Raw genomic sequence first — 57,671 nt, 5'->3', positions numbered from 1 at the left:
TAAAGCCTCTGTTGTGCGCTCTGGTACCGAAACTTTTTTAACTTTAACCAGTGCTGAGCCGGGTGCTGCTAATCAGGTGGGTGTAAGTTTTACTCCAGCTGCGGATGCCAATGGCATTGATATCACCAATGCCATAACAAACAAACAAGATTTAACCTTAGCGCAAGATGCGATTGTTAAGCTAGGGGCTAATTCAGCACTGACAATCACTTCAAGCAGTAATAAACTCGATACGGTTATTGATGGGGTGACGATTGATTTAACGCAGGCGCAGTCGCCGGGCGATCAGCCAATTCACATATCAATTAACCAAGATCAAGAAAGCTCTAAAGAAAACATCCAAAGTTTTGTAGATAAATTTAATTCGCTCACCAATGGCATTACCAGTAACCAGTACTTAAAAAGAGATAATATGGCTGCCGGCCTTGCTCGCTCTTTACGTAACGATTTTCAGGGTACGTTTGAAGGTAAAACCTTGTTCTCTGTGGGTATTGAGTTTGATCGTAGCGGTAACTTAAAAATAGATAATAAAAAACTTGAAGAAGCCATGGCGACTAATCCTGAGCAGTTAACCAGCATGCTCACAGGTGAAAACGGGTTGTTATCTAAGCTGGAAACCCGCGTAGAGCCTTTCACTAAAAGCTATGGTTTGATGACGGATAAAAAGCAATCATTGCAGGCGAGCTTAAATATAGTCACTAGGCAACAAAAAGATCATGAAGTGTCGATGGAGCAAGTGTACCAACGTTACTTGTCGCAGTTTACACAAATGCAACAGACTATTGCGCAATTAGAATCTACAATGGGTCAATTTGGAGGCTAAACATAGATGTTAGATTTAAATGATGGCTTTTCAGCCTATAAAAGCACATCGGTAGATGCAAAAGCGGCCAGTGCTGATATTCATAAACTGGTGTTAATGTTATTTGATGGTTTTTCGGATGAGCTTGAAAGAGTAACCGGCCATATAAAACAAAAAAGACATGATAAAAAAGCTGAAAGTATTGAAAAGCTAATGCGCATTTTAGGCGGGCTTGAGGCCTCATTAGACCTTGAAAAAGGCGGTGAAGTAGCGCAAAACATGCAAAACCTTTATCAGCATTGTGGGCAAGCGTTATTGCAAGCGAGTATAAAAAACGACTTGAGCTATATTGATTCCACCCGTGTGGTGATGAACAACCTGCAAGAAGGGTGGCAAGGGTTAGGCACACAATAAACGTATTAGAACCAGCTACCCTTAGCTGGTTTTTTCATTTTTAACACGGCTATTTTTTTACTTCCTCTACTGCTTAAATAATCTTTCTATTTATTATTAATAGCACATCACTTCCTTCCGAGGTGGAAGTTCCGCTTCCGCCTTTTTGGGTTTTTATTTTATTTATTAATATAAAACAACAGCTTAAAATTGGCTTGCTTTTTGCTAAAATAAATATGAACTTATAATGAATTCAGTATTGCTAATGGAACACTCTCAAAAATACGCAGCGCAAAAAATGGAACAATTACTTAGCACCATGGAAGATGCTATCCATGAGAGTAATTGGTATCAAGTTAAAGCAGCCGATAAGCAGTTACTTGCGCTTTATGCACAGTTACAAAGTATGCCTTGGTTTAGCTCAATGAAAACTGAACAAGACAATCTAAAAGCACGCTACGCGGACTTAATTGAGCTGGTTAGTCAAAAGCAAGCAGCTATCAAAGTGCAAATGCAGCGCCATCAAGAGGATAAAGAAGGCTTACTGGCATATGAAAAAGTACAACAAGGACTGTCATTATGAGTATTCAAGCGAATTCTATGACTACAAAGGCTGATTTTGGCAGTGCCACTGATAAGCCAACAATACTAAAAAGCACAGTATCAGCAGATACAGCGGAACAAGAGGCTGCGATTGAGCCGTTTACGCTTTTCTCAAAGCAGCAATCAAAGCAACAAGAACCAAGCGTTGATGAAACACAAGCGAGTTCAGCTCAGTTAGAGCAAAGTGAAGATACCAGTGTAGAGACGGATGAAGTAATCAATCCGTATTTTTTTAGCACCGCAAATTATAATCTTGATACCAATAAAATAAGCGCGCCTGTCAAAACCTTACTAAATCCAAATAGTAACCTTGGTGTAGATAGCGAAGTAATGGCTGAGGAAACACCAACAGCACAGCTTGTGACTAATGAACAGCTGCAGACCACGCATTTAGAGACTCAGAGCGAAGACAGCTTTGTAACTCAAGAGTCTGCTAAAACTACGCCTGTGCAAAACATTGCAATGAACATAGCCACCACGGCTGCGCCTACTGCGGCCATAAATGTAACGCCAGCAAATGCAGTAGTTAATAAAGAATTAAATACACTCGAAGTAGACAAAGCACCACAAACACTATACTCGCAAGCGCTTTTGAATCGATTAAATCAACCTTCGGTAGTGTTGAACACTTATGCACAAGCGCAATCAAGTAGCCTAACCAGTGAGCAAGTAGCCATACAACCGAGTGTGTCGCTGAGCAAACTTGAGCTTGCGGCATTGTCACAAAGTGCGCAATCGAAAATGGTCTTTACAGAAAGTCGCGAGAGTACGGGTCAAAAATCAACATTAGTGAATGCATTTTCAGCGTCCGCACCCGCGCCAGAGAGCTTTGAGTGGCATAAAGAAAACTTAAAAGAGGCTCCCAGTGAATGGGGGCAGCGCTTATTACATGTACTTGGCGACAAGGTAAAACTGCAAATAGGCCAACAACTACAACGCGCGCAAATTAGATTAGATCCTCCTAATTTAGGCAGTATTGAAATATCGATAAATATTGAAGGTGATAAAACCTCAGTCAGTTTAACTACGAGTAATGCGCAGGTGAGAGATGCTATAGCACAAACTTTAGATCAGTTGCGTCAGTCATTATCACAAAACTCATCCACCACAGTGGATGTTAATTTAAGTGATAAACAGCAGCAGTCGCAACAGCAGCTTGAAAATAACGAGATTGCAAATAATCAAACCGAGTCGCCCTCCCATAGTGATACAGCCAGCACTCACTCAGCAAAATCGCCATTAGATTGGTTAGATTTATTAGTATAACTACCTTGGATTAAGAGAGATAAAAGTGAAAAAAATAATAATAGCCCTAACCGTATTAGCACTTATTGCGGCTGCATTTTTTGCGGGACAGTTTTTTAACGACAGTGACTCATCTCAAGAGAGTAAACAAGCTGACATTAGTAAAGTTGAATATCACGAAATGGAGCGCTTTATTATAAGCGTATCAGATGACTCAATTGCCCGTTATTTGGTGCTCGACTTGGTACTTGTTACTTCGCCATCAGTTTACAACACAGGAACAGAGGCCATGGAGCCGCTAGTGAGAAATGTACTGGTAAAACAGTTTGCCAATATGAGCCATAGCCAAGCAAAAGCTGTTTTTAAGGATATCGATGCGGTTCAAAAAGACTTACTCGAGCAGTTTAATTTGGTTTTAGCGAATGCGGTTTCGGTTCGTCTAGATAATGTACTCATTACGAATGTCTTTATTCAATAGGCTATCGCTATGATGCTGCAAGAGGAGTGGGGCGAGCTAGTCACCGAGCCGCCAGTGATATTCACACCGCAAAAAGAGACGCAACTATTATCGCAGTACTCTTTTTTAGTTAATAGAGCGGCTGCGCATATGCGCACTCAAGTAGGCGTTATTGTTGATAACGATGATATTTATCAAATAGGCATTATTGCCTTGCTGTCGTCTATTCGTCGCTATGGCCGCGACTTAGATGAAAAGTTTGCTGCATTTGCGTTTAAGCGTATTCGTGGAGCCATGCTAGATGAATTTCGACGTGTTGATTGGCGACCGCGTCAACTAAGGCAGCAGTCTCATCAGCTTCGTGATATGAGCCGCTCACTTCAAAAGCAGCTTGGTCGTGATGCAACAGACACCGAAATGTGTGAAGCATTAGGCATAAGCCATAAAGAGCTTATTCAACTGCACTACAGTGAGCAAGCCGAGGCATTTGATAGCCTTGAAGCGCTATTAGAAGCTAACCCTAATTTAGCGCTTACCAGTGCCCATACACACGACAAGGAAGAGACAGCAGCTACGCTAAAAGCGGCCATGAGCAAGCTCAATACCCGAGAAAAGCTGCTCTTACAATTGTATTACATGCACGAAATGAATATGAAAGAAATAGCATTAACACTCGATTTAACAGAGGCACGTGTTTGCCAACTTCATAAACAAGCACTTGAAGCGCTCACACAAGCGCTTCAAAAAATCTAATACCTAAGGAATAAAGAATGCAAAGAGTTATAGGGTTAATAGTGGTACTTGCAACAGTATTAGGTGGTTTTGCGTTTGCCGGCGGTAACATTGCCACTATGTGGCAGCCATACGAATTTTTAATCATTTTTGGCGCTGGCTTAGGAGCGCTAATTGTGGGTAATTCAAAATATGTACTGACAGAAATGCTATCGCAATTAAAGTATCAATTTATTAGTGGTAAAGGAACCGATACCTCTGAGCTTTACCACGACCTGCTACTGGTTATTTACTCTTTATTAGATTTAGCCAGAGTGAAAGGCATAAAGGGCCTAGATGAGCATGTTGAAAACCCCGAAACCAGCTCTATTTTTCTTGCCTACCCAAAAGTGTATGAGTTCCCTCAGTTAGTCACTTTTATTTGCGATAACTTACGTTTGTTTAGTATGGGAAAAATCAACTCGCATGATTTTGATGCCATGTTAGAGCAAGAAATTTACACCATTGAAGAACAGCGCCTTAAACCATCTCACTCACTGGCTAATATTGCTGAAGCTATGCCTGGTTTTGGTATTTTAGCAGCGGTAGGCGGCATTATTATCACCATGCAACACTTAGATGGGCCTTTAAGTGAAATTGGCTACCATGTAGCAGCCGCGCTAGTAGGAACCTTTATTGGTATTTTTGCCTGTTATTGTTTAATTGCACCGCTTGCTTCTGCGATGGAGCAGTATGTAAAAAAACAAGTGGCAATGTTTGAGTGTGTGCGTGCCATGTTAGTGGCTCATGCCAAGGGCCACGTGCCAATTGTAGCGACCGACTCAGGTAGAAAATTAATTAATGAAGAAATTAAACCGACCTTTACCACCATGGAAGAGTGGATCACTAACAAGGCGGCTTAATGATGGAAAACAAAAATCAAGAAATCGTCATCAAACGCTCTCGTAGAAGAGCAACCGAAAAACCGCATGGTGGCGCATGGAAAGTCGCCTTTGCTGATTTTACCTTAGCGATGATGGCGTTCTTTATGGTGATGTGGATTATGGCGATCACCAATGAATCTGAGCGTGAAGAAATTGCACACTACATGCGAACTCACTCAATTTTTGATGGTGGCTCTGCTATTTTTGACCCTCAAAACAGCCCATTTCCCGTTGATTTAGGTGGGTCTCCTTCAGTAATTAAGCACTTAGAGTCAGGAATTACGCCGCCGGACTCTCCAAGGCCTGGAATCAGTGAAGTGTTACAAGTGCCCGATGGTACCGTTGAGCCTAAAGCAGGACAAGGCGAGAAGTTAAATTCAGCCATTGATAGCCAATTTGAAGCCTCATCTGAGCTGAGCTTATTACTTGAAAGCATTGATGAACTTAGTAAAGAAGAGTTATTAAAAAATAACTTATTAGTTGAAGAAGTGCCTTTAGGGCTAAGAGTGATTATTAGAGATGACAAACATCATCAAATGTTTGAACGCTCAAAGTCGCAAATGACTCCGTTTTTTGAAGATCTGTTTTTATACCTTGGCGGCTTAGTAAAAGACATTAATAACAAAATTATTATTTCTGGGCACAGCGACGCCAGCCTGTTTATTGATGGTAGCTCTCGTAACTGGGATATTTCTGGCGATAGGGCGCAACAGGCCAGAAAAGTGATGACCATGGGCGGAATGCCATCAAGCCAAGTGTTGCAAGTAAATGCATTCTCATCTAATCGACCACTGAACAAAGAAAACCAAAAAGCCAGTGAAAACAGACGGGTTGAACTACTTATTTTAACTAAAGATGCAGAGGGAAAATTTAATCAGTTGTTTGATGATAGCAATATTAATAACCCAGTAAAAAAATCTGCCAGTGCGGCAACTGCTAATAAACCTGTGCTACGCCTTGAAGAGAATTATGAGTAACCAATCAGAAACTAAACGAAGTTACAAAAGATGGAATTTAAACCTCAAAGATAATTACGAGCCAGAGTCAGTTCAGCTTGGCGGGGTGGGCGTACAGTTACTTCGCCGCTGCTTTATTGATATTCCACTTTGTCATGGCGTTGCAAAAGACATTAGCGTGGGGGGTGTGGGTTTATTAGTGCCTGCTGAAAAGGCTATTCCTGACAAATTTATTGTGGTTTTTGATAAAGCCAATCGATTGACTGGCAAGGTAACGTACCGCCGCGAAGTAAGTGACAAGTTAGTGTTTTTAGGGGTTGAGTGGATAAGTAAAAATGAGCGCCTACGCAGCGATATAGTTAACCATTTACAGTTACAAGCCCAATTAAAAAAAGCAAAAAAAACCAATGCATAGGCAACATAGAAATGAATCAGGAAATACAGTGATATGAGTAAAACGTTAAGCGCTAAAGCAAAGTTAATTAAAGCGAAAGATTCTGAGCATATTACTCCATTTGCACTAACGCTAGAGCAAAGAGCCTACGAACACGCGCAGCAAAAAGCAGCGCAAATAAACGTCAATATTCGTAAAGCATTGGAGTTAGAACTTGCCCAATTATTTAACGACAGCCGCTTTGATGTAGAAATTTCGCCTTGTTCGCATTCAACCATTAATAGTTGGTTTAAAGAATCGCCTAGAATATTTCTTGCCTGTCCTTTATTTGCACCCACTCAAGGCGAAGCTTTCTTAGCGCTTGATTTTCAAAGTGCTCATAAAACAGCTGATTTATGTTTAGGCGGGCAATTCAATAATTCAGATAATTCAAGCCACGATTACTCGCCTACCACGAATGAATTGAGTGCAACAGAGAGCCGTATTTGTGGCCGTTTATTACAACGCCAAGTGCAAGGTATTCAGGGCTTATTATTTAGAGAACGCTCTGCGCTATTAGGTGAAATACAAAAATCACATGCTTTACCAGAAGCATTACAATATTTGGCTTTTAAAGTGCGGTTTATATTAGAAACCCAAGTAATAAGTTGGTTTTTATGGCTACCAATTAGCTTTTTTTGCGCAGCCGATAGCGAGCAAGACCCAGCAAGTAGCGACACACTCAATACCGATATGTGGACACAGTTTGCAGTGCAAGGCCAGATTGAAATGGCGAAGAAAAAAGTCACATTAAAACAACTGAAAGCCTGTGTTGCTGGTGGTGTATTACCGATTGAGCTTAATGAAGCGGCGCTATTTAACCTAGGGCATAAACAAATATTTAAAGGCCAAGTCGTTGAGCAAGAGGCTGGCTTAGCATTTCAAATCACACAATTATCAAACAATACAACGAGTAATTAAATTATGAACGAAAACCTTGATAGCGCCTTAGCGGGCTTAGAGCTGGATGCTTTTGATGGATTTGATGATAAATCTGCTAATAAAACGAACGAAGGCAATATGTCATTTTTTCAAGACGTTCCTTTGTTAGTGACTCTTGAAGTGGCAAGTACTGAAATTACCTTAGGCGAGCTTAGCCAAGCCAAAGAAGGCGACGTGCTTAAACTAGACAAAGTAGCTGGTGAAGCGCTTGATGTAAAAGTGAATGGGGTATTTTTTGCTAAAGCAGAAGTGGTAATGGTTGAAGGGCAGTATGGTTTGAAATTTGCTCAAACAGATACCGCAAAGGATCAGTAAAAAAATGAATAAACGCGTAATTTTTAAAGTTAGCCTACTGTTGATCATGTTGTTTATACCAAGCTGGCTAAATGCAGAAGAACTTACGCTGTTTTCGCTAAAAGATACGGCTGATGGACAAGACTATAGCGTCAAATTACAAATACTTTTGTTAATGACGGTATTGAGCTTATTGCCTGCGTTATTGATGGTTTTAACGTCGTTTACGAGGATCATCATTGTATTGGCTATTTTGCGCCAAGCAATGGGGTTACAACAAAGCCCGCCGAATAAAATTTTAATTGGTATCTCACTGATGCTCACTATGTTGATTATGCGACCGGTTTGGCAAGATATTTATCAAAACGCGTATACGCCTTTTCAGCAGCAAACCATAGGATTAGAAGACGCTTTACTCACCGCTGAAAAGCCTTTACGTGCTTTTATGCTCAGACAAACCCGTGAAAGTGAGTTGCGCCAAGTGCTGCTAATTGCCAATGAGCCAACGACACTCACCGCCGAAGAAATTCCGTTTGAAGTGTTAATGCCTGCGTTTGTATTAAGTGAGCTTACTACCGCTTTTCAAATTGGCTTTATGTTGTTTATTCCTTTTTTAATTATTGACTTAGTGGTCAGTAGTGTATTGATGTCTATGGGTATGATGATGCTATCGCCGCTGATCATTAGTTTACCGTTTAAGCTCATGGTATTTGTACTTGCCGATGGCTGGTCAATGATAGCGGGTACACTGGCGGCTACATTTGGAATGTCACCATGACCCCAGAAATGTCGGTAGAGCTTATTTCAAGCGCAGTTTATACCATTATCAAGCTCATTTTAGTGCTTATTGTACCCGGGTTATTGTTGGGTATTGTGGTCGCTATTATTCAAGGTGCTACTTCTATCCAAGAGCAAACTCTGACGTTTTTACCGCGTATGTTATTAACCTTGTTAATGGTGGTATTTGCAGGCCATTGGATGCTACAAATTTTGATTGATTGGTTTGATAAGCTCAAATTTATGTTACCTGGGGTATTTGGTTGAGCTCATTACTCTCTTTAACGTCTACTGATTTAGTCAGCTGGATGGGCACGCTTTGGTGGCCATTTGTGCGTTTTTCTGCACTTTTATGGTCTATGCCGGTATTTGATAATCCGGCGGTAACGCCGCGCTCACGTATTTTAGTGTCTATGATGTTGGCTTTTTTAGTTGCTCCGCAGTTACCGCTAGCCCCTGCTATTGACTTATTTTCTTTGGATGCGGTCATTTTAACGTTCGAACAAATCATTTTTGGGGTGATGATGGGGCTATCACTGCGCATCTTGTTTGAAGTGATGGCGATGATAGGGCTGATTTTATCCATGCAAATGGGTTTGTCGATGGCGCTTGTTATGGACCCAGGCAGTGGTAATCAAGTTGCCCTGTTAGGGCAATTATTTTGGATTATGTGTGCCTTATTATTTTTTGCTGTTGATGGCCACCTGATAACTCTACAAGTTATGGTGGAGAGTTTTCATAGTTTTCCGATTGGGCGCAGTATTTATGAGTTTGATATTCAATCGATCATTATGCTATTTGCGTGGATGTTCTCCTCTGCTTTACTGCTTTCGCTACCAGGAATAGTCGCCATGTTATTGGTTAACTTAACCTTTGGTGTGGCAAGTAGAGCAGCGCCGTCATTGAATATTTTTGTATTGGGTTTTCCTATGTCGCTGTTGATGGGCTTTTTCTGTGTATTTATGACCTTAGAGTACACCGGAAGTGCGTTTTCAAGGCTAACGTATTATGTGCTAACAACCTTTGCACAGGCGATGAGGTAGCGATATGTCTGAAAATAGCTCGCAAGAAAAAACAGAACAGCCCACAGAAAAACGGCTAAAAAAAGCCAAAGAAGACGGCCAAGTTGCGCGCTCAAAAGAGCTTAACACCGCTATTTTATTAATGGTTAGTATTGCTGGGCTATTGTGGTTTGCCAATTTATTTTACAGCTTATTTGTTAACTTAATGAACAGTACTATGGTGCTGGATCACACAATTATAAATAACAAAAAAATGATGCCCATCGCATTGGGTGACGCCATTATGAATATGCTGTCGACCCTTACGCCGTTTTTATTATTAAGCTTTTGCGCAATGTGGATCACTGGGTGTTTACCGGGTGGGTTTGTGTTTTCAAAAAAACTGGTCGCACTAAAAATGAGCAAGCTCAACCCATTAACCGGGTTAGGCAAAATGTTTGGTAAACAGTCGTTAGTTGAGCTGCTTAAATCGATATTAAAAATAACCTTACTGGCGATTTGCTTATATACCTTTTTAACTAAGCTGTGGATGCAGCTGATGGTATTACAAAACTTAGATATTAAAGTGGCGATAGGCCAAGGTATTGAACTGTTATTTTTATCATTAATGATCACGGTAACTTTACTGCTTTTTATTGCGGTTATTGATGTGCCTTTTCAGCAAAAACAGATTGCCGATAAAATAAAAATGACCCACCAAGAAGTAAAAGAAGAGCGTAAATCCTCTGACGGTAGCCCTGAGATAAAAAATAAAATTAGGCAAATACAGTATCAGCAATCAAACCGAAAAATTGAAGAGCGCGTTCCCACTGCCGATGTCATTGTCACCAACCCAACTCATTATGCTGTGGCTATAAAGTACAGTGAAGAGGCAGCTAAAGCCCCTTATGTTGTCGCCAAAGGCGTAGATGAAATGGCGCTGAGAATACGCGAAGTGGCCCGTATGAATAACAAAGAAATTATAGAAATCCCTGCATTGGCACGGGCTATTTATTTCTCGACCCGGGTCGACCAAGAAGTGCCTAACGGCTTATACAGTGCAGTTGCCTATGTACTGACCTACGTATTGCAACTAAAAGCATATAAGCAAGGACGTGGGCAAGCACCCGCAGCCTTACCTGAATTAACAATCCCTAAAAATTTACAGAAACCTTAGATGTTGGAGTTATAATTTGAACTGGCGCAGTTTTACTCAACCTTACACCGCTATTCCTATTTTGCTGTTAGCTGTTTTGTCGATGGTTATTTTGCCATTACCAGGATGGTTATTAGATGCATTATTTACCTTCAACATTGTATTGTCAGTGATTGTATTGTTGGTAGCTGTGTCTACTAAAAAACCGCTCGATTTTTCTGTATTTCCGACTATTTTGTTAGTCGCCACCTTGATGCGTTTAACCCTAAATATTGCCTCAACACGGGTAGTACTACTACACGGTCATGAAGGCTCAGATGTCGCTGGTCGCGTTATTCAAGCGTTTGGTGAAGTGGTTATAGGTGGTAACTACGTCGTTGGTATTGTGGTGTTTGTCATTTTAATGGTGATTAACTTTGTGGTTATTACCAAAGGGGGCGAGCGTATTTCTGAGGTGGCAGCTCGCTTTACCTTAGATGCTATGCCCGGTAAGCAAATGGCAATTGATGCCGATTTAAATGCCGGATTAATTGGACCTGAGCAAGCAAAAGAGCGACGTAGCACCATAGCCCAAGAGGCAGATTTTTATGGCTCTATGGATGGTGCCTCAAAGTTTGTGCGCGGTGATGCCATTGCCGGTTTAATTATTTTAGTGATTAACCTACTCGGTGGTGTATCAATAGGTGCTTTTCAACATGGTTTAAGTTTAGCCGAAGCGTTTCAACGTTTTGCCCTATTAACCATAGGTGATGGCTTAGTTGCACAAATCCCCTCGTTGCTGTTAGCCGTTGCTGCTGCAATTATTGTTACGCGAATGAACGATGAAGGTGATGTGAGTGAAGCGGTCGGTAAGCAGTTACTTGCCTCTCCGCGTGTTATTTTTACCGCCGCTTTAATCATGGTCACGCTTGGTATTGTGCCTGGGATGCCAACTGTCGCCTTTTTAGCATTTGCTGCGCCATTGTTTTATGTTGCTTGGCGATTGCAGCGCTCTCTCCCTGATAACTCCTTAATTGAAGCAGAGCAGATGACCGACACCATTTTAAGTGAGCAACAAGCTAACTTAGAGTGGGGAGATATTTCTCATGTTGATAAGCTGTCGGTTGAGCTTGGCTTTCGTTTGGTTTATTTAGCTGATAAAGACAAAGGGGAAGAGCTGGTAAAAACCTTAAGAGGTGTGCGTAAAAATCTCTCTGAACAACTTGGGTTTTTATTACCGGAGATCAGAATAAAAGATAACCTGAAACTAAATCCACAAGAATACAAAGTAAACTTAGCGGGTGTCCCCGTTGCCAGTGCCAATGTGAATGCCAAAGAGTTACTGGCGTTAAATACCGGGGATGTATATGGCTCGCTAGATGGTGAAATAACCACCGACCCTGCTTATGGGCTTGAAGCTGTATGGATAAAAGATGATAGCAAAACCCAAGCGTTGAATATGGGCTACTCGGTGGTAGATTTAGGCACCATTATTGCCACACACACTGGTAAGGTGATCAAAGAGCATTTAGATGAGCTATTTAGTTATGAGGATGTACAAAAACTCAATGAGCGTTTAAAAGAGATTTCACCTAGCTTAGCGGAAACCTTCGAAAAAGCCTTACCCACTAACTTGCAGCTTAAAGTCATTCGTTTATTGCTTAAAGAGCACATTAGCATTAAAGATATTGTCACCATTGCAGGTACTTTAATAGACAGTGTTGAGGTAACTAAAGATCCTATTCTACTGGTTTCAGATGTGCGCTGTGCTTTGCAAAAAGTATTAGTAAAACAGGTAATGGGTAATCGTGATGAACTCAGTGCTTATAGCTTAGATGAAAAACTAGAAAGTACCTTACAAAGCTCACTCGACCAAGCGATGCAAGCAGGCAAAGTTGTACTGGATAGTTTTGCGGTTGACCCTAATTTACTAGGCCAATTTCAACGCACTATGCCACTGATTGTCGAAGATATGAAATCAAGAGGGGTAACACCTACATTAATTGTGGTGCCACAGTTACGACCCTTGCTGGCACGTTACGCTAAAACCTTTACTAAAGGCAGCTTAGTAGTTCTTTCTTATAATGAAATTCCAGATACCATTCGTGTTGATATACTCGGATCGTTGGGGTAATTAGTTAGATTTTATCTATAAAATGAACTTAGCATGAATTTTGTAAGTAATATTTGCAATTAATTCTATTTAACTATAGTCTATTGTTTTTATTATACATAGTTACTAGTTTTTATGTTGGTAAAAAACAATGCATAAGTAAATTAAATGGCAAACTATGCGAAAGCATAGGACGCAAAGCTTCCAGTCTAAGGCAATCGCTACGATCGTGGGGTTACATTAACTTAGTGATATTAATTAATACCTTGTTTGTATTTGTTGTATTTCGCTATTCATTTAAAAAACTTAATTGTTCTCTAAACTTATACGGAATACTCATGAACGGATTTCCTAACATTATTAAATTTGCACTTCCTTGTGCATTATTTTTGACGCAATCAGGGCAGGCTGCAGAACAAAATCTGGTCCAAAGTTATGAAAACTCGACTTGGACTGTTAAGGGCGATTCTTTCGCTTGTTCGCTACAACAGCGCTTTGAAAATTATGCGTTGCTTGAAGTTAAAACCGTGCCAGCACAGCAGCAACAACTTGTGTTTACTTGGCTTTTAAAAGATAAGCCAATAACCCGCTTGCACGTTTCATCACGCAAAGCCGATTGGCAATCAGCAAATACAGTACTCACCCCACTTAACTTCACATCAACAGATATCGAAGACAATAAAGTGCAATTTTCAGCGGATGTAAGCGCTTTACTTCGTTTAATTAAGCAAGGTGGTTGGTTAGACACTTTAGTCAGCTTTAAAGATGAGCAGTTGCGCCTAACGTTTACCAATACCCATAGCGATGAAATAGTTGCAGATTATCAACAGTGTTTAAATAACCTTTCTCCGCTTTCTTGGGAGCAAGCACGTGATCATCAGTTACAGTTTGCCAGCGGGCAGCGCACGGTAACAGCTGAAAAAGACTTAAAATTTCTAAAGGATTTAGTGCGTTATATTTCTTTAGACAATCGCGTTAGTAAAGTACTTGTGGATGGCCACACCGATAATACAGGCTCGCCGCTATCTAATCGGCTGCTTTCAAAAGAAAGAGCGGATGACGTAGCTTCAAGACTCATTGAATTTGGTTTACCCAAAGACATGTTAGAAGTGAGAGCGCATGGTCAACGCTACCCCATTATTAAAAATTCAAAGCAGGGCGCATCGTCTAATCGCCGTGTTTTAGTTCGTCTTTTCAGACACTCAAGTTAATTGCATCGTAAGGGAATTATATGAGTCAAAGATACCTCTTATGGATCAGTGAACAACAGCCAACGCCTGAAATTCAGCAAGTTGTATTTGCCGAAAATTTTAAGTTTTTGCATACAAACTCTATCAGCGATGCGGTTAGTCACTGTCTTATTAGTAAACCTGAGCTCGTGTTTGTTGATGCTGATACTCAACAACTCGAGCTTGTTGAATTAGTAAAATTACTGCGCAAAACATGCCCAACCTCACAAATTGTTACTTTAGTGGATTCATCGCAAAGTGAAATTGCTTCAAAAACAATTAATACCGGTGGCGCTGTTGATTATCTCTTAAAACCTTTCTTTGCTGAACAGCTTAAAAAAACAATCAGAAACACTGATTCAATGAAGCATGGGTTTGAAGATTTAATCGCTGTTTCTACTAAATCACAGCAAGTATTACGTTTAGCCAACCGCGCTGCACATACCTCAGCAGGCGTGTTAATCACCGGCGAGTCTGGAACAGGTAAAGAGAAGCTCGCGCACTTTATTCATAAAGCTTCAGATCGCAAAGATAAGCCATTTATTGCAGTTAACTGTGCTGCTATCCCAGAAAATATGCTCGAAGCTATGTTATTTGGATTTAATAAAGGTGCGTTTACCGGCGCTGTAAATACCCAGCCAGGCAAATTTGAATTAGCCAATGGCGGTACTATTTTACTCGATGAAATTACTGAGCTACCGCTCGATTTACAAGCTAAGTTACTGCGCGTATTGCAAGAGCGCGAAGTTGAAAGACTGGGTAGTCATCAAAAAATCAATTTAGATATACGCATTATTGCCGCCTCCAACCGCGTACTGCGAGAACAAGTTGAGCAAGGCGCTTTTCGTGAAGACTTATTTTATCGTTTAGATGTATTACCACTTAGTTGGCCTGCACTTCGGGATCGTGTTGATGACATCATCCCATTGGCTTATCACTTTATCAAAAAATATGGCAACTCTGAGTTTCACATTAGTAAACAAGCAGAAGATGTGATGATTTGTTACAACTGGCCAGGGAATGTGCGTGAAATTGAAAACGTAATCCAACGCGCCTTAGTGATGGCCAGAGGGGCAGAGATTCAGGTTGAAGACTTAAATTTACCGCAATGCTCACCGGCGGCGGCAGCTTATTGTGCCACCCAGTTAAAAGAAAATAAAAAGCAGGCAGAATTTGATTACATATACAGTTTGTTGAGTCGATTTAAAGGGCATCGCACCCAAACAGCACAGGCGCTTGGGGTAACTACCCGAGCATTAAGATACAAAATTGCCGCAATGCGTGAATGCGGTATTGATATTGATGCAATTGCATAATTTGAAGGAAAAATAAAATGTCGCCAATTGAAAGTCAACAAATGATGCTGGGCAAAATGATGGACATGCAAAAAATTGCAGGTCCAGAAAGTATAGAGCCGGCTGCTATCAGTAATCAAAATGTAAATATTAGTGAAGATTTTAAGCATGTTATTCGCTCTATCAACGCCCAACAAAATATTGCCGGTGAGATGGTTAAAGCCGTTGATACCGGTGAAAGTGAAGACGTAGTAGGGGCGATGATTGCCAGTCAAAAAGCAGGGCTTAGTTTTTCTATGCTAATGGAAATGCGCAATAAAGTGCTCAATGGCATTGATGATGTCATGCGCATGTCACTGTAGAGGCTGATATGAAAGGAGAATTAGCAAAAGTACCTGAGCAAAATGAGAGTAACCTAAAAGAAAGAGTGGTTAATCTCTCAAATAAATTAAATTTTGGTAGCTCAGGTGACAGAAGTGTCGCGACCATTGCTCTACTAGCGACATTAGTAGCGGCAACCATAGTCCTTATTTTATGGACATCGGCTAAAAACTACGTGCCGCTCTACGGTAACCAAGAAAGCTACGATAAAGCCAATATTTTAGAGATTTTAGATAAAGAGCAAATCACGTTTCGCATTGATACCGATAGCGGTAATATTTTGGTTCCTCAAGAAAAGCTGGCGGATGCACGTATTACGCTTGCAGCCAGAGGAATAAAAGCCTCTATGCCTGAGGGAATTGAAAATATTAGCGATAAAGTGTCTATGGGCACCAGTCAATTTATCGAATCTATGCAATACCAACATGCCTTAGAAGGTGAGCTGGCGCGCACCATTATTAACATGCAAGGTATTCGTAACGCGCGCGTACATTTAGCGGTACCTAAACGCAGCTTGTTTGTTGGTCGTACTGAGCAAAAAACCGCAGCGTCTGTGATGGTTGATTTAGCGCCAGGCCATGAGCTTAAACCGGAACAAGTTGAAGCCATTATTGCACTGATTATTGGCAGTGTGCCAGGGCTTGATTCTCGTTCTGTGTCGGTGGTGGATCAGCGCGGTAAATTACTCAGCGGCGACTTATTTGATACCACCCCAGTAGGCAAAGAAACCGATAAAAAACTCGCCTTTATCGAAAAAGTTGAGCGCAACATAGAGCAACGTGCCTCTATTATGTTGTTGCCCATTTTAGGCGAAGGCAATTTTAGAATTCAGGTTTCAAGTGATGTTGACTTTAGCGTGGTAGAAGAAACCCGTGAAATGGTTGACCCACAAAATGTATTAACACAAGAGTTTATTAAATCTGATAGCACCATGGATCAGCTGGCGGCGGGCATTCCGGGTTCTTTAGCTAATGAGCCACCAGTGCCTAATGAACAAGCTGAAGATGAAAACAACGAGCGTACTTCACAACGAAGTGAGAGCAAGCGACAGTTTGAAAATGGCCGCTCAGTCACTCACACCCAATTTGAAGTAGGCCGAATTAAAAACATGAGCTTATCGGTACTTATTAATGAGCAAGTAGCAGGCACTGCTGATGGCTGGAGCGAAGAAAAGCTCGCTTCATTAGGTGAAATGGTAAAAAAAGCCACGGGGTTTAACGACGCACGCGGCGATCAATTCAACATAACCAGCTTTGCCTTTGTAGAACAAAAAATACTCGCCCCAGGTGAAGGCCTTGAGTGGTGGCAAATGCCAGAGCTTAAAGAGTATGCCCGTTATATTGTTGGTACTTTAATTAGTTTATTGCTGATTTTATTTGGTGTGCGTCCTTTAGTTAATCACTTAATTAAAGGCAAAAGTAACGACGCAAACAACGCCATGGCAACCACAGATAATGAGGTTAAGTCAGTCTCTGCAACAGAAAGACAAAGTAGTCCGCTTGATGACGCCATTAATGCGAAATCGCAAATAGAAAACTTAACTGCCAAAGAGGGCGCAAGCGAACATCAAAATATGTCGTTACCGCAAATAGGCAATGACTTTGAAGAACAGATAGCGCACATGCAGTTACTTGCTAATAAAGAAACCGAGCGTGTCACATCGGTAATAAAATATTGGGTAGAACAAGGAGTTGAAATTGAATCAAGAAAAGCTTGATAAAGGCTCACAATTACCGGCGTTAGATCGCGCCGCTATTTTATTGCTAAGTATGGGCGAGGAAAACGCCGCCAGTGTTATTCGTAAATTAGGCCGCCGTGAAGTACAGGCTATTTCTGAGCGCATGGCTAAAATTTCAAACGTTACTCAACATGATGTTGCAGGCACCTTGAGTGAATTTTTTGATTGCTACCGCAATGAAAGTGGTGTCAACGGCGCTTCGCGTGTGTATTTAGAGCGAGCACTCGATAAAGCCGTCGGTAGAAAGCTTGCCAAAACTATGCTTGATGATATTTATGGTGGTGCCATGAATGACGATTTACGTCGTTTAGAGTGGATCCCGCCTGAACTTATCGTGCGCTTTTTAGAGCAAGAACACGTGCAAATGCAAGCGCTGTTTTTGGCTTTTTTACCGCCAGAGCAAGCCTCTGCCATTATTGTGCTGTTTCCAGAATCTAAACACGATGACTTACTTTATCGTATTGCGAGTCTTCGTGAAGTGAGTGAACACGTTATTGATGATGTGCGCTTAACGCTTGAATCGTGTATTGAATTTGTTGGTCGCCAAGTGGGCGCACAGGTTAATGGTGTCGATAAAGCAGTTGAAATTATGAATCGTTATAACGGTAATAAGAGCCAAATTATCGAACTAATGAAAAAACATAACACTAACGTAGCTGATGAAATACAAGAGAAAATGTACGACTTTGACAGCTTAATTAAGCAAACAGACGAGACATTAACCTTGTTGCTTAACGACATTCCTGATGAGTTATGGACGATGTCATTAAAGGGTGTGAACAGTGAGTTTTTAGCGCGTGTTTTAGGTGCACTACCTAAACGTTTAGCGCAAGTGTACCAACAGCAAATTGACGGCTTAAGTGCACAACCACTGAGCAAAGTGATTGCCGCCAGAAAAGAAATTATGTCGATAGTTAGAGACATGAGCAAACAAGGTGATATTGAATATCGCTTATTTGAAGAAGAGACTGCAGGCTAGCTATGAGTCAAGTATTCAGGTTTCCCACTTTAAATAAAAATGAGCAACATCAAACGCTGCAAGAGCGTTTAGATGCTGCTCAGCGTGTTGGTTTACAGCAGGGCTATGAAGAAGGGCTCGCGCAAGGGGCTGCCAATAAGCAAAGCGAATTAGAGCAGCAAATGGAGCAACAAATAGAGTTGCGTGTTGCTGAGCGTCTTGAAGCGCAAAAAACACAGCTTATTGAACGTTTTAACACTTTATTCGACAAAGCTAATAATGAATTACTTAACTTTAATGATGAGTTTAAACAAGACCTTGCCTTAATGATAAGCACCTTGGCAAAGTATGTTATCGACTGCGAGCTAAAAGTACGGCCCGAAATACGTGCGCAGCTGATTGAAAAAGCCATTACCTTGCTTAGCAATCGCGATGTAGTAACAAAAGTTATGATCTCAGGGGCTGATCGCCACTGCTTTAATGATGCGCGTTTAGCTGAATTTTCGGTGCCGGTTTACTTTGATGAGGCTCTGAACAGTGGAGACGTTGAACTGGTGGCAGAGCAACAAACACATCGGTTTTCTTTTTCAGAGCGCCTACAAAGCTTACTGGATGAAGTGATACCTGAAATACTCAAAGCGCAGCCACATGACTAACCCCCTACACACTAGCTTAAAATCTGCGCTGACAGCGCTAACCCCGCCTGAATTAGTTAAAAGCTATGGTCGTTTAACGCGAGTAAATGGTTTAACACTTACCGCGACGGGTGGGCAATTCGCTATGGGCGAAAAGTACCAAGTTGAGAGTGTTGACGGTCACTGGTATGACGCTGAAGTTGTGGGTTTTAATCAAGATGAAGCCTATTTAATGCCCTTGAAAAAAATACAAAATTTATATTCTGGTGGGCGAGTCAGACCAGTTATAAAAAACAGCCATGTGGCTATTTCAGAAAAGTTATTGGGGCGAGTAATTGATGCGCAAATGCAACCCATTGATAACCTAGGGCCACTTGAACAAGACAGCACAATGGGTGCTTGTAAATTGAGTAAAGATTATTCTTTAACGCCACTGGAGCGCAAAGGCGTTACCGAGCCGTTAGATGTGGGTATTCGCGCTATTAATAGCCTATTTAGTGTAGGTAAAGGCCAGCGGTTAGGGTTATTTGCAGGTTCGGGTGTGGGTAAAAGTAAATTACTTGGCATGATGACCCGTTTTACCTCGGCCGATGTAGTTATTGTAAGCCTAGTCGGTGAGCGTGGTTGGGAAGTAAAAGATTTTATTGAGCAAAGCTTAGGTAAAGAAGGGCTAAAAAAGGCCATTGTAATAGCATCCCCAGCAGACGATTCTCCCTTATTGCGTATCAAAGCCGCCGAGCTTAGTCATAAACTGGCGGCCTATTTTAGAGATAAAAACTCAAATGTATTGCTATTAATGGACTCATTAACCCGCTATGCGCAAGCACAGCGTGAAATTGGCCTATCGGTAGGCGAGCTGCCCGCATCTAAAGGGTATCCGCCATCGGTATTTAGTAAATTAACCCAGTTGGTTGAAAGCTCCGGTAATAGTGAAAAAAGTAAAGGCAGCATGACCGCCATTTATACGGTATTGGCTGAAGGCGACGATCAACAAGACCCAATAGCCGATAATGCCAGAGCAATCCTTGATGGTCACATAGTTTTAGATCGCACCTTAGCAGAAAAGGGCCACTATCCGGCGATTAATATTGGGTCATCGATTAGTCGAGTAATGCCAAATATAGTGAGCGATGAGCAACTCAGTTTTTGTTATAAATTGAAAAAACTTTATAGCCGCTACATGCAAGTGCATGAGCTTATCCCTTTAGGGGCTTATCAGGCAGGTAAAGATCCGGAACTCGACAGTGCGGTAAATTTGTATCCACAAATCGAATCATTTCTATGCCAAGGGTTGAACGAACAAGTGGATTTTTCACAGTCAATAACTCAATTAAATGCGGTGATGGGTAAACTGAATGCTTAATAAATTTTTAGGATTACAACAACAAAAATTAGATAAAATGCTGGCCGAGCAAACTCAGTTACAACAAAGAAGTAACCTAGAGCAGCAACGTTTATCGCAGCTTCAGCAGCACATAAACAGTATGGATAAAAACCAGCAAATGAGCTCGGCGCTAAGCTTACAAAATTTATCAGGGATGAAACGCATTTTGTCTGGTTTGTCAGCGCAGCAACAAACGCGGATTAATGATTCACAGCAAGATGAATTACGTCAACAGCAAGCTTGTTTTAAGCAAATGAGCTTTACCAAAGGCATAGAAGGGATAGTAAGCAACAGGCACCGTGCTTTTCAAAGCCAAGCGCAGCAACAAGAAGCTAAAGTTTTAGATGAAATGATAAGCCAAGCACATAGTCGTACCCTACATAAATAACTGCTAATTTTTGCTACAATGGCGGCAAAGTAATTTAGGGTAAATAGCGTGCTGCCGGTTCAAGAAATATATAACTCACTTATTGATGCATTAAAAGCCAACTCAATCACCTTACTGCAAGCGCCGCCTGGTGCAGGTAAATCAACGTGGTTGCCATTACAGCTTATGCGCGATGGGCATTATAAACACATAGTGATGTTGGAGCCTCGGCGCTTAGCTGCACGTAATATTGCCAATTACCTAGCCCAATGCCAAAACGAATCCCTTGGACAAAGTGTTGGTTTACGGGTGCGAGGTGAGAGTAAAGTAAGTGCGAACACGCGCCTTGAAATAGTCACCGAAGGCATGCTGACACGCATGTTACAAAATGACCCTGAGCTCAGTGATGTTGATTTACTGATTTTTGATGAGTTTCATGAGCGCTCTATTGCAGCAGATACCGCGCTGGCTTTTGCTTTAGAATCGCAAGCGGCGCTACGTGAAGATTTAACCATTATGCTGATGTCGGCCACCCTCGATAGCGAACGCTACACTGCGTTTTTTAATTGTCCAGTAATTCAGTCAAGCGGGCGAAGTTACCCGATTGACGAAATATATTGCCCAATAAAAGATGAAAGCCGCTGGCTTGATGCTATCCCTTCAATAATAAAACAAGCACTCAATGAGCAAACCGGCAGTGCGCTGGTATTTTTACCCGGCCAACGAGAAATACTGCGCGTGCAACAAGCATTGAGCGACTTACCTAGCAACTTCCTAGTTGCCACATTATTTGGTGAGCAAGATAAAGCCAATCAACAAGCTGCAATAGCACCTGCGCCTCAAGGGATGCGAAAAGTAGTACTGACCACCAATGTTGCCGAAACCAGCTTAACCATTGAAGGCATTCGAATTGTGATTGATAGCGGCAAGCGCCGTGCAGCCAGCTTTAATTTAAAAACCGGTGTAACTGAGCTGACGACTCAAAGTATATCTCGTTCATCGGCAGTACAACGCGCAGGGCGTGCAGGACGAATAGAACCAGGGGTTGTGTATCGTTTAGGTTCAAAACAAACTTTTGAGCGACGAAACAGCCACGATAACCCTGATATTCTTACCTCAGATATTAGCCAACTGATGCTTGAGGCGAAGCAGTGGGGCGCAAGCATTAGTGAACTCACCTTACTTGACCCGCCGAGTGAGCAACAATGCAACCAAGCTACCAATTTATTATCTATGCTTGAAGCGATAGATAGCCACGGTAAGCTCACCGCTTTGGGTAGTAAAATGTTGGGCTTTGGTGCCGATATTCGCCTAGCGCACATGTTATTAAAAGCGCAAATGCTAGAACCACAGTTAAGTGGGATTTATCGCTTAGCTATTTATTTAGTCGCCTTACTAGAAAGCCGAGTTAGTACTGCCAATGAGCTCAACCTAGCACTGCATAGTCAACAGCAGCGTCCGCATCCTGTGTTTAAGCAACAATTAAATTATTGGTTAAAACGCTTAAAATTTACCGACAGCAAAACAGATTTAAACACCGATCATTTAAGCTTATTAGTGTCGCTTGCCTACCCAGATCGCATCGCTAAAAAACGCGGTAATGGCTACTTACTTGCTAATGGCGCAGGGACCGAGCTAAACCCTGACTACTGGCATAATGACGAATATATAGCTATTGCCAGTATGGGCGGACACAAAGGCGGGCGAGTTTTTGCGGCCACGGCGCTAAATCCAGTAGCGCTTAAAGAGTATTTACCGCATTTATTCACTGAGTTGACCCGCTGCGAGTTTGATGAAAAAGCTGCTAGGTTTATTCATCAAGATGAAGTAAAACTTGGAGAAATTACCCTTAGCAGCCAACCAAGTAAACATAAGCTTGATAAAACAGAGCGTGCCAAGGCATGGCTTAGTGTGTTTGCCAAGCAGGGCTTTTCACTGTTTTACGAGCAAAAAGAAAGTGAGCAGTTACTTATTAGAATGTGCCTAGCCAGCAAATTGATGCCAGAACAGTTTCCTGTTATTAATCAGCAGCAGCTCATTGAAACAGCAGGTGATTGGTTAGGAGTATACCTTGAAGATATTAAAACCCTTGAGCAACTTAAAAAGTTTAATTATTTTGAGGCACTACAAAACTGTTTTAATTGGCAACAGCAAAGCGAGCTAAAATCTTTACTCCCACTGCGACTAACAGTACCAAGTGGCTCTAACATAAAAATTGAATACCAACTTGATGGACCTGCCAAGCTTAGTGTGCGCATGCAAGAGGTATATGGTTTAACCAGTACACCTATGTTAGCTAACGGTAAATTATCATTGCTAATGGAGTTGTTATCGCCAGGCAAGCGTTCACTACAGTTAACCCAAGACTTAGCACATTTTTGGAATAGTAGTTACCGCGAGGTACAAAAAGAGATGAAAGGGCGCTACCCCAAGCTTGTGCGAAGTGTTAAGGTTGACAATAGTGTGGGAATATAATTTAGCGTTGACAAATATCTTTTTAAAAGAAGGTGAATAAAATTAGTTGACATTTACTGTGCGAATAATGATGCTGTTGACAGCAGTTCAAGCTTTAGGTGCAATAAAATTATGCAATTATTCAAATCACAGCGAATCAGCTTCATAAGAAGAACTGCAAATGTAAGTGCTGATTTATATTTTGACAGAGCGCCTTTAAATGCGCTTAATCATACTGTCTCACATAAGTTTGATGGTAAAGAAAAAAAATACAGCTACTCATATACACCTATAGAGTCACGAGTTGCTCATGATGATTCTATATATAATTTTCCATTCCTCTTACACAAAGATGGACAGCCTTGGAAAGAGGCAAACATGTATCTTTGGAATGTTGCTTCTGATTATAAAAAGCTGGGTTCAGAAACTGACGATATCCAATCCACCGCTACTCACCTACTTGATTATCTTATTTTTTGTGAAGATCAAGGGATAGACTATTTAGATTTTTCAGCACGTAGAGCTGTAAATCGCCCATCCTATAAATATTTTAACTGGCTTGTTGAAAGTGGAGGAGTAGGTGCTGGGTCAATCAATATAAAGACAGGGAAAGTTTATTACTTTTTTGAATGGCTATTTAAACAACCCGGATATGAAAATGATATCGATAGGGTAGATCTTGCTGAAGATTACACTCATTTTTTTAATACGAATACTGGCTCTGGCTCTGTTACAAGAAAAAGGAGGTCTCAAACAGTTTCAGTAACACAAGAGTCTGCTCCTATTTCCTATGGCAAAGTAAGAGATGAAGGTGAAGATTTACGACCTCTAACAATGTGTGAACGGCAAGAACTAGTCTCAATATTGAAGCAAGGTGAGTTTACTGTAGATGAACGGCTGATAGCACAATTGTCACTGTATACGGGAATCCGTAAGCAAACAGTATTGACAATTCGAATGAGGCATCTCGAATTGTTTAAACAAGAAGCTCTGATTGAAAAAGACGGAACGTATCGGATTACAGCAGGTCCGGGTACTGGTATCGATACAAAATTTAATCGGAAGTATAAGTTCTACATTCCTTCTAATTTAGCAGATGAATTAAAAGTTTATGCACATAGTAAAGTCGCTAAAAAACGCAGACAAAAATTTCAAGAAAACTATGCAAAAGAACATCCTGATTTAGAGCCAATTTCGGAAGATGATATGTATGTTTTTATTTCCGAAAGGGGGAATTGTCATTATATGGCCAAGAATGACCCTAGATATAAAGTAACTAGGAAGGATGCAAGACCGAAAGGAAAAAGAACAGATGTGCTATGCAGTAAAATAGAGAAGTATGCATCTTCCAAATTCCCAAAAGACTTCGTGTTTCATTGGTTAAGAGCTACATTTGCACTTCGTTATTACGATAATTTGATCAGGGTTGAAGAGGCAAAGGTTGAAGCCGGAATTCAAGAACGTCCTAGACGTTTTGACTTGATACTGCGTGATGTTATGAGAAGGCTTTGCCATAAAGATATAACTGTCACGCAGTCTTACCTAAATCTTTTTGAGAATTTTGATGAACGTCAAGAAGCTCAAAATGCTTTTGAAGAATATATTTTCAGAGACTTTGATAATGAATTCTATAACACTGAAAAGGAGGTGTAGCAGTGTTAATAGATGAAACGGATATGGTTATTAGAGATACGATAGTGTTAACTCCATCTCAGTTGAGGGATGAAATTAAAGCACCTGAAAACATTAGAATAAAGTTTGATGACTCTGTACGGTGTGCCCCTTTTGACATTGGTAGTCTAGCTTTTTCTGAAAGAATATTTACCTCTAACTCATGGAAGGATGCCGCAGAGCCTTCCCCTGTCTACTTTGCTTCTTTAAGGCAAGAAAGACGCAATATGTTGATTAATATTTTTGATTACATATCAAGCAGTAAATATAGGGACTCGTCTAGGTTTACAAAGTTAAAAGATTTTAAAAGTATCATTGATATGTGTGACCAATTTGGTTGCTCAGACTTTATGCAAAGTCCTGTTCAGTGCCGTTCAGCATATAAAAGAATAAGTGATGAATTGCGACATAAAATAAAAATGGATTTTATTACACAAAATCAAGGAGCAATTTTACAACGCACCTTTAAATTACTCATTGGGTTGTGCTTTAGTAGAGAGCAATCAGCAATGATAGTGGAGAGAGTCAATACTATTAAATATCAGCGAAATCGCACAAAACCTCCTAAAGAACAACATTTTATTCATTACATTCAAACGACAATAGCTTTAGCTAGACAGCTTAAATCATTTGTAGTTGAGGAAAAAAATTTCCCAATAAACCTTAAAATGTCAGATTATGAAGCATACGTATTTCAGTCTCATTCGGGTAATGTGAAAACGCCTTATACGACTAATCACAATAGTACATATAATTTTGAAGAAGGCCGTTTATCTACGTTCGAAGAATGGAAAGACAAAGTTAAAAAAAGTGAAAAATCACAATACAATAGAGCTGTTGTCAATTTTGAAGAAGTAAATAGAAACAAGCGCCATGAGAGGCGAATCGACTTTGCAACTTTGAGTATGCAAGCCTATATGAAGATATTTATTCTGCTAACGGGAGCGCAACCTTCAGAAGTAAGGCAACTAGAATACTCATCAGAATTTGAACTTGAAAAAGATAATTTCAAGAATGACTTCAGGGCTATTAAGTTCCGAGCTAAAGGGAGAAACGTATCATATAACTTAGGCGATAGCTATGGATATGCTTTGTTTAAAGAATATCTTGAATTGCGCAAATGGGTATTGAATGGCGACGAGTGTAAAATGTTATTTTTCAGTGTAACACAGAAGAAAAATAGTGAAAAAATGCGTGCGCTAGCGTTTAACCCAATTGGCAGTGGTGGAAACTTTTATAATTATTTTTACAGAATTAAAGGTATTTATGTACCTGAAGACTTTGGTGATATTACTTCATGTCCTGCACGCAAATATAAAAACCTTATTCTTAGTGAACTAAAAGTTAGCTTAAGTACAAGAGCAGCAGCACTCAATCATACGATTGAAACAAATTCATTAGATTACACCGAAACTACGCCTGATAGACAGGCTGAAGAGTTCAGTGCACATTGGAGTGCTGTAAAAAAAGCACGAGAGCATGTTGATTTAACAGGTAAACATAGTAAAAAAATAACGTCTGGTCATTGTGTTGATGAAGGTAAACCTGAATCAGAAATAGAGAATCCGCCAATTGAACCCGACTGCAAAAACCAATATGGTTGTCTATTTTGTGTGAAGTACAGTTGCCATGCAGATGAAGAAGATGCGCATAAACTCTTTAGCCTTTTATTTGTAATCGAAACAGTTAGAGATGATTCAACAAACTTTTCTCACGCTGAAAAAACATTCCAGATGCTTTCCATTCGCGCTAAAGAAATATTGAAAACTATGGCCGACAAGTCTGAAGCTCACCAAGCTATGGTAGATAAAATTGAGAAAAAAGTGATGGTAAATGGCACATTAACAGCTTTTTGGGAACGCAGACTAGACCAGTATGAGCGTATGGGGATCATCGCCAGTGACTGATATAAATAAGAATCTTATAACACTTGAAAACACATGCTTCAACGAAGATGAGCTGATTGGTGCAAAACCTCCAGATTCATTGTCATTTAAAAAATCAAAGAAGCTTAATATCCCAGATGATTTCGTACTATGTAGAGATGAAAATAATAATGTTACCGCTATGTTTGGTGAAAAAAAATGGGATTTTAACCCTTACCGTTTAAGTGCAAATAAGATTACTATCTTTAATTTTGATGGAATTTTTCAAGATAACTCTTCGCCACAGAAAAGCGTAATTATCACTGAAATGAAAACCATCCTTTTTCATATAATGTATTCAAAACCTGCTGGGCATACAGGAATGCTTGCAGTGAGTACATTGTATAATTATTACGTAGTTTTGTCTAAAGCTGCTAAATTTTGCTTTAAATTAAGTAGCACACCTTCACTCAGTAAAATGACGCTAAAAGACTTGTTTTCCGATGAGCGGTTATTCACAGCCTTCATTATAGAACACCAGAAACCAGCGTTTAACAGTAAAGCAAAAGCATTAGTAAATGCCCTTCTTTATCTGGGCGAGTCAACACTCAATTTTAATGTGACTACGATAGTTGACGTTGATATAGAGCGACTGGAGAATGATCAAACTGTTATTATCCCACAACGTATTTATCTGCTGATTGGAGATAATTTAGAAAGCGATATTAATCACATCTACAAACATTCTAAAAAGCTATCGATTTTTCTAAAAAAATTAAAAGACCCATTTTATGGCTTGAGTCACGAAGGGCAAAAATCAAAAGGTGTTGGTGGTAAGGCATTTTGGCGGCCTAACATGGCACAAGCTATAAAAGAAAATAATCTATCTAAACTGTTTGTCGGTGATCTTAAGGTTTCAAGCAGGTTAGATCTCCAAATGTCGATAATTAAAATCCAATATTTGTGTAAATTAACGCTTCACTATTTTACTGGAATGCGTAATCAAGAAGTACAACGCATGAAACCTAACTCAATTACCCAGTCCGAAACATCAAAAGAGGTAATAGACAAGAGTGGTAAAGTATTTGATAAAGTTAAAATGGTGGAAGTAGTTTCATCGACCACTAAGTTTACAGGGAGAAAGGTTAAAGTTTCTTGGTTTGCGCCAGAAGAAGTAAAAATGGCGATTACAGTATTAGAACGCATACATAAAGGTCTGAGTGAATTACATGATCTGAAATTAAAAGATGACTGGTTGTTTTTATCTTCTTCGTTATTGAAATTAAATAAAGTTTATGATGGTACTCCAGTTACTTTTAAATCGAAACATAAACCATCTTGGCTAAAAGACATTGTGATAACTGAATTAGATTTCAAAGAGTTAAATAACAGCGATGATGAAAGAGATTTTTTGTTAGATGACGCATATCAAATTGGCAAGACATGGCCTCTCCATAGCCATCAATTTAGACGATCTTTGGCTTATTATGCCAGCAATGCTGGATTTATATCAGAAGCCTCTCTCAAGTCGCAGTTGAAACATGTTACAAGAGCAATGTCACGCTATTACAGCAATAATTTTGAAAAAGCCGAATCTATATTTGGCTATTTTGATGATAAGACTGGTAAGTACCAGTTACCTTCTGAACATATCATTAATGAGTTTCGTACAGGTATTCCTTTTAATATGGCTGACCATGTACTCAACGATATACTTGGTAGTGAAGAACCGCTGTATGGAAAAACAGGTTCATACATTGAGAGACAAAATGAACAGCTCCGAAAGGGGGAAGTGCTTATTGACAGCGTAAGAACTGAAACAGCTAAGAAAGTGGAAAAAGGCGAATTTTCGTATAGAGAAACCCTGCTAGGTGGTTGTACCAAAGTCGGTGATTGTGACAGTTTTATGCTAGGCGAGTTCACAAGTTGTTTGCCGTGTGAAGGAGCTATCATCAAAGAAAGTAAAGTTGATAGGGAGATCAAACATACCCAAGAAGAACTAGCGCTATATGAAGAAGAATCTGGAGAATACCAGATAGCTAAAGCAAATCTTGATGAACTTTTGAAATACAAAGAACACAGGATGAATAGAAAGCCTTCAGATTTTAAAGAGGTAGTTTAATGGTAGTAGATAGACTTAAATCTTGCGAAGAAGCTCTTGAACGCCTAATTAACGGTGAACCAGAAATAATTAAAGTTGATAGTTATAGTGAAATCACTTTTGGCTTGATAGAGCGTGAAGCAGGCAATGTTAGTAAAGGTTACATCAAACCAGAAAGAAACAAATTCAAGTCAATAGTAGATAGGCTTGAAGAACATAAATCTTCAGTTAAACGTAAACCTACTAAAAATGTTATTGAGCAACTAAATGAAAAGCTACAGAAACAGAAGGAAAAAGACAAAGCTCAAATAAAAGAACTTACTAACAAGCTTCATATCATGATGGCTGACAACTTAAAATTAGTAGAGCGCTGTAGAGAGCTTGAACAAGAAAATCTGGAATTAAGCAGCGGAAAGTTAGCCCATATTCAAAACGTATCAAATCACTAAAAGTATTATAACCGATAATAATTATGAAACTAACGATATACGAAATCAAAATACTTATTTTTTTATCGAATAGGAAAAAGCTTTAAGCGAGTTAAAGATGCTAGAGCCTCATATTCTAATTGAATACCCGAATATCACCATCTCAACTAGCAAACTAAAGGAAAAAGATGATTTTTGTTACCCATTAACGTTATTATTTATTGTTACTTGGTAACGATAAATTATCGACTATAATATATGTTGTTTATAAGAAGGAATATACTTGAGTAACAGTAAACGAGGTCGCCCAGCGAGGAAGATGAATGAAGATAGAATCATTAAAATGGTCAGAGACTTTTTTTACAGTCCTGATTACTTCAAGAAATTGTTTTCAGACTTAAATCATGCGGAAGAGCAATTTTTCAATAATTTTTTTAAAGATTTTCACGACAAACTAAGCGAGCAAAATGAAGAAAAAACACCGTTTTATAATGCTCCTTCGAAATTTTCCACTGCAATTGAATTGCTTTATAAATCTGATAAAAGTGAGTTAGAAATCCAAGAAGAAATTAAAGAGCTGAACGCTTCTGTACCATCACTTAGCGATGACGATATTGCTGAATTTCAATCAGCGATTGATAAACTACCTGATTCATTATGGACGACATATAACAATCGCTTGAGACAAAAAGAATTTAAGATGAGCGCAAAAACAAAGCAGATCTCATTAAGTTCTGGCACACATCTTCAACTTACTTTGCTAAAAGATGCATACAATGCGAAAAGCTTTAACGAGCTAATATTCATGCTGAGTCGAACTCAAGATAAAGTTGAGAAAATCTGTGAAATTCTACTTGTTGATAATATTGATAAAGCGATAGAAAAATTAAAGCAAATGACAAGAGAAGAAAAATGTTAGATATTAAAGACATAAATGCTCTTCTTGTTAAAAGAATCACATTTATGCAGAACTGAGATTAATTGCCAAACTTTTGATAGCAGTATGGAATTTACAACCTCAAAACCTAACGGCAAATAATTTAATTTTCGTTACCCACTAACATTAAAGTGGATTGAGGGGAATTGCCATTAGGATTTTTAATATAGGCGGTAGCCTATATAGGAAGATATAACTTATTTAGGGAGCAATATGAGACGTCATTTGTTATTTGTTTTTTTGATTTTTACATTTTCTAGCAACGCTAGTGAGGTTGATGAATTAAAAAATTTAGTCATAAGCCTTAATCAGCATGTAGTTAATTTGGAAAAGAGAGTTAAAGAACTAGAAAGCCTTGTGAAATCAAAACCAGAGAATATTTCCATTGAAAAAGCCACTTGGAGAAAATTGCAAAGAGGAATGAGCTTTTCACAAGTAAGAGGGATTTTGGGGGAGCCAAAAACTATCAAAGCAGGTCAAATGACACATTGGTATTATTCATCTTCGTTATCATCTTCGAAAGTAACTTTTTGGGATGACCGGGTGGATTCATGGAAAGAGCCAAACTAATGATATTGCCTTTAAATAAACAGTTGTATTCTGAGTTAGTAGTAAGAAAAGCACTCTACTGGTTAAAGTCAGAATACCAGTGGACAATGGAAGAAAATGAGAACGAATGGCTGATTACACTTAGTTGTAGCCAAGATGATTTTGTTCGTTGCAAGTTTGAATTAAATAAGTTGCTAAATGATTATTCGTTGAGAGAAAAAATTGACTCACAGACTGATGATTTAAAATTAGCAATCATCAGGAAAGCATTAAAGGATTTAAGTAAGGAATGACTAATTATAAAAGTCTACCTATTAAGTTTAGGGAGCTAGAAGATGGAAGGACCATTATTTCAAATTTGGCGAACACCTATTATGTTCTTGAAAATATACAATCGTTGATAGATGTTTTTGAACTCGGTCAATGCACAGACACAAATTTACTCAATGAATTGGAGCAAAAATTATTTATCACTTCTGATTTAGATTTTGAGAGTAAGGTACATTTAACCACTTCAGCTTTCAGCAAAAGAATTAATAAAGACTTAGCTTCTCCTCGTCTTATTATGATTGTACCGACGTTGCGTTGTGATCATCATTGCTCATATTGCCAAGTGAGTAGAGTTAATGCAGATCTAAGTGGCTTTGATTTGCAGCCTTCACAAATCCCATCGCTCATTCAGTACATAACAAAAATAGAAAAACCTCCTTACAAGATTGAGTTTCAGGGAGGAGAACCGTTACTAGCGTTTGATTTTATTCAAACCTTTTATGAACAATTCAAAAATGAAGTAGGAAAAGAAAGCTTCAATATTGTTATCGCAACAAGCTTATCGCTAATTGATGAGTCGATAATCAATTGGTGTAGAGGTAAAAATGTTGGCTTCTCAACGAGTATAGATGCAGGCAAAAAAGCGCACAATAAACATAGAAAACTGATAACGAAAAACTCTTTTGAATTAGTTCAGAAGAATATAAATTGGATACACCATGAGCTAGGCAAAGACAAGATCGGAACTGTTACAACCGTAACAAGAGATGGTCTGGAGGGCTACGACGAATTAGTCGATACTCACTTAGCTCTAGGGCTGATAGGAATGTTTGTGAGACCTGTTAGTTCATATGGTTTTGCAGAAGAAAAACAAGCTAAAGATATTTCGATCTCTGATTTTATGGTTTTTTATAAAAAGCTTATTAGGCGGATTCTAAATGAGAACCTTTCGGGTACACCATTAATCGAACATTTCTTGCTGATTCATTATAAGCGGCTATTAAATTCACCGTCTGCTGCGTATGTTGACCTCATGGCTCCCGCTGGTTACCTAAAAAACAGTATTTTAATTGATTACACCGGAAATGTGTTTGGTTCAGATGAAGCCAGAATGGTCTATCGAAAATATGGAGCAGACGAATTAATTATAGGGAATATTAATAATACTGAATTAAATCTAGAACACTCAACTCAACTCCTTGCCCATTCGTTCAATTTTGATGTTCCGGGTTGCTCAGATTGTGTTTACCAAGGCAGTTGTGGTTCCGATCCTATTTATCACTTGCAAGATTTTGGAGAGCCAATTGGAGTGAAAAGCTATTCCAGATTTTGTGAACTTCACAAAAGTATCTTTGACTTTATATTTGAACTCATCCGAAATCAAAAATATAAAAAAGTATTAGATGGGTGGTTAAATGGCTGAAGTAGCGAGACCAGATTCATTCTACGTTGAGGAACTTGATGGTGTATTTGGCCCCATTCAAATACTGAAATATAGAGATGCCATCAAAGAAACAACTCCGTTGCCTAAATTATTGATATGTGAATCGAGCATTCCAGATTCAGCAATGAAAACCATCTGGAACCCGCTATTAGATAAATGGACTAATCATGGAGATATAGGGCTTCTGAATGGACGAGGGCAAGTACGGGTGGTCCTTTGTAGTAGTGCGAATGCAAATACGCTCTTAGTTACTGAGCGTTGCGACAACCTTTGCTTATTTTGCTCGCAACCACCAAGAGATGTCGATGATACCGTACTTTTTGCATATGCTGCACAGTCTATTGTCTCATTTGGCACTTCGGATGTTATTGGTATTTCTGGAGGTGAGCCATTACTTGATAAAAAAGCTATACTCAACTTTTTTAAAATTCTTAATGAATTTAATGACAAAACACCATTACATATTTTGTCGAACGGTAGAGCATTTAAGGATATTAACTTCACAGAAAACTTTAAAGAATCTGCATTAAAAAGAAAAGTAGAAATTGGAATACCCTTGTACTCTACATCTAGTCGCACTCACGACACTTTGGTAAACAGTAAGGGAGCATGGAATGATACGATAAAGGGGCTGATTAACGCAGGGAATAAAGGCATACCAATAGAACTAAGGGTTATACCTACACTAGCTAATTTCAGTGAACTGTCTTCAATAGTAGAAATGGCATTAACTTGTTTCAATTCAATAACTCGTGTTTCAATCATGAATTTAGAGCAAACGGGTTGGGCTAAAAAAAACTGGAAAAATTTGTACTTAAAGCCAGAATTGTATTGTAACGAATTGCAAGAAGCTTGTTTGCTTGGTGACAGATTTGGTGTTGAAATTTCTTTATTTAACTACCCGTTGTGTCATATCCCAGAAGAACTCTATAAATTTGCAAAGAAATCAATAAGTGACTGGAAAAATTCGTTTCCGGCTGACTGTGAGTACTGTACTATTAAGTCAGATTGCGGAGGCTTTTTTTCTTCGATTAGAAATATGGAAGTAATGCCTAAAGGGAGAATACTGTGAGAAAAATAAAAAACTTAGTTGGTCTATTTAGTGGTTTTGCTGCTATTACTGCAAATGCTAGTAACGATATTGTTTCGTCAGACGATGATAAGAAAAAATTTCAATTTATTGATGATGTTGAAACCGCACCTTTAAATACTGGTGAAATGCCACTTTATTTGGCAGGGCACAGAAGTCATTCATCTCACGCCAGTCATTCTTCTCATCGCTCATCATCTGGTGGTACATACAAGCCAAGATCTACACCTACTCCAGCGCCTCGAACAGCTCCCGTAAGCCCTCCTTCAGATCCTTTGGGACAACCATCAAGACCTAAATCAACCATTCCAACTGCCGAGGAATCTAATTTTCAAAAGGTAATGTCAGATGCAGAAAAAAGAAAAAATATCATTCTAAGAGTACAGTTAACACTTCAAGCATTAGATTTCTATCACGGAAAGTTAGATGGAATTATGGGGCCTGAAACGAGAAAAGCCGTAAATAAATATAGACTATCTGTTGGGCAAACTGCTAAAGAAAAACTCGATATTGAAGTTCTCAATTCTCTAGGAATTTTAGTGCAATGAAAGTACTAAATATAACATTTAAGCTCTGCGTAATAATTTTTGTAATTGGCTATGTATCTAGAGAGTATTTAATTCCTGAATATACCTACTACACGAACAAGTCTGAGTATATGAAATTAACTTTGAAATGTGCTCATGCAATGGATAGTAATTGGTATATAGAGCAACAACAAAATGATGCATTAAAAAAGTCTAGCGAATTACAACTGCTTGATTGTCATGACTATGACAAGCTTCGAAAGCAAATGTTATCAAATGGGATTTCAGAATATAGATTATCGGCTTTGGGATTAGTGGCTTTAGAAATACACCAGAAACCTGCGGAAGAATTAGCAAAACACCATAAATTCAGGGAGAGATAATGAAGTGGTTAACTTATTTATTGGTACTAGCTTCGTTAGGTGCCAATGCTTCTGATATTGACTTTAAGTTAAAGAAAGTTATTGAAATATATGGCTTAACGGGCTTCGATTGTAATGCTGTTCAAAACAATAACAAAGATCTGACTGCATTAGGTGAAGCTCTTTTCGAAAGTAAACTATTAAGCGGTGGTAATGACACATCTTGCTCTACATGCCATTTAAAAGATCTAAATAGGGTCGATGGGTTGCCGTTATCCGTAGGTGTTGGCGGGAGTGGTGAAGGTGAAGCACGTTTAAAAGATGGTAAAGGGATAATTGTTCCAAGAAATTCATTTACCTTAGTTGGAAGAGGCCACAAAGACTATAAAACCTATTTTTGGGATGGAAAAGTTGAACAAGAACAAGGCAGACTTGTATCAATAATCGGTGATGATGTATCAAAGGGTTTTGATTCGCCTTTAGCTTTGGCTGCTGTTTTGCCTATTTTGGCTAGAGACGAGTTCTTGGGACTGTTGAGCGAAAGTACAAGTAACGAGATGGTTTCAATTGATGATTCATATTATGAAGAACGTTATAAGCACGCATCGAAATTTCTAAATAGGAAAATATTAAATTCACAAGGTCAGGATTGGGAAGAGTTAAAAACCAAATTTGTAGAAAGTGGCATTGAAATTGAAAAAATTCAATTATCAGATATAGGTAATGCAATAAGCTCCTTTCTTATTAATAAAGAAAATTGCATTCAAAATAATTGGAGCAAGTATATCAAGGGAGATACCAATGCTTTAAATACTGCTCAGAAACAAGGTGCATTTCTTTTCTACGGAAAAGGTCGGTGTGCTTCTTGTCATAGCGGTGACCTTTTAAGTGATTTTAAGTTCCACTCCATTGCAACCCCTCAGGGGCAGTTTGGTGTTAGTGTTGATGGGCAAGATCTAGGACGCTCTGAAATATCTTTAAAATATGGAGACCGATTCAAATTTAAGACACCATCATTGTTGGATGTATCGAGTACAAAGCCATACGGTCATAATGGAATATTTAACTCTTTGGATGAGGTAGTACTATTTCATTTGAATCCAATTCCATTCTTTAAAGATCGAGATATGTCAAAGGATGAGTTATACAACTACGGTCGTATATTGGCAAGTAGGTCTGAGTTACTGTCGTACATTGAAATTTTTGACGAAGAGGAATTTCAAAATTTACTAGAATTTTTGAAAACTCTGTAGATGATTAAAATTATATTAGCAGTTGTTGTAATTGCTATTTTTTATACGAGTAGAGCTAGTTCAAAACTAGATGATCATCAATGGTTACTAGAGTTCATAGAAAAAAATGAAATAGTACCAATACGGAATGAGCCTAAACTGTTAGATGCGCAGTATAATTTAGGGCAAGCATTATTTTTTGAAAAGCTATTGAGTACAAATAAAGACACTGCTTGTTCGACATGTCATTTGGTAAATAACCATACTTCAGATTCATTACGAAGAGCTATAGGTGCTGGAGGTCATAACTTAGGGGCATTGCGATTAGCTGATGAAGGCGTTGAAGCACTGGACCGAAATACTCAAGCGTTATTTAATCTTGATAACAATGAAGTTAAAAAGCTGTTCTGGGATGGGCGTGTGGAAGTTGACCTTCAAGGGCCAATTAAATTTTTAACGCCACTAGGCAAGCACATTCCTTTGGGACTAGAAAATGCGCTAGCGGCTCAATCATTGATACCAATAATTAGTAACTCAGAGTTAAAAAGTTACAAATGTCATTTAGTTGGAAAAGAGCAAGATTACTGTAAAAAATTGTACGAAAACTTCGGAAATGTAAATGAGTCCATTTGGAATCTAGCTTATTTAAGTTTCATTCAGCATCGTCTAATTGGGCATTCAGATAATCAAGACTTATCTTCGGTACAAAAAGAATATAGAAAACTATTCAAATCTGCTTATCCGAACAAAAGCAATTTTACTGCAATTGATTTAGCAAATGCTTTGGCTAGATATCAAGAAATTGCTTTTGCAACGCGTAAAACACCTTGGGATGAGTTTTTGAAAGGTAGCATACAAATGCCTGAGGCAGAGGTGAAAGGAGCACGGTTATTTTTTGAAAAATATAAATGCAATAATTGTCACTCAAACACACTTTTTTCAGACTTTGATTTTCATTCTATTGGTATAGTAAGCCTCAAAAAAGATAAAAGTATTGATAAAGGTAGATTCGAAGTAACGGACAATTTGAAAGATTTTCTAAAATTTAGAACGCCATCATTAAGAAATGTAACTTTGACCGCGCCATATATGCATGACGGCTCGATTGAAAGCCTTGACCAAGCAATTGAAAAGCATTTCACCGGTTGTAGGTTAGAAAGTGATTATTACGAAGTATGTCTAGGAACTGTATTTAAATATACAGAGATGATTCAACCAAATGAGACTTTAAAGTTAATCGAATTTTTGAAGTTTTTAGAAGATAAATCTCATATTGTTAAGGATGTTGTTCCTTCCACAGTTCCTAGTGGACTTACAATTGATGATCTAATACCAACTGGTGCTATAGATGAATAAACAAGGATAGATTGATGGTACGCTACTCAAACTTAGTTATTATTTTTTTCGCTTTTCTATTTTCAAATGACATTGAGGCATCAATAGTCAAAAAATCAAAGAGTGGTATCTGTCACGACGAAAATAGTCCCTATTATGATCGTACTAAAAATTTTCATTCATTTAATTCGATACAGTCCTGCCTTGAATCAGGCGGCAGGCTACCTAAAAGCCAAGGAAAGCCTTCTGTCAATAAACAAGCAATTCCTGACGAGATACCTCAGCAATTAGCAGATAAAGCTGAATACTCAAGAAGCAAGTTTGGTAATGGCTGGGCTGATGAAGATGGTGATTGTCAAAACTCTAGAATGGAAGCTTTAATTTCTCAATCATTAGTAGAGGTTAAGTTTAGATCGAACAGAATGTGTAAAGTTGAATCAGGTAAATGGATATCCCCCTTTACTGGGAATACAATTTTTAAAGCCTCAGAAATAGATATTGATCATGTTGTTCCCTTATCTTGGGCGTGGAAACATGGTGCTAATAAATGGACAAATGAAAAACGTGTAAAGTTTGCTAATGATCCTGCTAATTTATTAAGTGTTGAGTCTAGTTTAAATAGAAGCAAAGGTGATAAGGGACCTGACGAGTGGTTACCGCCTAAAAATCAATGTCAATATATTTTAAGATTTCAACGAGTTTATAAAACTTACGAACTAAATTTATACAAACTCGAAGCAGAAAAAATAACAAGCCTTAAGAATAGCTATTGTGGATAAGTATATAATGAGTATACAAAATTTAATTATACAGGCTGCTGTGTGAAATTTAGACAGATATACGTATTATTATATGGGTGTAGTTGAATATAAATCATTCATTTACAACTACAATGTCGTACCCATTTAACCTAATCTGTTCTAAATCCTGTTCACTTAAAGTGACTCTATTTTTCGCTGACTTTGCATAACTCCTATGAATTGCTAAGCATAGTAAGTGAGTGGGTCTTGTCATACCAACATAAAGTACTTTTTTCTTTGCCTCTAAACCTTTCTTTTTCTTCCCTTTTAACAAAGGCAATAGTTGGTTTATATCGTAGCCTTTTTTGTATGTTTCCATAATTAGAGTCGCGGTATGAGTTTCACCTTTTGCTCTATGTATTGTAGAAACAGATATATCTATAGAAGAGCCGTCAGTAACTAATGTAATGTTATTAGTCTCGCTTTTACTTTTTGGTATTCTATAGTTAGTAATTAAGGCAATTAGCTTATCTTGTTCATATTTGAACCCAATAAAATTAGCAAGCAACTGTAATGATTCTTCAAGATGTAAATTGAGATCTGTCTCACTGGAAAGCTCTTCTACAATGTTTAATGAGTTCAATTTTAAAGCATCAAGAATAACTTTATTGTTCATTTTAAGGTGGTTGGTTAATGTTCTTCTTGAAAACTTGCTCTTATCATTTTTTATTCCGATCACATCTAAGTATTGAACTATCAAGTCCCAATAAATCTTATTGATAAGGTATGGTGTAATTTCACAACTACTATTGGAGAGTATATCTCTAATGTTGTCGCTCACAATAAGTTCAGGACGATTTATGACATGTGAATCAACATAGCTCGGTATAGTATGATAATCGTTAACTTTTCCGATATTCCCAATTGCTTTAAAGATGGGGTTCTTTTCCAAATGCAAGTTGTGTCTCTTTATCAACTCTGCAAACTTAGGCAACACCTTATCTATGTGTTGATCATCGAATACTATGATTACTGGATCGATATCTACTTGACTACTACTGGTAAGTTTATGATCTGTAATTGAAAAATGGCTAGCTACATTAGAGATTTTTGGAGATAACCTCTTCGTATCACATATTTTAATATGTACATCACCGACTTCCCATGTCTGTTCATTTAAACTTTGAAAATTAAATATTGACTGATCGTTATCACCAATTTTTTGAATTATAGAATCTGAATTCCCGAAGATCTTACCTAAAAGATCAAACTGTCTTTTATCTGTATCTTGAGCCTCATCAACAAAAACATAACTAAATCTTGCGCTTATAAGATTTACTATATCAGGGATTTCTTTCAAGTACTCTTCTGCCAAATCATAACAATGACTAAATGTTAAATACCCTCTAGATATTAGTTTTAATATGATATTTTCTTCAAGGTAAGATTTGAGATTGTTATAATATGGTTTGCCACTATAAACTATGACTCTTTCTTTATTTCCAGATTGCAAAAGTACAATTTTATCATCATAAACTTTCAAGTTTTCAATAAAGCTTTCAATATTTGTATAATTATATTCTACACATCGTTTTAATAAAGTTTTTCCAATCCAACTAGAATTAACTAATGACACTAACTTCTCATTAAATATTTCAGAATCTATTGTTACGGGTTTTCTGCCAAAAATTTTCACATACATAGGTATTGCTAAGTATTTATTAACAAAAGATTGAAATGTTCCTACATGATTGGGGTATCCAAGAATTTTGCTTCCGTTATGACCGAGCTTGTGTTTGATTTCATCAACAGCAACATTGGTGTGAGTTAGAACTAAGATGCTACTTTTATCAGGAAACGGCATTTTACTGGCAAGTATATCCAGTTTTGCAATCAATGAAGTAGTTTTGCCTGCCCCCGGACACGCCTGTATATCCTTTGTAATTGCACATTTGATAAACTCCTTACTTCCGTCATCGAACTTTAAGGAAAGTTTATTCTCTACGTCTAGAATATCTTGATCTGTTATCGGCTCCATACTTATTTGCCTGTTACATTCTTAATTGCATCAACCAAATAAGAAAGGTTTTCATCCTCTTCTACACCATCAAATTCAGCGTCAATGATAAAATTAGCGAAAACTTGAGCTACTACGGCTTTTGATATCTTCTTATCTAGCATGATATTCTTGTAGATATTGTAAGCGATTTGATCAACGCTCAATTTATCATCTTTCCACTTATTGTATTCGACCTTAGCATTTTCAATTAATACTTCCTTTTCATCTTCGCTATATACATAGTCTTTTGACTTTGTTTTATGGCAAATATAAACAGCTTGGTGGAACAGTTCACTCAAACAACTCCTAGCTATGCTATATTCGAGAGTCCAATGAGGTGCGACAAATGCAGTTACTGGTCCTTTATATTTATCTCGAATTTCCTTAACTGTATTTATTCTCATTTCTTCGATCTCTATTGGAGTCATTTCAATTTTAATATTCTTTCCTTTATCATCTTTAACATTATTTCCATCTGCGTCTTTTTTATTTTTAGTTTGTTTATTTTCATGAATAGTAGGTTTTACATCCACATCAGTTATCAATGAAACATTAATGCGTAATTCTTTATCGTCTTTTCTCAAAAAAATATTTGAATAGCGCAAGAATGCTGTACTGCCGACATTTACAATAGACACACTATACTGTGAAAGATCACGGCCTAATTTTTTGGCAAAAGAAGGTAACAAAATGTTTTCAGCATCTCCTTCGACAAGAATCACTCCATTCGCAAAAAACAAGTTAGATTTAGTTGAGTCAAGGAAACGCTCCAGAAATAGATAGTCACCTTCTCTCAGTTTTGTATACTCTTTGCCCATTGGATATAGACACCCATCTTTGCATACTACTAAGTTTTTTAATTTGACTTTAGATGCCAAGCTAGTGCTATGAGTTGTGAGTATGAACTGAATTTTATTCTCTTCGCTGATCTTTTGAATAGCCTCAATCAATCTGATTTGTGTTTGTGGATGCAAATGAGCTTCAATCTCTTCGATTAGCCCCAACTTTAAGCCATGATAGTTGCTCTTTTTCAGCAGTAATAGCTCTGCGGCTATATACAGAAGGTTATGTGAACCAAGACCTTGATTGTTGTTCTCAGATATTGATTGGTTGAATAATCTTAGTGATAATTTTTCTAATACAGATTTTAGGGAGCTATCACTTACATTAAACCTTGTGTTGAGTTTATTGTTTTCAAGAGAAAAATCATCCAGATATGTATTTACATCTACGAGCAATTCTTTCCCATCCAGAGTTGTAAAAAATTTTTCTATAGCCTTATTAGTTAAGGACATTATGCGGAGTAATCGATGATTCTCTTCATCTTCGAAGACATCATGGTTATAAAGAATTTGAGATAGGCGAGATCCCTTCTTCGGTGTCAGTTCACTTTCAGCATCACGTAGTGGTTTGAGGTAGGTTACTCTGAGTAAATCACGAACTTCTGCATTAATTGCGGCCCCCTCGTCATCGCTACCAGCCTTTACATCGTAAAAGACCTTCCCATTTTTCCTTGATGCATAGAGCCATACTTTCAAAAAGTAATTTTTTTCTTCATCAGTACCAAGCCAATCAATAAAGTGCTTTGCTTCGTGTTTATCAAACCCCTTGAAGGTGCATTCAACTCGGAATTCTGTGGTTCGATACGATTCGTCTTTACTTGGTTCTAAATAAAAGTCTTCAACGCAAGGTCTTAAATACTCGTAACTTTGGGTATTTAAGACATACTTAATGGCATCTACTATCGCCGTTTTTCCTGAATCATTTTCCCCAACCAATAAGTTTAGGCCAGAGTTAAACTCAACCTCTAACTGTTCATATCTTCGGAAATTTTCCATTTTCAAACAATGTAAATACATTTTTATATCCAATCAACAAACTACAAATATCCACAATCTATATCGTGAAAATGTTCTTCCATAAATCGTAGGGTAATAACACTGGGAATTAGTCTATCACCCAAATTTAGCTGCATATAGTGCATTTTTCACACTAAGATTATTTAAAGGGATCTTACCCATAAAGGCGCTAATGTGACTGTAAGATTTGATTAAGCCCAATTAATTACATATGACAGATCAGGTTTAGACCAACTCAGGTTAAAAATTGCGACAAGTAGTACATTTATTTAACCTTCTAAAATTAGTACTGATCTAGCTTAATTTATTTATCTATTCCTCGGAAGCAACCCTAACAACCGCAATACTAGTTCTTTTTGCCAGTAGCGATATTTGTCTTCAATTTTTAAGTTTGTAATTTTATGGAGATGTTTTTTATCTGTGTAGCGGGTGATTATTTCGATATGGAAATCTTCAAAAACATAGATTTTGTCAGCCCAATCCAGCATATCTTCAGTACAAAGAGTTGTGCCTGCCTTGCTTACATATTTTTTGCTCAAGCCTGCTGACTTATAAGTATTTCCGTTATCTAGAGCGTTAAATAGTTCTTCAGCCGTGCGGCTTCTTTGAACATTTGCAGTGCATATAAATAATATGTTCATCTAACGACCTGCAAAATATTCATTAAATTCATTTGCTGAAAAAATTCTAAAGTTATGTTGATAGCCTTCATCTAATTCAATTTTTTGCCAACATCCAAAGTTTAATCTCGGTAAAGCTTGGTCATTTGCAAGTTTTTTCGCTGAATAAAATGATTCACGGTCATGAATGTTCACAGCAACAAATAGTTTTTGGCATAAATGTGAGACTAATTTTAGTTGTTTTGTCACCTCTGCACCTGCGTTTGAACCACTAGCAAAGATCACTATACAACCTGCTCCCATTAAACCGACTTCTTGCAATAAATTCTTAAGTTTGGATGGTTCTGTCCAGTCAAGATTTATGATACCGCCAGCCACACTAACTAACTCATCTATTGAAACCATCTGCTCGATGGGACTTGTGTAATTTTCGCGAATAAAACTAGAGCAAGCTAAAAATTCATTTTGATAGCAAATGAAAACTTTTAGAAATGGAGGGATTTTATTTATTATTTGATTTATTAAAAGTTGTTCGCCTGCTCCTAAAGCATTGCCGAGGATTACGTACCCTCGTGCATTTTGCGGCATTTTTAAATCAGCGTGAGAAAGTGTTGAGTTATGGTATTCAACATGGTTGTTAAGGTCGTTTTTAGACTTTTCAAAATTTGCAATAGAGGACGGCTCTACCGCAACGCTACTGTTTGTCATGCATTAATCATATTATTTATTATTACGTAATTGGAGTGATTATAACTCATTGTTTTATAAAGTAAATAATACACAATGAGCACTGGCTTTGAACAGGCTAAACATTCTAAAACATAACATTCTAATTCTATTGAAGTTAGTAAGTTTAAGACTAATCAGAATTAAATATAAAAAATGTTCAATTATTAAAAAATAGTATTTTACAGGATGGAATTAACTGCTTAATTGCGAAAATGTGAATTGGCAATTTGGTGGTATGGGAAAGGAGTTAAGGAACGGATCTGTGGAATGCTAGATCGTGATACAATCGAAAAATGCATTAAAGCACTCTACAGCTTGCTATCAGACAAGCGAAAATAGTTTGAAAAGGCAGAAAATTGGAACAACGAGATAAATCATTGCCAATCTATTCGGTGTTGGCAAGCTTATTAGAAAAGTTAAAGAACAGTAATAATGTTGTCCTGCAAGCTGATCCCGGAGCTGGGAAGTCAACAGTCATTCCTCTTGAGTTATTAGAAGCAAATGTTTTAAAAGGCCAAAAAATTGTAATGCTTGAACCAAGACGAATGGCTGCAAAATCAATAGCCCGTTTTCTGTCTAAGCAACTTTCAGAAACAGTTGGTCAAACTGTCGGGTATCAGATAAAAAATGATACCAAGCTCTCGAACTCAACTAAGATAGAAATTGTTACTGAAGGGGTTTTACTCAGAAGGTTGCAAACTGATCCTGAATTAACTGATGTTGGAATTCTTATCTTTGACGAATTTCATGAACGATCTATCAATGCCGATTTATCTCTAATGCTTTCTCTAGAGTCACAACAAGTACTCAGAGAAGATTTGAAAATTCTAGTTATGTCAGCAACTTTTGATACTAGCTTTATATCTTCTTATTTGCATGGAGCACCAGTGATTAAATGCTCTGGAAGATCATTCCCTGTGACAGAAACTTATATGAAGCCTGTGAATAGCAGAATCGAAATTAATGTTCTAAAAGCAATTCAAAATGTTATTGATGACGAGGGAGATATTCTAGTTTTCTTGTCGGGTATTGGTGATATAAAGCGTTGTATAAACAAAGCTGAAGAGTTTTTTGGTAGCAGGGAAGATATAGATTTGCTACCCCTTCATGGCTCCCTTCCCACAGAACAACAAGATAAAGCTATAACAAAAACGTTTAAAAAGAAGATAATTTTCTCCACTAACATCGCGGAAACAAGTTTGACTATAGAAGGTGTGACTTGTGTTATTGATTCAGGCTTAGAAAAAGTACTCGCTTATGATCCATCTAGTGGCATGTCTAAACTTATGCTTTCCAAAATATCAAAGGCTTCGGCAGAGCAGAGAAAAGGCAGAGCTGGAAGGCTTAAAGAAGGTAAATGTATAAGATTATGGACTGAGACCGAACATGCCTCGCTTATCGACTATCAGCGAGAAGAAATTTTGGTTTCAGACCTTTCTGGAGTCGTGTTGGAGTTAGCTAACGCAGGTTTTCATAAATACAGCTCGATTAATTGGCTAACACCTCCCCCGGCCTCACATTTTGATTCAAGCCAGAGTTTACTAATTAAATTAGATCTTTTAGATGATGAAGGACGGGTCACTTCTTTAGGTAAAGTTGCCTCATCATTGCCAGTCCACCCTCGGTTAGCCAAAATATTGCTGTCAGCGAGAAATAGCTTTGAATCTCAGATTTCTTGTTATTTAGCAGCGATGTTACCTGAAAGAGATTTAATAAAAGATAGTCATAGTGTTGATATATTATTGAGATTAGAGGCTTTAATAGAAGCCATTCAAGGTAATGGCGTGCAAAGCGGATTAAACCAACAAGCTTTAAAGGTGGTTGGGCAAGATTTTAAAGTTTTACGTAATAACACACCTAAAGTCGATGAACAGTTTAAAGCAGAGGGTATACAGGACTCTGTGGGGTATTTATTGTTATCAGCTTTTCCTGATAGATTGGCAAAGCGCAGGGGCCTAAACAGTTGTCGATATAAATTAGCAAATGGTAAAGGAGTTACTTTACAAGAGTCAGACCCACTCACTTCATTTGAATATTTAGTAGTGATTGATAGCGATGCACAAAATAAAGAAGGAAGGGTCTATTCTGCTGCCCCCTTTGATATCAATATTCTATCTAAACACTTCTCAGAGCAAATAGTTACAGACACCGATTATGAAATTTCCTCTAGTAATAAGATATATGCACACCAACGAAAGAAGTATGGACAACTTATAATTGAAGAAGACAAAAGTAAAAATGTTCCGCAAGAGTTTATTCGTGACTCACTGGTTAAACTTATTCCCAAGGATTATAAAAGGATCTTAAACTGGACTCCAGAATGTGAAGATTGGCTTAATCGTGTTACTTGGCTAGGTGAAAAGCTAGATGGATTTCCTAATTTGAATATTGATTTTATAATGGAGGATGTTGCTCACTGGTTATTACCTTATTTGCCAAATATTCGCAGTTTTTCTGAATTGAAAAACATTAATTTGTTTCCATTACTTTCATCCATTTTAACCTATAGTGAGTCTAAATTACTTGACTCAGAAGCCCCAGAGTTTTACTTAACTCCGAGCAATAAAAATGTTCGAATTATATATTCAGCAGCGCAAGAACCCACAGTCTCAGTGATATTACAGGAGTTATTTGGTGAAGTTAGATCTCCAATGTTAGCGGGACGCACCATTCCATTACGTTTTGAATTGCTCTCACCTGCCAAAAGGCCAATTCAGATTACTACTGATCTGGAGAAATTCTGGAGTGGGTCTTACGTTGAAGTTGCAAAAGACATGCGTGCTAAATATCCTAAGCATAGATGGCCTGAAAAACCCCTTGAAGAAAAACCGGGAAGGTCAATAAAGCCGAAGTAACAATTTGTGCTTGTGTGAACCCTTGCTTACTAATTAAGTTGTTTAATTGTCAATGTGAGATCGTATTGATTTGTCAACATGGTAATATAAGGTGTCAACCAAAGGGTAATTAAGTGTCAACAAATGCTATGAGATTGAGTTGTCAACGAATGGTGAGCTTATTTAGATTTACCAATTGAATTTAATAGGTTTTTAATGCTGTCAACAAATTGTATAGTTCACATTGCAAATCACTTTTGGCCAGACGACCCTGCCAATAGCGTTGCCACCAATAGAGTAAAAAGCAGAATGTGATCACGCTTCCTTAATGTCACTTAATGTTAAACGTTGACCATGCAAATAACGAACATTTTTGGGCGTTTTACAAGCGACTAAACTACTATTACTTTAATGCTGACATTTTACAGAGTAAGGCTTACTACGCTAGTGTACATATGAGCAGTAAGGTAGCGAGCGTTTGTAACTAATTGAAGATGCAGCTAACAATCTAAAAGTGATAATAGAGGGAACATGCATGAAAGGCGTTATCTTTAGAGGGCTTGAGGCACTGGTTATTGAAAAATGTGGCATGGCAGCATGGGACGACTTACTTGAAAAAAATGCACCGGAGGGTCGTGTTTATATTTCTGCAGAAAGTTATCCAGATGAAGAAATAGTTGGTTTAGCACAAGATGTAGCCACTGCACTTTCTATGTCTATGCCAGAGGTATTAAAAGCCTTTGGAGAGTATTTATTTTCTCACTTAAAGGCACGTCATCCAAGCATTGTTGCTAACTTTAATTGTTTTGCTGATCTCATTATTAGTATTGATAAAGTAATTCATGTTGAAGTAGCTAAGCTTTATCATGAGCCTAATTTACCTGAAATTGACGCCCAAATTATTGAAGACGGGTTTATTTTAATGCGTTACAACTCTAAGCGACAGCTTTGTATGTGCGCCGAAGGGCTTATTTTTGGTGCTGCGGCTCATTATGGGGTTGATGCTAAACTTAATCATGCCCAGTGTATGCATGATGGGTTTGATTCGTGTTTAATTGAAATAAAATATGAGACTCCCCATGGCTGAAGACGACTACAATTATAAAAAAGCGTATTTGCGCGAAAAATCAGCCAGAGATCAATTAGAAACCCTACTAGAAGACAAAACACGGGCATTGTTTATTGTTAATCAAGAGCTGGAAGAAAAGCTCGAAACGGTTAAAAACCAACAAATAACCTTAATGCAAAGTGAAAAAATGGCTACTTTAGGCACGCTTTCTGCTGGGGTCGCTCATGAAATCAATAACCCGCTTGCTTACATAACCAGCAATGTAGAAAGTATAAAATTTATAAAGCCCGTGTTGGTTTCGTTAATGACGGCGGCTCAACAATTTGTAGATAAATCGATTTCAGTATCGCAGTTAGAGTCTATTTTAGTTCAGCTCAATCAAGAGAACGATTTAAGCTTTATTGTGGACGATATTGATGACTTAGTTGATGATACCCAAGAGGGATTAGAACGTATCGCTCATATTGTTAGTAACCTTGTCGACTTTGCAAGCCTAAAAGACAACGTAACTGCAATGGTAGATATTACAGAATCACTCAATGGCACGCTAAAACTACTCGACAACCAGTTGGGAGCATGTGCTATAGAGTTACACATTGAAAAGTTACCTCTAACACGGTGTAATATATCATCTATGAAACAAATGTTTGTAAACTTATTAATTAATGCCAAACACGCCTGCGACGATTTGCGCGATCAGCAAGGAAAAATAAGTGTTAAGCTGTTTGCCAATGAAAACAATATTTACATAGAGGTGGCAGATAACGGCTGTGGAATGGACGCTGATACACTTAAACAAATGTTCGATCCCTTCTTTACCACTAAACCCGTAGGCCAAGGCACTGGTATGGGAATGGCTATAGTTTACAATGTACTTAAAGAGCACAATGGCACTATAGAGGTTGAAAGTAAAGTGGGTATGGGGTCTTTAATACGTTGTGTAATACCTATTGCTACATAACTTTGTAAGCTTAAAGTTTTAAAATGTAGGCATGACTACAAAGTGTGTTGTGGCTATTGAGCGTAGGTATAAGTATTTTAACTCGATACTTCTTGTCCGCCGTGTTGCTCTGCTAAATCATCAAGTTCGGCAACGGTATAATCAAATCCGCTTTCATCATATTCGTAGCTTACTTTAACGCTGTCGCCGCCATTAAAAAGACGTGTTTTTACGTCATTGACTGGCCAATCTTTTAATTCGTGTAAAAAGCGGTTGGCTACTTGTGATGACTCAAACCGGTAACTAATCTCTGTTTTCATAAATAATAATACCCTGATAATTTTACCCCCGTAGTTTGTTGATTTTTACCAAGGAGTCAAGTTATCTACTTTAAAAGGGCAATAAATTATGACTTTATAGATACTTATCGGTCATAGTAATCTAAATTGGAGTGTTAACAGTATAAAGCTTGTTTAAAAAACAATAACCATATAACAATAACGGAGTAGGCAATGAAACATTTAGTGACCTTAGTTGGGCTTATCGCTTTTTTAATGGTGGTACTACCGGGACCTCTTTATAAATTTAATATGGTTGAGCTAGGTACTGCCTTTGCTGGTTTTAGATTAGGCGTTTATGTTGGTGGGGCAGCATTAGCCTTATTATTAGTTCAAGTGCTATTCATGCGTAAAACAGTGAGCCTAACCAGTGCAGTGGTCACGGTTATTTTTGCAGCTGTTGCGATTGCAATGCCGATTAACATGATGAATACAGCAAAAAGTGTTCCGCCAATTCATGATATTTCTACCGATTTAATTAACCCACCTAAGTTTGTTGCGGTTGTGCCTTTACGTGCTGATGCACCTAACCCTGTTGCTTACGCGGGTGAAGAAACGGCAGCGCAGCAACGTGAAGCGTACCCAGAACTAAAACCGCTCGAGTACAACCAAACCCAAACAGAGCTGGTGGCAGCAATTACTAAAGCCATGGAAAACCTTGGTTGGGAACTGGTTAATAGTGATGTTAATAATGGCATTGTTGAAGCAACAGACACCACGACCTGGTTTGGCTTTAAAGACGATGTTGTGGTTCGTATTAACGATAAAGGCAGTAAGCGTGTGGTCGATATACGCAGTAAATCACGCATTGGTAAAAGTGATTTAGGTAAAAATGCACAGCGTATTAAAACACTGATTGACGAGTTAAATGCCGTTGTTGTGGAATAATTGATAACAGAAAAACAGCCCTGCACTTTATGGGGCTATTTGCAGTTGCACATGATCAGCTTATGTTCATAGCTGACAGTGCATACTGTGGATGATTTTTAATAAACTATGGAGTTATTATGAAAACAGTCGGATATGCAGCAAAAAGCCAAGGTTCTGAGCTTACAGAGTTTTCTTTTGAGCGCCGCGATTTACGAAATAACGATGTAGCAATAGAAATTTTATATTGTGGTGTGTGCCATTCAGACTTACACGCAGTGCGTAACGACTGGGGGGGTAGTAATTACCCATTAGTTCCTGGGCACGAAATTGTAGGTAAAGTAATATCAGTCGGTAGTGATGTAAAAAAATACAAACAAGGCGATACCGTTGCCGTAGGGTGTATGGTTGACTCCTGCCAAAGCTGTGACCAATGTGATAATCACGAAGAGCAATTTTGTCGTGAAGGCATGGTCAGTACTTACAGCGGAACCGATAGAGTTAACGGCGAAATGACTCAAGGTGGTTACTCTAAACACGTTGTAGTACGCGAAGAGTTTGTATTATCAGTGCCTGAAAACTTAGAATTATCGCGCGTGGCGCCGTTACTTTGCGCCGGTATTACTACTTATTCACCGTTACATAAATGGGGTGTAAAAACAGGTAGCCGTGTTGCAGTGGTAGGCCTTGGTGGATTAGGTCATATGGCGGTTAAAAATGCAGTAGCAATGGGTGCAACCGTTACTGTTATTGGTCGTACAGAGTCTAAAAAAGAAGATGCAATAAAGCTCGGCGCACAGCATTATTTAGTATCAAACAATGATGATGAAATGAAAAATGCGCAGTCAGCGTTTGATGTCATTATTGATACCGTGCCTGTAAAGCATGACTTATCAATTTACACACCACTACTTGATATCGATGGTACCTTGGTTATTGTTGGCCAAGTAGGCCCAGTAGATGAGCTAAACACAGTTCCTCTTTTAATGGGTCGTCGTCGTGTGGCTGGTTCGTTAATTGGCGGCATTGCAGAAACACAGCAAATGCTTGATTTTTGTGGTGAGCACAACGTACTGCCAGAGTGTGAAATGATCAACATAGACGAAATTAACACCGCTTATGAGCGTATGGAACGCTCTGATGTGCGATACCGTTTTGTTATTGATATGTCATCTATTAGCGTTTAATACGCTAAAGAGTAAAATGTAAAAAGAGCCGCTTAGCGGCTCTTTTTGTTTTTATTAACAAGGCTGTGCCTGTTTAGTTTTGTTGCCGCTAATTTGTATATAACTAAGCAGCCACATTAACAGCCCACCTAAAAATAAAGCCGCAGCAACATAGCCTGTTTGATTTGGCGCTGCTCCTTTTGCAATAGCAATGCCGCCAACCCAAGGGCCAATAGCATTTGCAATATTAAACGCACACTGCACTAATGCCCCAATCATGGCGTGGCCGTCAGGTGATACATCCATTAATAGCGTTTGCACTAAGGTTGATAGCCCTAAGCTGCAGCCAATAAAAAATATAACCGCATACAGCAGATAAATATTATAGCTGGCACTTACATATGCAAATGCAAAAACAATGGTAGAGGCAAGCGTAAATCCGGTGGTTTTTATCGCTGATTTATCGGCAGCTTTACCTAGTACGTAATTACCGAGCGTAGAGCCAATACCAAACATCACCATAGCAATTGAAATTGTATAGGGCGCGCTCTGAGTGACCTCTAAGATCGTATCGGCCACATAGGTATAAATACAAAATACGCCACCAAAGCCAATAATAACAATCCCTAATATTGACCAAACCAGTTTGTTTTTTAGCACCCCTAATTCGTTGAGTAAGTTAGAGGTATGGGTGTTTTTAACATTGGGCACCACGTTATACACAAAAATAAAGGCAATAAACGCCAACACCCCAGCCGCAGCGAGGCAATAACGCCAACTAAGATTTTGCCCAACCAATGTCACCACCGGCACACCAACGATAGTGGCTATGGTTAAGCCCATAAACACTTTTGACATAAAGCTAGCGCGTTTTCCTTGCGGTGCTATATCAGAGGCCAGTAATAACGCGGCACCAAAATAAGCGCCATGGGGAAGGCCACTTAAAAACCTAAACAGCACCAGTTGTTCTAACGAGGTCGCTAATGCACTTAAACTGTTTGAAATACACATTAAGCTTAAAAATAATAATAGCGCTCGTCGTTTTCGCATATTTGCCGTTGCCAACATTAAAATGGGTGCGCCAACCACCACCCCAAGAGCATAAGCACTAATAGCATAACCACTTTGTGACGGGGTACTGCCAAAAGCCTCACTAATTAATGGCAACATAGGCATCATAGAAAATTCAGATAACCCCAAAATAAAAGTACCCAACGCCAGCACAATTAAAATAGCGGTTCTATTGGGCTGACCCGACGGCGATGTAGTATCAACGGCCATATAAAATCCTTGAAGATAATAAATAAAATTTAATAACAAACTAAACGCCAGTGCGTTTAAAAATAAAGCACACACGCTTATTTAGTTGAATGTGGAAATGAGGAGTAAAGAGGCGTGCATTTTAAATTAAAAGCTCTCTTTCGTCATGGACTAAACCATAATTTAAGATGAATAAAATTTAACTTAAGCCAACCAAAGGATGGTTAAGTAAGTTCAGCAAAGTATTAACGCAATCAAAAATAAGCAGTGTTAAATTTAAAATGTAATGTTAACTTGACTTTTTGTAAGGCATGAATGATATTTGTAAAGTAAACATTACTTTTAAAAACAGGATAAAGCCAATGAAAGCAGAATTAAATTTAAAACAACGCCAAATTAAAAATACCAGTTACCTAGCTAAATGGACCTTAATATGGCTTTTTACTTTAGCTATTTGCAGCTTTGGCCCCACTTTAATCTGGGATCGTTCAGCGCTAATTAGTGGCTTTTTTATTATTATAAATTTGGCTGCTGGCGTAGGGATGATTTTAGCCAACAAGCGCTATTTGCAAGGCATGGATGAATTAATGCAAAAAATACATCTCAGTGCCATGGGGTTTACCTTAGGTGCAGTGTTAGTAGGCGGGCTGGCATACACCAATTTACAATTGAGTGGTTTAATTGATTTTAAAGCGCAAATACCCGACTTAATGTTTTTAATGGGGGCGGTGTATTTAATTAGTGTGTATGTGCTTAATAAACACTATTGCGCAGGTGATGAATGAAAAATAGATTAAAAGTGTTAAGAGCCGAGCATAATTTCACTCAAGCAAAGTTGGCCGAGCTGTTGGATGTATCGCGCCAAACGATTAATGCCATTGAAAAGGGCAAGTTCGATCCCAGCTTGCCACTGGCTTTTAAGGCCGCAAGGTTGTTTAAACTTAAAATAGAAGACATTTTTGATGACGAACAGGGTTAAAAATTAACAAAGTGCGACAATATGTCGCGCTTTTTAACTTGCCGCAGCACGTATAATTTACCCACAAAATTTTTGTGGTAAATCAATAATGACTGATAAAAAAAATCCCCTAACCTCCTGTTTAGTATCGCCTTTGGCACTTGTTATAAGTGGCGTACTATCGCCTGTTGCCTTTGCAGATGACGCCTCAATTGAAGTGATTGAAGTACACGGTCAAGCACAAAACAAACACCTATCGTTAGGTTCATCTGAATCGTTATTAACTGATTTAGGTGTGGACTTTTCAGCCGCCGGTGGCATGGCTAACTTACCTGTTTTAAATGGTTTAATGGGCGATAGAGTGGCGGTACTGGTCGATGGAGCGCAAATCACCGCCGCCTGTGCCAATCAAATGAACCCGCCACTGTCGTATATTTCAGCCAATCAAATTAGTAGCTACAAAGTGGTTGCAGGTATTTCTCCGGTAAGCGCGGGAGGCGATAATATTGCAGGGGTGATCGCGGTTAATTCTATTTCACCTCAGTACAGTGAAAGCAAGCAACTTGGCTGGCACTCTGGCTACGTATCAGCCCAATACAATACGCTAGATAACGCCAAAAAGGTAGGCGCGGGCATGCGCATTGCCAGCGACGTATTCAGTTTTAATTATCAAGGTGCGTTTAGCGATGCTAACAGTTATGAAGATGGTAACGGCGATTTAGTGCTCGATACCCTGTACCGCGCGCAAAACCATAGTTTAAGTGCTGCCATGCGCGATGATAAGCAACAATTAGTTGTTAAGCTAAGCCATCAAAAAATACCCTATCAAGGCTTTGCTAACCAATATATGGATATGACAGATAACACCAGCTATGGCGCTGTTGCCCAGTATAAGCGTGCTTTTACAAACAGTGAGCTTGAAGCGCAGTTAAATTGGCATAGCGTAAAGCATGAAATGGGCTTTTTCAGCGCAGAAAAAACCGGAAAAATGCCAATGAAAACCGACGCCGAAGATATAAGCACTCAGTTAAAATGGCGATTAGCGCTTGATAACAACAGCCAGTTATTACTCGCCCAAGAGTACCATTATATGAATATTGATGATTGGTGGCCTGCGGTTGAAGGCTCAATGATGATGGGGCCAAATGACTACAACAATATTAATAACGGCCGGCGTCAGCGTATTGCCCTGCTTGCTGAATATGAAAGCCAACTAAATACTCGCTGGTGGTTAAATGCAGGCGTTCGATTTGAAAATGTAATAACCAATACCGACGATGTACAAGCATACAACGCAGGTATGGCCGCTATGAGTGCGATGACCATGGCGATGCCAAGCGATGCAATGGCCGCTAAAGAGTTTAATGGTCAGAACAAAAAACAAACAGACAACCTAGTCGATGCAAACGTGCTGATTAACTATCAACTAAGCAATAATGACGAGTTACAAATTGGTTTAGCTCGTAAAAATCGCGCACCTAATTTATACGAACGTTACAGTTGGGGGGTGGGAAATATGGCCACCACCATGATAGGTTGGTACGGCGATGGTAATGGCTATATTGGTAACATTGCCCTTAAACCTGAAACCGCACATACGCTTAGCACTACGTATACCCGTATGGCTAAAGACGACAGCTGGCGTATCAGTGCTAATGCGTGGGTGAGCGATGTAAATGATTATATTGACGTCAACAGAGTAAGAAGCTTTAACCGCACAGCGCTTGCTGCCAATACTCGTAATGTACTTATGTTTAATAACGTAGATGCCACGCTTTATGGAGTAAAGCTAGATGCGGTTACTACTCTGCACGAGTCTAAGCAGTATGGTAGTTGGTCGTTAAAAGCTAACATTACCAATACCCGTGGTAAGCGCGACGATACCAATCAGCCGCTTTATCAAATTAAGCCACTGCAAACCCAATTTGCGATTAACCAGCAAATAGGCCGCTTTGAAAACGCACTCACGTGGCAGTGGGTCGATAGTAAAACCCGCGTAGATAGCAACCGCCTAGAAAACCAAACCGAGCAGTATCATTTACTTAATTTAAGCTCAAAAGCCAGTTGGGATGCATTGACCGTGAGTGTTGATATTACCAATCTGCTTGATGAGTATTATGAATTACCACTGGGCGGCGTAAGTATTGCTGAGTTTAAACAAGATTCAACGCAGGGATTTAACCAATTAGCAGGGCAGGGTCGTTCTATTAATTTGGCTATGAGTTACGCGTTTTAAGATGAGAGAGTAAGTTAGTGTGAGCTGTCAGATTCGATTTTTGGTTAATCGAATCTGACAGTTAATTACTATTAATTTTTTAATTCTGCTTGTGACAAAAATCTATAAACTGCGTTAGCAGCGGATTTTTGTATTTGTCTTTATGCATCACTAACCAAAACTGTCTTTGCATAGAGTGGTTTAAGTTAAGCTGCGTAACGCGGCCATCGTTTGCAGCGCACTGTGCCGCGAGTGACGATAAACACCCCAGCCCTAACCCTTCTGCAACGCTGTTGATCAATGCCTCTGTGGTATTGAGCTCAAAGCTTTGACTCCAATTATCGATATGCGTAGCAAGGTTTTGTAAAAAGAATGAGCGTGAGCCAGAGCCGGTCTCTCTTAATACCCATTGACTGTTTGCTAAGTCATTAAAACTAAGCTGTGGTTTTTTAGCTAAAGGGTGGGATGGCGGCGCAATAATACACATAGAGTCTTGACTAAACACGGTTGAGACTAAGTCACTTTGCTGGGCATGGCCTTCTATTAATGCAATGTCGAGTTCAAAGTCGCGCAGTTTTTGACAAATAAGCTCAGAATTTGAAATAAAAACCTGCTGAGAATAATGCTGCTGTTGTTGGCGAAATCCACTAAGTATAGAGGGCAACACATGATTACCAATGGTATCGCTGGCACCTATTTTTAACGTGCCACTGGCTGTTGCGTGGGACGAAAAAAGCGTATTAATATCATTTGCTCTGTGCAGTAATTCATCGGCCAAGGGCAGTAATTTTTGCCCTTCTTGATTTAAAATTAAGCGATGATTTACCCGGTCAAACAGTGGGTGGCCTAATTGTTTTTCAAGCTCGCTAAGAGACATACTGAGTGCCGCTTTAGACAAGTAAAGTCGCTCTGAGGCTGCGCTAAGCGTTGTATGCTGGGTAATACCTACAAACACTTTAAGTTGTTTAAGAGAAATATTCATGAGCTTGGTGTTTAGTTTTTCTGAACGTGTGTTCTATATAATTAGATTTAACTAAACAAAATGCAAGGTTAAACTTCTTTATAAGATAAACAGTGAGTGTGGAGTATAAACATGTTTAATTATATAAAAGCCAAAGTAATAACCGCACCCACCCCAATGGGGGGATTAGCATTAGGCATAGCCAGCCTTGGTTGGGCTTGGGAAAATATGTTCAATGTAAATGGCGCAGCGCAATACACTGGGGCGGCAATTGCAAGTGTATTATTATTAATACTTGGCTTAAAATTTTTACTGCACCCGCAATTACTAAAAGCCGACTTAGCGCACCCTGTTGTAGGCAGTGTGGTGCCTACTTTTGCTATGGCAACGTTGGTGGTATCTAATTCGTTAGGGCACGTTAATCCATTAGCAGGGGATGTGCTTTGGGTAGGCGCATTTTTATTGCATTTGGGATTTTTACTGAGCTTTATTATTCATCGTGTTCGTGAATTTAAAATTGAACACATGGTGCCAAGTTGGTTTGTCCCACCGGTGGGGATTATTGTTGCCGATGTCGCGTTCTCGGGTAATCCTGCACTGCTATTTTTAGCGCAAGGGGCACTTTATTTTGGCATGTTAATGTACGCAGTTATGCTGCCGATAATGATTTATCGGATAATATTTGCTGAGCAAATTCCTGATGCTGCACAGCCTACACTGGCTATTTTAGCGGCGCCAGCAAGTTTATCGTTAGCGGGGTATTTCACTGTGGTGACCCAACCGTCACCAGTGATTATTGGGGGGTTATTTGGTATTGCCATACTAATGACACTCATTATTTATACGGCATTTTTTAAATTACTACGCCGCAGGTTTTGCCCAGGGTTTGCTGCATTTACCTTTCCCATGGTCATTGGTGCTACAGCGTTATTTAAACTCGCGGATTGGATGCTAACGATGAACGTGGATATGCAGTTTATAAATCAAATACATTACTTAGCGATATTTGAGCTGCTAGTAGCAAGCGCTGTGGTTGGCTATGTAGCGATCCGTTATACGCATTATTTTAACCCTTTGGCTTCAAAGTGGCTTGAATATAAAACGAATAGGTAATTATCAGGTTTTTGTTTATTTAATTATTATTTTTGCGACAGTTAAAAAAGAGCCCAAAGGGCTCTCAACTGGGGGATTAATAAGGATTGATAGGGGAATAGAAGTTGTTGTTATTACCATTAATGCTCACGTCTAGTTGCATACCATTATGAGCGTGGCTAACCACATTGTAATTATCACCAGGTAGTAGCTTTATTCTATTAACATTTTGATAGTTAACAGCACTGCCACATTGCAATGTTACTCTTTGCGTATTAGCCGTTTCTTTAAAGATGTAAATTTCATTACTGCCGTCAACAACACCTGTACCAGAGGCATCGATGAACAGTGAGGTTGCCTCACTGGCTGCAATAGAAAAGTACTGATTGCTGTGATGGCCTAAAGACACGATGGCGCGCCCCATTCTGTCACGTTCTTGGAAGTGCGTATCGGTTAAGCTATTGTCTAAAACAGGCACATCAATAAAGCGACTGCTGAAGTTAAGTGTCTCATGGCAAAAGTCAGTGACTACTTCATCGGATACTGCACCAGCAACGCCATCTGGGTCGTACACGCTGTTTGCCATTAATGCCATGCCTGCAGACGTTCCGCCAACGACACCGCCCTTATCAAAAACGTGTTGCACAGCGGTTTGTACTTTTGTACCTTGCCATTGATTAAGATAATCAGATTGGTCACCGCCTGCAATCCATACAAATTCGGCACTGCGGATAGCCCAGTCAACATAGTCATCATTCGCTTTGTTGCGAGTATCAATGATCAGTGTTTCTACTGAGTCGGCATTCATTAAGTTCAGTAAATAATCGTTGTAGGCGTCAGTACCTGAGGTTCTAAGCACAACAACATCGGCACCGCTGCCAACATGGTTGGCAACGCGATTACTAA

At 38.8% G+C, this 57,671-nt stretch carries 56 protein-coding genes and 1 riboswitch (2 of these 57 only partly in view); of the genes, 48 read left to right on the top strand and 8 right to left on the bottom strand.

From position 1 onward, the window contains the following. The 39 genes from fliD to N523_RS0116660 all read left to right on the top strand — a co-directional run. Positions 1–823, top strand: partial view of a flagellar filament capping protein FliD gene (fliD, locus tag N523_RS0116855; RefSeq protein ID WP_028835461.1) — the 3' portion only. 476 nt of this gene lie to the left of the window's left edge; the window shows 823 of its 1,299 coding nt (coding positions 477–1,299); its start codon lies off the left edge, out of view; it ends in the stop codon at positions 821–823. 6 nt (positions 824–829) lie between these two features. Continuing rightward, a complete protein-coding gene (gene fliS, locus N523_RS0116850; RefSeq protein WP_016899403.1) occupies positions 830–1,216 on the top strand; it encodes a flagellar export chaperone FliS in 387 nt (128 codons plus the stop codon). Positions 1,217–1,442: 226 nt separating this feature from the next. Continuing rightward, entirely contained in the window at positions 1,443–1,778 is a 336-nt protein-coding gene (locus tag N523_RS0116840; RefSeq protein WP_020476930.1) for a hypothetical protein, read from the top strand. After that, positions 1,775–3,064, top strand: coding sequence for a flagellar hook-length control protein FliK (locus N523_RS0116835; protein WP_028835460.1), 1,290 nt, complete (start codon positions 1,775–1,777; stop codon positions 3,062–3,064). The genes N523_RS0116840 and N523_RS0116835 overlap by 4 nt, the downstream gene beginning before the upstream one ends. A gap of 25 nt (positions 3,065–3,089) precedes the next feature. Next, entirely contained in the window at positions 3,090–3,521 is a 432-nt protein-coding gene (locus tag N523_RS0116830) for a flagellar basal body-associated FliL family protein (protein ID WP_028835459.1), read from the top strand. 9 nt (positions 3,522–3,530) lie between these two features. After that, positions 3,531–4,253, top strand: a complete 723-nt coding sequence (locus tag N523_RS0116825; RefSeq protein WP_051440338.1) for a FliA/WhiG family RNA polymerase sigma factor — start codon at positions 3,531–3,533, stop codon at positions 4,251–4,253. Positions 4,254–4,270: 17 nt separating this feature from the next. After that, positions 4,271–5,134, top strand: a complete 864-nt coding sequence (gene motA / locus N523_RS0116820) for a flagellar motor stator protein MotA (protein WP_010391179.1) — start codon at positions 4,271–4,273, stop codon at positions 5,132–5,134. After that, on the top strand, positions 5,134–6,132 hold the full coding sequence (locus N523_RS0116815; protein ID WP_028835457.1) for a flagellar motor protein MotB: 999 nt from the start codon (positions 5,134–5,136) through the stop codon (positions 6,130–6,132). The genes motA and N523_RS0116815 overlap by 1 nt, the downstream gene beginning before the upstream one ends. Beyond that, complete coding sequence (locus N523_RS0116810; RefSeq protein ID WP_013464393.1) at positions 6,125–6,526, top strand: PilZ domain-containing protein; 402 nt, start codon at positions 6,125–6,127, stop codon at positions 6,524–6,526. Before N523_RS0116815 ends, N523_RS0116810 begins: the two co-directional genes overlap by 8 nt. Before the next feature lie 33 nt (positions 6,527–6,559). Continuing rightward, positions 6,560–7,465 (top strand): FliM/FliN family flagellar motor switch protein, encoded by a 906-nt coding sequence (locus tag N523_RS0116805; protein WP_028835456.1) that lies wholly within the window; start codon positions 6,560–6,562, stop codon positions 7,463–7,465. A gap of 3 nt (positions 7,466–7,468) precedes the next feature. Continuing rightward, positions 7,469–7,801, top strand: a complete 333-nt coding sequence (locus tag N523_RS0116800; RefSeq protein WP_010391185.1) for a FliM/FliN family flagellar motor switch protein — start codon at positions 7,469–7,471, stop codon at positions 7,799–7,801. A 4-nt stretch (positions 7,802–7,805) separates the two neighbouring features. Next, a complete protein-coding gene (fliP, locus tag N523_RS0116795; RefSeq protein ID WP_013464396.1) occupies positions 7,806–8,558 on the top strand; it encodes a flagellar type III secretion system pore protein FliP in 753 nt (250 codons plus the stop codon). Continuing rightward, the gene (locus N523_RS0116790; RefSeq protein ID WP_013464397.1) at positions 8,555–8,824 is read left to right on the top strand and encodes a flagellar biosynthetic protein FliQ; all 270 of its coding nucleotides are present in this window, start codon (positions 8,555–8,557) and stop codon (positions 8,822–8,824) included. The genes fliP and N523_RS0116790 overlap by 4 nt, the downstream gene beginning before the upstream one ends. Further along, positions 8,821–9,600 carry a flagellar biosynthetic protein FliR gene (fliR, locus tag N523_RS0116785; RefSeq protein ID WP_028835454.1) on the top strand — a complete coding sequence of 260 codons (780 nt, stop codon included), beginning with the start codon at positions 8,821–8,823 and terminating at the stop codon, positions 9,598–9,600. The genes N523_RS0116790 and fliR overlap by 4 nt, the downstream gene beginning before the upstream one ends. 4 nt (positions 9,601–9,604) lie before the next feature. Beyond that, positions 9,605–10,735, top strand: coding sequence for a flagellar biosynthesis protein FlhB (gene flhB / locus N523_RS0116780; RefSeq protein WP_028835453.1), 1,131 nt, complete (start codon positions 9,605–9,607; stop codon positions 10,733–10,735). A gap of 16 nt (positions 10,736–10,751) precedes the next feature. Further along, positions 10,752–12,827, top strand: a complete 2,076-nt coding sequence (gene flhA / locus N523_RS0116775; RefSeq protein WP_016899411.1) for a flagellar biosynthesis protein FlhA — start codon at positions 10,752–10,754, stop codon at positions 12,825–12,827. 139 nt (positions 12,828–12,966) lie between these two features. Further along, positions 12,967–13,049: riboswitch (cyclic di-GMP riboswitch) on the top strand. 95 nt (positions 13,050–13,144) lie between these two features. Next, a complete protein-coding gene (locus N523_RS0116770; protein WP_028835452.1) occupies positions 13,145–14,017 on the top strand; it encodes an OmpA family protein in 873 nt (290 codons plus the stop codon). A 20-nt stretch (positions 14,018–14,037) separates the two neighbouring features. Next, positions 14,038–15,351 carry a sigma-54-dependent transcriptional regulator gene (locus tag N523_RS0116765; RefSeq protein ID WP_028835451.1) on the top strand — a complete coding sequence of 438 codons (1,314 nt, stop codon included), beginning with the start codon at positions 14,038–14,040 and terminating at the stop codon, positions 15,349–15,351. A 17-nt stretch (positions 15,352–15,368) separates the two neighbouring features. Beyond that, positions 15,369–15,692 (top strand): flagellar hook-basal body complex protein FliE, encoded by a 324-nt coding sequence (locus tag N523_RS0116760; protein ID WP_010391195.1) that lies wholly within the window; start codon positions 15,369–15,371, stop codon positions 15,690–15,692. 8 nt (positions 15,693–15,700) lie between these two features. Further along, positions 15,701–17,428, top strand: a complete 1,728-nt coding sequence (gene fliF, locus N523_RS0116755; protein ID WP_028835450.1) for a flagellar basal-body MS-ring/collar protein FliF — start codon at positions 15,701–15,703, stop codon at positions 17,426–17,428. Next, the gene (locus N523_RS0116750; RefSeq protein WP_028835449.1) at positions 17,409–18,428 is read left to right on the top strand and encodes a FliG C-terminal domain-containing protein; all 1,020 of its coding nucleotides are present in this window, start codon (positions 17,409–17,411) and stop codon (positions 18,426–18,428) included. The genes fliF and N523_RS0116750 overlap by 20 nt, the downstream gene beginning before the upstream one ends. 2 nt (positions 18,429–18,430) lie before the next feature. Beyond that, positions 18,431–19,063 carry a FliH/SctL family protein gene (locus N523_RS0116745; protein ID WP_028835448.1) on the top strand — a complete coding sequence of 211 codons (633 nt, stop codon included), beginning with the start codon at positions 18,431–18,433 and terminating at the stop codon, positions 19,061–19,063. Continuing rightward, complete coding sequence (locus tag N523_RS0116740; protein WP_028835447.1) at positions 19,056–20,405, top strand: FliI/YscN family ATPase; 1,350 nt, start codon at positions 19,056–19,058, stop codon at positions 20,403–20,405. Before N523_RS0116745 ends, N523_RS0116740 begins: the two co-directional genes overlap by 8 nt. Then, entirely contained in the window at positions 20,398–20,814 is a 417-nt protein-coding gene (locus tag N523_RS0116735; protein ID WP_028835446.1) for a hypothetical protein, read from the top strand. Before N523_RS0116740 ends, N523_RS0116735 begins: the two co-directional genes overlap by 8 nt. A gap of 48 nt (positions 20,815–20,862) precedes the next feature. Further along, the gene (gene hrpB, locus N523_RS19150; protein WP_051440337.1) at positions 20,863–23,268 is read left to right on the top strand and encodes an ATP-dependent helicase HrpB; all 2,406 of its coding nucleotides are present in this window, start codon (positions 20,863–20,865) and stop codon (positions 23,266–23,268) included. 111 nt (positions 23,269–23,379) lie between these two features. Next, on the top strand, positions 23,380–24,900 hold the full coding sequence (locus N523_RS19145) for a site-specific integrase (RefSeq protein WP_051440336.1): 1,521 nt from the start codon (positions 23,380–23,382) through the stop codon (positions 24,898–24,900). A gap of 2 nt (positions 24,901–24,902) precedes the next feature. Then, on the top strand, positions 24,903–26,825 hold the full coding sequence (locus tag N523_RS19230) for a hypothetical protein (protein WP_051440335.1): 1,923 nt from the start codon (positions 24,903–24,905) through the stop codon (positions 26,823–26,825). Beyond that, entirely contained in the window at positions 26,818–28,905 is a 2,088-nt protein-coding gene (locus N523_RS19140) for a hypothetical protein (protein WP_051440334.1), read from the top strand. Before N523_RS19230 ends, N523_RS19140 begins: the two co-directional genes overlap by 8 nt. Continuing rightward, positions 28,905–29,333, top strand: a complete 429-nt coding sequence (locus tag N523_RS0116710) for a hypothetical protein (protein WP_028835444.1) — start codon at positions 28,905–28,907, stop codon at positions 29,331–29,333. The genes N523_RS19140 and N523_RS0116710 overlap by 1 nt, the downstream gene beginning before the upstream one ends. A 262-nt stretch (positions 29,334–29,595) precedes the next feature. Then, positions 29,596–30,231 (top strand): hypothetical protein, encoded by a 636-nt coding sequence (locus tag N523_RS0116705; protein WP_155949134.1) that lies wholly within the window; start codon positions 29,596–29,598, stop codon positions 30,229–30,231. Positions 30,232–30,462: 231 nt separating this feature from the next. Beyond that, complete coding sequence (bamE, locus tag N523_RS0116700) at positions 30,463–30,819, top strand: outer membrane protein assembly factor BamE domain-containing protein (protein WP_028835442.1); 357 nt, start codon at positions 30,463–30,465, stop codon at positions 30,817–30,819. Continuing rightward, the gene (hxsD, locus tag N523_RS0116695) at positions 30,801–31,091 is read left to right on the top strand and encodes a His-Xaa-Ser system protein HxsD (RefSeq protein WP_081745135.1); all 291 of its coding nucleotides are present in this window, start codon (positions 30,801–30,803) and stop codon (positions 31,089–31,091) included. The genes bamE and hxsD overlap by 19 nt, the downstream gene beginning before the upstream one ends. Further along, positions 31,088–32,491 (top strand): His-Xaa-Ser system radical SAM maturase HxsB, encoded by a 1,404-nt coding sequence (hxsB, locus tag N523_RS0116690; RefSeq protein WP_036950692.1) that lies wholly within the window; start codon positions 31,088–31,090, stop codon positions 32,489–32,491. The genes hxsD and hxsB overlap by 4 nt, the downstream gene beginning before the upstream one ends. Beyond that, positions 32,484–33,584 carry a His-Xaa-Ser system radical SAM maturase HxsC gene (hxsC, locus tag N523_RS19135; RefSeq protein ID WP_051440333.1) on the top strand — a complete coding sequence of 367 codons (1,101 nt, stop codon included), beginning with the start codon at positions 32,484–32,486 and terminating at the stop codon, positions 33,582–33,584. The genes hxsB and hxsC overlap by 8 nt, the downstream gene beginning before the upstream one ends. After that, entirely contained in the window at positions 33,581–34,150 is a 570-nt protein-coding gene (gene hxsA / locus N523_RS0116680) for a His-Xaa-Ser repeat protein HxsA (protein ID WP_028835439.1), read from the top strand. Before hxsC ends, hxsA begins: the two co-directional genes overlap by 4 nt. Further along, positions 34,147–34,512 (top strand): TIGR03982 family His-Xaa-Ser system protein, encoded by a 366-nt coding sequence (locus tag N523_RS0116675; protein WP_028835438.1) that lies wholly within the window; start codon positions 34,147–34,149, stop codon positions 34,510–34,512. Before hxsA ends, N523_RS0116675 begins: the two co-directional genes overlap by 4 nt. Continuing rightward, complete coding sequence (locus N523_RS0116670) at positions 34,512–35,744, top strand: His-Xaa-Ser system-associated MauG-like protein (protein ID WP_036950689.1); 1,233 nt, start codon at positions 34,512–34,514, stop codon at positions 35,742–35,744. Before N523_RS0116675 ends, N523_RS0116670 begins: the two co-directional genes overlap by 1 nt. Next, on the top strand, positions 35,745–37,079 hold the full coding sequence (locus N523_RS0116665) for a cytochrome-c peroxidase (RefSeq protein WP_028835436.1): 1,335 nt from the start codon (positions 35,745–35,747) through the stop codon (positions 37,077–37,079). A gap of 14 nt (positions 37,080–37,093) precedes the next feature. Then, positions 37,094–37,837, top strand: a complete 744-nt coding sequence (locus N523_RS0116660; RefSeq protein WP_028835435.1) for an HNH endonuclease family protein — start codon at positions 37,094–37,096, stop codon at positions 37,835–37,837. Positions 37,838–37,931: 94 nt separating this feature from the next. Here N523_RS0116660 and N523_RS0116655 read toward each other — a convergent pair whose 3' ends face one another. The 4 genes from N523_RS0116655 to N523_RS19130 all read right to left on the bottom strand — a co-directional run bounded on the left by N523_RS0116655 (position 37,932) and on the right by N523_RS19130 (position 43,044). Further along, complete coding sequence (locus tag N523_RS0116655) at positions 37,932–39,836, bottom strand: UvrD-helicase domain-containing protein (protein ID WP_028835434.1); 1,905 nt, start codon at positions 39,834–39,836, stop codon at positions 37,932–37,934. 2 nt (positions 39,837–39,838) lie between these two features. Further along, positions 39,839–41,716 (bottom strand): ATP-dependent nuclease, encoded by a 1,878-nt coding sequence (locus tag N523_RS0116650; RefSeq protein ID WP_028835433.1) that lies wholly within the window; start codon positions 41,714–41,716, stop codon positions 39,839–39,841. 308 nt (positions 41,717–42,024) lie between these two features. Further along, positions 42,025–42,357, bottom strand: a complete 333-nt coding sequence (locus N523_RS0116645) for a hypothetical protein (RefSeq protein ID WP_028835432.1) — start codon at positions 42,355–42,357, stop codon at positions 42,025–42,027. Beyond that, on the bottom strand, positions 42,358–43,044 hold the full coding sequence (locus tag N523_RS19130; protein WP_051440332.1) for a hypothetical protein: 687 nt from the start codon (positions 43,042–43,044) through the stop codon (positions 42,358–42,360). Positions 43,045–43,421: 377 nt separating this feature from the next. On the opposite strand from N523_RS19130, the gene hrpB (N523_RS0116635) reads away from it, so the two are divergent. The 3 genes from hrpB (N523_RS0116635) (at position 43,422) to N523_RS0116625 (ending at position 47,929) form a co-directional block, all read left to right on the top strand. Continuing rightward, on the top strand, positions 43,422–45,920 hold the full coding sequence (gene hrpB, locus N523_RS0116635) for an ATP-dependent helicase HrpB (RefSeq protein WP_197019880.1): 2,499 nt from the start codon (positions 43,422–43,424) through the stop codon (positions 45,918–45,920). A gap of 514 nt (positions 45,921–46,434) precedes the next feature. After that, positions 46,435–46,986, top strand: coding sequence for a heme NO-binding domain-containing protein (locus N523_RS0116630; protein ID WP_028835430.1), 552 nt, complete (start codon positions 46,435–46,437; stop codon positions 46,984–46,986). Next, on the top strand, positions 46,979–47,929 hold the full coding sequence (locus N523_RS0116625; protein WP_028835429.1) for a sensor histidine kinase: 951 nt from the start codon (positions 46,979–46,981) through the stop codon (positions 47,927–47,929). The genes N523_RS0116630 and N523_RS0116625 overlap by 8 nt, the downstream gene beginning before the upstream one ends. A gap of 77 nt (positions 47,930–48,006) precedes the next feature. Here N523_RS0116625 and N523_RS0116620 read toward each other — a convergent pair whose 3' ends face one another. Then, complete coding sequence (locus N523_RS0116620) at positions 48,007–48,228, bottom strand: hypothetical protein (RefSeq protein ID WP_008108632.1); 222 nt, start codon at positions 48,226–48,228, stop codon at positions 48,007–48,009. 192 nt (positions 48,229–48,420) lie between these two features. On the opposite strand from N523_RS0116620, the gene N523_RS0116615 reads away from it, so the two are divergent. Next, entirely contained in the window at positions 48,421–49,134 is a 714-nt protein-coding gene (locus N523_RS0116615) for a DUF1499 domain-containing protein (RefSeq protein ID WP_028835428.1), read from the top strand. A 119-nt stretch (positions 49,135–49,253) separates the two neighbouring features. Then, positions 49,254–50,300 (top strand): NAD(P)-dependent alcohol dehydrogenase, encoded by a 1,047-nt coding sequence (locus N523_RS0116610; RefSeq protein ID WP_028835427.1) that lies wholly within the window; start codon positions 49,254–49,256, stop codon positions 50,298–50,300. Positions 50,301–50,354: 54 nt separating this feature from the next. Here the strand turns inward: N523_RS0116610 and N523_RS0116605 are convergent, their stop codons facing one another. Next, the gene (locus N523_RS0116605) at positions 50,355–51,560 is read right to left on the bottom strand and encodes an MFS transporter (RefSeq protein ID WP_013464413.1); all 1,206 of its coding nucleotides are present in this window, start codon (positions 51,558–51,560) and stop codon (positions 50,355–50,357) included. A gap of 341 nt (positions 51,561–51,901) precedes the next feature. Here N523_RS0116605 and N523_RS0116600 point away from each other — a divergent pair, with 341 nt between their 5' ends. The 3 genes from N523_RS0116600 (at position 51,902) to N523_RS0116590 (ending at position 54,733) form a co-directional block, all read left to right on the top strand. Beyond that, entirely contained in the window at positions 51,902–52,324 is a 423-nt protein-coding gene (locus tag N523_RS0116600; RefSeq protein WP_028835426.1) for a hypothetical protein, read from the top strand. Further along, complete coding sequence (locus tag N523_RS0116595; RefSeq protein WP_013464415.1) at positions 52,321–52,518, top strand: helix-turn-helix transcriptional regulator; 198 nt, start codon at positions 52,321–52,323, stop codon at positions 52,516–52,518. Before N523_RS0116600 ends, N523_RS0116595 begins: the two co-directional genes overlap by 4 nt. A gap of 88 nt (positions 52,519–52,606) precedes the next feature. Then, a complete protein-coding gene (locus N523_RS0116590) occupies positions 52,607–54,733 on the top strand; it encodes a TonB-dependent receptor (RefSeq protein WP_028835425.1) in 2,127 nt (708 codons plus the stop codon). 79 nt (positions 54,734–54,812) lie between these two features. Here the strand turns inward: N523_RS0116590 and N523_RS0116585 are convergent, their stop codons facing one another. Continuing rightward, on the bottom strand, positions 54,813–55,694 hold the full coding sequence (locus tag N523_RS0116585) for a LysR family transcriptional regulator (protein WP_028835424.1): 882 nt from the start codon (positions 55,692–55,694) through the stop codon (positions 54,813–54,815). 111 nt (positions 55,695–55,805) lie between these two features. Here N523_RS0116585 and N523_RS0116580 point away from each other — a divergent pair, with 111 nt between their 5' ends. Next, positions 55,806–56,786, top strand: a complete 981-nt coding sequence (locus N523_RS0116580; protein ID WP_028835423.1) for a TDT family transporter — start codon at positions 55,806–55,808, stop codon at positions 56,784–56,786. A 76-nt stretch (positions 56,787–56,862) separates the two neighbouring features. Here N523_RS0116580 and N523_RS0116575 read toward each other — a convergent pair whose 3' ends face one another. Then, a protein-coding gene (locus N523_RS0116575; protein WP_028835422.1) for a pre-peptidase C-terminal domain-containing protein crosses the window boundary here: on the bottom strand, positions 56,863–57,671 show its 3' portion. Its footprint extends 592 nt past the window's final position; 809 of the gene's 1,401 nt are visible here — the last part of the coding sequence; its start codon lies off the right edge, out of view; it ends in the stop codon at positions 56,863–56,865.

The organism is Pseudoalteromonas sp. 23_GOM-1509m (assembly GCF_000518425.1).
Classification (GTDB): domain Bacteria; phylum Pseudomonadota; class Gammaproteobacteria; order Enterobacterales; family Alteromonadaceae; genus Pseudoalteromonas; species Pseudoalteromonas tetraodonis.
This window is presented reverse-complemented; position numbering and strand designations above follow the sequence as displayed.

What these genes read in the sequence shown, in the direction of transcription:
- N523_RS19145 (WP_051440336.1), top strand. Translation starts at nt 23,380, where the DNA reads ATGCAATTATTCAAATCACAGCGAATCAGCTTCATAAGAAGAACTGCA.
- N523_RS0116740 (WP_028835447.1), top strand. Translation starts at nt 19,056, where the DNA reads ATGACTAACCCCCTACACACTAGCTTAAAATCTGCGCTGACAGCGCTA.
- N523_RS0116825 (WP_051440338.1), top strand. Translation starts at nt 3,531, where the DNA reads ATGATGCTGCAAGAGGAGTGGGGCGAGCTAGTCACCGAGCCGCCAGTG.
- bamE (WP_028835442.1), top strand. Translation starts at nt 30,463, where the DNA reads ATGAGACGTCATTTGTTATTTGTTTTTTTGATTTTTACATTTTCTAGC.
- N523_RS0116765 (WP_028835451.1), top strand. Translation starts at nt 14,038, where the DNA reads ATGAGTCAAAGATACCTCTTATGGATCAGTGAACAACAGCCAACGCCT.
- N523_RS0116625 (WP_028835429.1), top strand. Translation starts at nt 46,979, where the DNA reads ATGGCTGAAGACGACTACAATTATAAAAAAGCGTATTTGCGCGAAAAA.
- N523_RS0116650 (WP_028835433.1), bottom strand. Translation starts at nt 41,716, where the DNA reads ATGTATTTACATTGTTTGAAAATGGAAAATTTCCGAAGATATGAACAG.
- N523_RS0116610 (WP_028835427.1), top strand. Translation starts at nt 49,254, where the DNA reads ATGAAAACAGTCGGATATGCAGCAAAAAGCCAAGGTTCTGAGCTTACA.
- N523_RS0116815 (WP_028835457.1), top strand. Translation starts at nt 5,134, where the DNA reads ATGATGGAAAACAAAAATCAAGAAATCGTCATCAAACGCTCTCGTAGA.
- N523_RS0116800 (WP_010391185.1), top strand. Translation starts at nt 7,469, where the DNA reads ATGAACGAAAACCTTGATAGCGCCTTAGCGGGCTTAGAGCTGGATGCT.
- N523_RS0116600 (WP_028835426.1), top strand. Translation starts at nt 51,902, where the DNA reads ATGAAAGCAGAATTAAATTTAAAACAACGCCAAATTAAAAATACCAGT.
- N523_RS0116665 (WP_028835436.1), top strand. Translation starts at nt 35,745, where the DNA reads ATGATTAAAATTATATTAGCAGTTGTTGTAATTGCTATTTTTTATACG.
- N523_RS0116660 (WP_028835435.1), top strand. Translation starts at nt 37,094, where the DNA reads ATGGTACGCTACTCAAACTTAGTTATTATTTTTTTCGCTTTTCTATTT.
- hxsB (WP_036950692.1), top strand. Translation starts at nt 31,088, where the DNA reads ATGACTAATTATAAAAGTCTACCTATTAAGTTTAGGGAGCTAGAAGAT.
- N523_RS0116595 (WP_013464415.1), top strand. Translation starts at nt 52,321, where the DNA reads ATGAAAAATAGATTAAAAGTGTTAAGAGCCGAGCATAATTTCACTCAA.
- N523_RS0116835 (WP_028835460.1), top strand. Translation starts at nt 1,775, where the DNA reads ATGAGTATTCAAGCGAATTCTATGACTACAAAGGCTGATTTTGGCAGT.
- hxsC (WP_051440333.1), top strand. Translation starts at nt 32,484, where the DNA reads ATGGCTGAAGTAGCGAGACCAGATTCATTCTACGTTGAGGAACTTGAT.
- N523_RS0116675 (WP_028835438.1), top strand. Translation starts at nt 34,147, where the DNA reads ATGAAAGTACTAAATATAACATTTAAGCTCTGCGTAATAATTTTTGTA.
- fliS (WP_016899403.1), top strand. Translation starts at nt 830, where the DNA reads ATGTTAGATTTAAATGATGGCTTTTCAGCCTATAAAAGCACATCGGTA.
- N523_RS0116580 (WP_028835423.1), top strand. Translation starts at nt 55,806, where the DNA reads ATGTTTAATTATATAAAAGCCAAAGTAATAACCGCACCCACCCCAATG.
- N523_RS0116840 (WP_020476930.1), top strand. Translation starts at nt 1,443, where the DNA reads ATGAATTCAGTATTGCTAATGGAACACTCTCAAAAATACGCAGCGCAA.
- N523_RS0116810 (WP_013464393.1), top strand. Translation starts at nt 6,125, where the DNA reads ATGAGTAACCAATCAGAAACTAAACGAAGTTACAAAAGATGGAATTTA.
- N523_RS0116805 (WP_028835456.1), top strand. Translation starts at nt 6,560, where the DNA reads ATGAGTAAAACGTTAAGCGCTAAAGCAAAGTTAATTAAAGCGAAAGAT.
- N523_RS19130 (WP_051440332.1), bottom strand. Translation starts at nt 43,044, where the DNA reads ATGACAAACAGTAGCGTTGCGGTAGAGCCGTCCTCTATTGCAAATTTT.
- N523_RS0116585 (WP_028835424.1), bottom strand. Translation starts at nt 55,694, where the DNA reads ATGAATATTTCTCTTAAACAACTTAAAGTGTTTGTAGGTATTACCCAG.
- N523_RS0116590 (WP_028835425.1), top strand. Translation starts at nt 52,607, where the DNA reads ATGACTGATAAAAAAAATCCCCTAACCTCCTGTTTAGTATCGCCTTTG.
- N523_RS0116605 (WP_013464413.1), bottom strand. Translation starts at nt 51,560, where the DNA reads ATGGCCGTTGATACTACATCGCCGTCGGGTCAGCCCAATAGAACCGCT.
- N523_RS0116655 (WP_028835434.1), bottom strand. Translation starts at nt 39,836, where the DNA reads ATGGAGCCGATAACAGATCAAGATATTCTAGACGTAGAGAATAAACTT.
- N523_RS0116620 (WP_008108632.1), bottom strand. Translation starts at nt 48,228, where the DNA reads ATGAAAACAGAGATTAGTTACCGGTTTGAGTCATCACAAGTAGCCAAC.
- N523_RS0116790 (WP_013464397.1), top strand. Translation starts at nt 8,555, where the DNA reads ATGACCCCAGAAATGTCGGTAGAGCTTATTTCAAGCGCAGTTTATACC.
- N523_RS0116745 (WP_028835448.1), top strand. Translation starts at nt 18,431, where the DNA reads ATGAGTCAAGTATTCAGGTTTCCCACTTTAAATAAAAATGAGCAACAT.
- N523_RS0116670 (WP_036950689.1), top strand. Translation starts at nt 34,512, where the DNA reads ATGAAGTGGTTAACTTATTTATTGGTACTAGCTTCGTTAGGTGCCAAT.
- N523_RS0116710 (WP_028835444.1), top strand. Translation starts at nt 28,905, where the DNA reads ATGGTAGTAGATAGACTTAAATCTTGCGAAGAAGCTCTTGAACGCCTA.
- N523_RS0116770 (WP_028835452.1), top strand. Translation starts at nt 13,145, where the DNA reads ATGAACGGATTTCCTAACATTATTAAATTTGCACTTCCTTGTGCATTA.
- motA (WP_010391179.1), top strand. Translation starts at nt 4,271, where the DNA reads ATGCAAAGAGTTATAGGGTTAATAGTGGTACTTGCAACAGTATTAGGT.
- fliF (WP_028835450.1), top strand. Translation starts at nt 15,701, where the DNA reads ATGAAAGGAGAATTAGCAAAAGTACCTGAGCAAAATGAGAGTAACCTA.
- flhB (WP_028835453.1), top strand. Translation starts at nt 9,605, where the DNA reads ATGTCTGAAAATAGCTCGCAAGAAAAAACAGAACAGCCCACAGAAAAA.
- fliP (WP_013464396.1), top strand. Translation starts at nt 7,806, where the DNA reads ATGAATAAACGCGTAATTTTTAAAGTTAGCCTACTGTTGATCATGTTG.
- N523_RS0116760 (WP_010391195.1), top strand. Translation starts at nt 15,369, where the DNA reads ATGTCGCCAATTGAAAGTCAACAAATGATGCTGGGCAAAATGATGGAC.
- hxsD (WP_081745135.1), top strand. Translation starts at nt 30,801, where the DNA reads ATGGAAAGAGCCAAACTAATGATATTGCCTTTAAATAAACAGTTGTAT.
- N523_RS0116615 (WP_028835428.1), top strand. Translation starts at nt 48,421, where the DNA reads ATGAAACATTTAGTGACCTTAGTTGGGCTTATCGCTTTTTTAATGGTG.
- N523_RS0116645 (WP_028835432.1), bottom strand. Translation starts at nt 42,357, where the DNA reads ATGAACATATTATTTATATGCACTGCAAATGTTCAAAGAAGCCGCACG.
- N523_RS0116735 (WP_028835446.1), top strand. Translation starts at nt 20,398, where the DNA reads ATGCTTAATAAATTTTTAGGATTACAACAACAAAAATTAGATAAAATG.
- N523_RS0116630 (WP_028835430.1), top strand. Translation starts at nt 46,435, where the DNA reads ATGAAAGGCGTTATCTTTAGAGGGCTTGAGGCACTGGTTATTGAAAAA.